This window comes from Providencia sp. Me31A, from assembly GCF_050487165.1.
Taxonomy (GTDB): domain Bacteria; phylum Pseudomonadota; class Gammaproteobacteria; order Enterobacterales; family Enterobacteriaceae; genus Providencia.
In genome coordinates, this window is record NZ_JBKQGZ010000003.1 from 1 (window position 1) to 57,671 (window position 57,671).

Annotated in this window: 49 protein-coding genes, 1 tRNA gene, 1 pseudogene and 1 other annotated feature (1 of these 52 running past the window's edge); of the genes and pseudogenes, 28 read left to right on the forward strand and 23 right to left on the reverse strand. The window is 39.2% G+C overall.

Annotation, left to right across the window (positions count from 1 at the left end; translation table 11 throughout):
• Positions 1 to 105 precede the first annotated feature (105 nt).
• The gene (locus ACLPIE_RS02755) at positions 106 to 291 is read left to right on the forward strand and encodes a hypothetical protein (protein ID WP_430259888.1); all 186 of its coding nucleotides are present in this window, start codon (positions 106 to 108) and stop codon (positions 289 to 291) included.
• 58 nt (positions 292 to 349) lie between these two features.
• Here ACLPIE_RS02755 and dsbB read toward each other — a convergent pair whose 3' ends face one another.
• Positions 350 to 865: a disulfide bond formation protein DsbB gene (gene dsbB / locus ACLPIE_RS02760; RefSeq protein WP_430259432.1), complete on the reverse strand. Its 516-nt coding sequence runs from the start codon at positions 863 to 865 to the stop codon at positions 350 to 352.
• A gap of 315 nt (positions 866 to 1,180) precedes the next feature.
• Positions 1,181 to 2,731: a sodium/proton antiporter NhaB gene (nhaB, locus tag ACLPIE_RS02765; protein ID WP_430259434.1), complete on the reverse strand. Its 1,551-nt coding sequence runs from the start codon at positions 2,729 to 2,731 to the stop codon at positions 1,181 to 1,183.
• 221 nt (positions 2,732 to 2,952) lie between these two features.
• Here nhaB and fadR point away from each other — a divergent pair, with 221 nt between their 5' ends.
• The 4 genes from fadR (at position 2,953) to ACLPIE_RS02785 (ending at position 7,478) form a co-directional block, all read left to right on the forward strand.
• Positions 2,953 to 3,669: a fatty acid metabolism transcriptional regulator FadR gene (fadR, locus tag ACLPIE_RS02770; protein WP_430259436.1), complete on the forward strand. Its 717-nt coding sequence runs from the start codon at positions 2,953 to 2,955 to the stop codon at positions 3,667 to 3,669.
• Positions 3,670 to 4,161: 492 nt separating this feature from the next.
• Positions 4,162 to 5,463 carry a D-amino acid dehydrogenase gene (locus ACLPIE_RS02775; RefSeq protein WP_430259438.1) on the forward strand — a complete coding sequence of 434 codons (1,302 nt, stop codon included), beginning with the start codon at positions 4,162 to 4,164 and terminating at the stop codon, positions 5,461 to 5,463.
• Between the two features lie 52 nt (positions 5,464 to 5,515).
• Positions 5,516 to 6,595, forward strand: coding sequence for an alanine racemase (gene alr, locus ACLPIE_RS02780; protein WP_430259440.1), 1,080 nt, complete (start codon positions 5,516 to 5,518; stop codon positions 6,593 to 6,595).
• 130 nt (positions 6,596 to 6,725) lie between these two features.
• Positions 6,726 to 7,478: a MipA/OmpV family protein gene (locus ACLPIE_RS02785; RefSeq protein ID WP_430259442.1), complete on the forward strand. Its 753-nt coding sequence runs from the start codon at positions 6,726 to 6,728 to the stop codon at positions 7,476 to 7,478.
• 67 nt (positions 7,479 to 7,545) lie between these two features.
• Here the strand turns inward: ACLPIE_RS02785 and ACLPIE_RS02790 are convergent, their stop codons facing one another.
• Together ACLPIE_RS02790 and gapA are read right to left on the reverse strand one after the other, a co-directional pair.
• Positions 7,546 to 8,427, reverse strand: coding sequence for a D-hexose-6-phosphate mutarotase (locus ACLPIE_RS02790; protein WP_430259444.1), 882 nt, complete (start codon positions 8,425 to 8,427; stop codon positions 7,546 to 7,548).
• Positions 8,428 to 8,684: 257 nt separating this feature from the next.
• Positions 8,685 to 9,680: a glyceraldehyde-3-phosphate dehydrogenase gene (gapA, locus tag ACLPIE_RS02795; RefSeq protein ID WP_225818710.1), complete on the reverse strand. Its 996-nt coding sequence runs from the start codon at positions 9,678 to 9,680 to the stop codon at positions 8,685 to 8,687.
• Between the two features lie 355 nt (positions 9,681 to 10,035).
• Between gapA and msrB the strand changes: the two genes are divergently transcribed.
• Both msrB and ACLPIE_RS02805 read left to right on the forward strand, forming a co-directional pair.
• On the forward strand, positions 10,036 to 10,449 hold the full coding sequence (msrB, locus tag ACLPIE_RS02800) for a peptide-methionine (R)-S-oxide reductase MsrB (protein ID WP_430259446.1): 414 nt from the start codon (positions 10,036 to 10,038) through the stop codon (positions 10,447 to 10,449).
• A 111-nt stretch (positions 10,450 to 10,560) separates the two neighbouring features.
• On the forward strand, positions 10,561 to 10,866 hold the full coding sequence (locus ACLPIE_RS02805) for a YeaC family protein (RefSeq protein ID WP_430259448.1): 306 nt from the start codon (positions 10,561 to 10,563) through the stop codon (positions 10,864 to 10,866).
• Between the two features lie 130 nt (positions 10,867 to 10,996).
• Here ACLPIE_RS02805 and pncA read toward each other — a convergent pair whose 3' ends face one another.
• The 3 genes from pncA to sppA all read right to left on the reverse strand — a co-directional run bounded on the left by pncA (position 10,997) and on the right by sppA (position 14,679).
• Positions 10,997 to 11,623 (reverse strand): bifunctional nicotinamidase/pyrazinamidase, encoded by a 627-nt coding sequence (gene pncA / locus ACLPIE_RS02810; protein ID WP_430259867.1) that lies wholly within the window; start codon positions 11,621 to 11,623, stop codon positions 10,997 to 10,999.
• Positions 11,624 to 11,636: 13 nt separating this feature from the next.
• Complete coding sequence (gene ansA, locus ACLPIE_RS02815) at positions 11,637 to 12,656, reverse strand: asparaginase (protein ID WP_430259450.1); 1,020 nt, start codon at positions 12,654 to 12,656, stop codon at positions 11,637 to 11,639.
• A 166-nt stretch (positions 12,657 to 12,822) separates the two neighbouring features.
• Positions 12,823 to 14,679: a signal peptide peptidase SppA gene (gene sppA / locus ACLPIE_RS02820; protein WP_430259452.1), complete on the reverse strand. Its 1,857-nt coding sequence runs from the start codon at positions 14,677 to 14,679 to the stop codon at positions 12,823 to 12,825.
• A 526-nt stretch (positions 14,680 to 15,205) separates the two neighbouring features.
• Between sppA and ACLPIE_RS02825 the strand changes: the two genes are divergently transcribed.
• The 3 genes from ACLPIE_RS02825 to ACLPIE_RS02835 are packed head-to-tail and all read left to right on the forward strand — an operon-like array spanning position 15,206 to position 18,762.
• A complete protein-coding gene (locus tag ACLPIE_RS02825) occupies positions 15,206 to 15,757 on the forward strand; it encodes an NAD(P)H nitroreductase (RefSeq protein WP_430259454.1) in 552 nt (183 codons plus the stop codon).
• Positions 15,758 to 15,768: 11 nt separating this feature from the next.
• On the forward strand, positions 15,769 to 16,812 hold the full coding sequence (selD, locus tag ACLPIE_RS02830; protein WP_430259456.1) for a selenide, water dikinase SelD: 1,044 nt from the start codon (positions 15,769 to 15,771) through the stop codon (positions 16,810 to 16,812).
• 3 nt (positions 16,813 to 16,815) lie between these two features.
• Positions 16,816 to 18,762: a DNA topoisomerase III gene (locus ACLPIE_RS02835; RefSeq protein WP_430259458.1), complete on the forward strand. Its 1,947-nt coding sequence runs from the start codon at positions 16,816 to 16,818 to the stop codon at positions 18,760 to 18,762.
• 134 nt (positions 18,763 to 18,896) lie between these two features.
• Here ACLPIE_RS02835 and xthA read toward each other — a convergent pair whose 3' ends face one another.
• Positions 18,897 to 19,709, reverse strand: coding sequence for an exodeoxyribonuclease III (gene xthA / locus ACLPIE_RS02840; RefSeq protein ID WP_430259460.1), 813 nt, complete (start codon positions 19,707 to 19,709; stop codon positions 18,897 to 18,899).
• 555 nt (positions 19,710 to 20,264) lie between these two features.
• On the opposite strand from xthA, the gene ACLPIE_RS02845 reads away from it, so the two are divergent.
• Positions 20,265 to 21,140, forward strand: a complete 876-nt coding sequence (locus ACLPIE_RS02845; RefSeq protein ID WP_430259462.1) for a LysR family transcriptional regulator — start codon at positions 20,265 to 20,267, stop codon at positions 21,138 to 21,140.
• Between the two features lies 1 nt (position 21,141).
• Here the strand turns inward: ACLPIE_RS02845 and ACLPIE_RS02850 are convergent.
• From ACLPIE_RS02850 to ACLPIE_RS02860, 3 genes are all read right to left on the reverse strand, one after another.
• A tRNA-Tyr gene (locus ACLPIE_RS02850) sits at positions 21,142 to 21,226 on the reverse strand.
• A 155-nt stretch (positions 21,227 to 21,381) separates the two neighbouring features.
• The gene (gene purU, locus ACLPIE_RS02855; protein WP_430259464.1) at positions 21,382 to 22,230 is read right to left on the reverse strand and encodes a formyltetrahydrofolate deformylase; all 849 of its coding nucleotides are present in this window, start codon (positions 22,228 to 22,230) and stop codon (positions 21,382 to 21,384) included.
• A gap of 100 nt (positions 22,231 to 22,330) precedes the next feature.
• Entirely contained in the window at positions 22,331 to 22,810 is a 480-nt protein-coding gene (locus ACLPIE_RS02860; RefSeq protein WP_430259466.1) for a YchJ family protein, read from the reverse strand.
• A gap of 125 nt (positions 22,811 to 22,935) precedes the next feature.
• Between ACLPIE_RS02860 and rssB the strand changes: the two genes are divergently transcribed.
• Positions 22,936 to 23,946 (forward strand): two-component system response regulator RssB, encoded by a 1,011-nt coding sequence (rssB, locus tag ACLPIE_RS02865; RefSeq protein ID WP_430259468.1) that lies wholly within the window; start codon positions 22,936 to 22,938, stop codon positions 23,944 to 23,946.
• 166 nt (positions 23,947 to 24,112) lie between these two features.
• A complete protein-coding gene (gene galU, locus ACLPIE_RS02870; RefSeq protein WP_430259470.1) occupies positions 24,113 to 25,033 on the forward strand; it encodes a UTP--glucose-1-phosphate uridylyltransferase GalU in 921 nt (306 codons plus the stop codon).
• Between the two features lie 443 nt (positions 25,034 to 25,476).
• On the opposite strand, the gene hns is transcribed toward galU, so the two are convergent.
• A complete protein-coding gene (hns, locus tag ACLPIE_RS02875) occupies positions 25,477 to 25,887 on the reverse strand; it encodes a histone-like nucleoid-structuring protein H-NS (RefSeq protein ID WP_430259472.1) in 411 nt (136 codons plus the stop codon).
• 532 nt (positions 25,888 to 26,419) lie between these two features.
• On the opposite strand from hns, the gene ACLPIE_RS02880 reads away from it, so the two are divergent.
• Complete coding sequence (locus tag ACLPIE_RS02880; protein ID WP_430259473.1) at positions 26,420 to 27,049, forward strand: thymidine kinase; 630 nt, start codon at positions 26,420 to 26,422, stop codon at positions 27,047 to 27,049.
• Between the two features lie 741 nt (positions 27,050 to 27,790).
• Here ACLPIE_RS02880 and adhE read toward each other — a convergent pair.
• A complete protein-coding gene (gene adhE / locus ACLPIE_RS02885; RefSeq protein ID WP_430259474.1) occupies positions 27,791 to 30,493 on the reverse strand; it encodes a bifunctional acetaldehyde-CoA/alcohol dehydrogenase in 2,703 nt (900 codons plus the stop codon).
• A 497-nt stretch (positions 30,494 to 30,990) separates the two neighbouring features.
• Here adhE and ACLPIE_RS02890 point away from each other — a divergent pair, with 497 nt between their 5' ends.
• From ACLPIE_RS02890 to ACLPIE_RS02925, 8 genes are all read left to right on the forward strand, one after another.
• On the forward strand, positions 30,991 to 31,635 hold the full coding sequence (locus ACLPIE_RS02890; protein WP_210848045.1) for a YchE family NAAT transporter: 645 nt from the start codon (positions 30,991 to 30,993) through the stop codon (positions 31,633 to 31,635).
• A 502-nt stretch (positions 31,636 to 32,137) separates the two neighbouring features.
• Positions 32,138 to 33,760 carry an ABC transporter substrate-binding protein gene (locus ACLPIE_RS02895; RefSeq protein ID WP_430259476.1) on the forward strand — a complete coding sequence of 541 codons (1,623 nt, stop codon included), beginning with the start codon at positions 32,138 to 32,140 and terminating at the stop codon, positions 33,758 to 33,760.
• Positions 33,761 to 33,852: 92 nt separating this feature from the next.
• A complete protein-coding gene (gene oppA / locus ACLPIE_RS02900) occupies positions 33,853 to 35,493 on the forward strand; it encodes an oligopeptide ABC transporter substrate-binding protein OppA (RefSeq protein WP_430259478.1) in 1,641 nt (546 codons plus the stop codon).
• Positions 35,494 to 35,559: 66 nt separating this feature from the next.
• Positions 35,560 to 36,480 (forward strand): oligopeptide ABC transporter permease OppB, encoded by a 921-nt coding sequence (gene oppB, locus ACLPIE_RS02905; protein ID WP_430259480.1) that lies wholly within the window; start codon positions 35,560 to 35,562, stop codon positions 36,478 to 36,480.
• Between the two features lie 14 nt (positions 36,481 to 36,494).
• Entirely contained in the window at positions 36,495 to 37,403 is a 909-nt protein-coding gene (gene oppC / locus ACLPIE_RS02910; RefSeq protein WP_430259482.1) for an oligopeptide ABC transporter permease OppC, read from the forward strand.
• A 10-nt stretch (positions 37,404 to 37,413) separates the two neighbouring features.
• A complete protein-coding gene (gene oppD, locus ACLPIE_RS02915; RefSeq protein ID WP_430259484.1) occupies positions 37,414 to 38,403 on the forward strand; it encodes an ABC transporter ATP-binding protein in 990 nt (329 codons plus the stop codon).
• Positions 38,400 to 39,401: a murein tripeptide/oligopeptide ABC transporter ATP binding protein OppF gene (oppF, locus tag ACLPIE_RS02920; RefSeq protein ID WP_430259486.1), complete on the forward strand. Its 1,002-nt coding sequence runs from the start codon at positions 38,400 to 38,402 to the stop codon at positions 39,399 to 39,401. The genes oppD and oppF overlap by 4 nt, the downstream gene beginning before the upstream one ends.
• Positions 39,402 to 39,608: 207 nt before the next feature.
• The gene (locus ACLPIE_RS02925) at positions 39,609 to 40,985 is read left to right on the forward strand and encodes an SMI1/KNR4 family protein (protein ID WP_430259488.1); all 1,377 of its coding nucleotides are present in this window, start codon (positions 39,609 to 39,611) and stop codon (positions 40,983 to 40,985) included.
• Between the two features lie 42 nt (positions 40,986 to 41,027).
• On the opposite strand, the gene ACLPIE_RS02930 is transcribed toward ACLPIE_RS02925, so the two are convergent.
• Together ACLPIE_RS02930 and cls are read right to left on the reverse strand one after the other, a co-directional pair.
• Positions 41,028 to 41,360, reverse strand: a complete 333-nt coding sequence (locus tag ACLPIE_RS02930) for an HI1450 family dsDNA-mimic protein (protein WP_430259490.1) — start codon at positions 41,358 to 41,360, stop codon at positions 41,028 to 41,030.
• A gap of 25 nt (positions 41,361 to 41,385) precedes the next feature.
• Positions 41,386 to 42,846: a cardiolipin synthase gene (gene cls / locus ACLPIE_RS02935; protein WP_430259492.1), complete on the reverse strand. Its 1,461-nt coding sequence runs from the start codon at positions 42,844 to 42,846 to the stop codon at positions 41,386 to 41,388.
• 287 nt (positions 42,847 to 43,133) lie between these two features.
• On the opposite strand from cls, the gene ACLPIE_RS02940 reads away from it, so the two are divergent.
• Entirely contained in the window at positions 43,134 to 43,307 is a 174-nt protein-coding gene (locus ACLPIE_RS02940; protein ID WP_430259494.1) for a YciY family protein, read from the forward strand.
• A gap of 126 nt (positions 43,308 to 43,433) precedes the next feature.
• A complete protein-coding gene (locus ACLPIE_RS02945; protein ID WP_430259496.1) occupies positions 43,434 to 44,165 on the forward strand; it encodes a TonB family protein in 732 nt (243 codons plus the stop codon).
• A 68-nt stretch (positions 44,166 to 44,233) separates the two neighbouring features.
• Here ACLPIE_RS02945 and yciA read toward each other — a convergent pair whose 3' ends face one another.
• Positions 44,234 to 44,662, reverse strand: coding sequence for an acyl-CoA thioester hydrolase YciA (yciA, locus tag ACLPIE_RS02950; RefSeq protein ID WP_430259498.1), 429 nt, complete (start codon positions 44,660 to 44,662; stop codon positions 44,234 to 44,236).
• Positions 44,663 to 44,961: 299 nt separating this feature from the next.
• On the opposite strand from yciA, the gene ACLPIE_RS02955 reads away from it, so the two are divergent.
• A complete protein-coding gene (locus ACLPIE_RS02955; RefSeq protein WP_430259500.1) occupies positions 44,962 to 45,159 on the forward strand; it encodes a YqaE/Pmp3 family membrane protein in 198 nt (65 codons plus the stop codon).
• Positions 45,160 to 45,219: 60 nt separating this feature from the next.
• On the opposite strand, the gene ACLPIE_RS02960 is transcribed toward ACLPIE_RS02955, so the two are convergent.
• Positions 45,220 to 45,777, reverse strand: coding sequence for a septation protein A (locus tag ACLPIE_RS02960; RefSeq protein ID WP_430259502.1), 558 nt, complete (start codon positions 45,775 to 45,777; stop codon positions 45,220 to 45,222).
• Between the two features lie 225 nt (positions 45,778 to 46,002).
• On the opposite strand from ACLPIE_RS02960, the gene ACLPIE_RS02965 reads away from it, so the two are divergent.
• Entirely contained in the window at positions 46,003 to 47,823 is a 1,821-nt protein-coding gene (locus ACLPIE_RS02965) for a SulP family inorganic anion transporter (protein WP_430259504.1), read from the forward strand.
• Between the two features lie 39 nt (positions 47,824 to 47,862).
• Here ACLPIE_RS02965 and ACLPIE_RS02970 read toward each other — a convergent pair whose 3' ends face one another.
• The gene (locus tag ACLPIE_RS02970) at positions 47,863 to 48,618 is read right to left on the reverse strand and encodes a YciC family protein (protein WP_430259506.1); all 756 of its coding nucleotides are present in this window, start codon (positions 48,616 to 48,618) and stop codon (positions 47,863 to 47,865) included.
• Positions 48,619 to 49,023: 405 nt separating this feature from the next.
• Between ACLPIE_RS02970 and ompW the strand changes: the two genes are divergently transcribed.
• A complete protein-coding gene (ompW, locus tag ACLPIE_RS02975; RefSeq protein ID WP_430259508.1) occupies positions 49,024 to 49,659 on the forward strand; it encodes an outer membrane protein OmpW in 636 nt (211 codons plus the stop codon).
• 405 nt (positions 49,660 to 50,064) lie between these two features.
• On the opposite strand, the gene trpA is transcribed toward ompW, so the two are convergent.
• The 5 genes and pseudogenes from trpA to ACLPIE_RS03000 form a co-directional block, all read right to left on the reverse strand.
• Positions 50,065 to 50,871, reverse strand: coding sequence for a tryptophan synthase subunit alpha (gene trpA / locus ACLPIE_RS02980; RefSeq protein WP_430259509.1), 807 nt, complete (start codon positions 50,869 to 50,871; stop codon positions 50,065 to 50,067).
• Positions 50,871 to 52,061: a tryptophan synthase subunit beta gene (gene trpB, locus ACLPIE_RS02985; protein WP_430259511.1), complete on the reverse strand. Its 1,191-nt coding sequence runs from the start codon at positions 52,059 to 52,061 to the stop codon at positions 50,871 to 50,873. Before trpB ends, trpA begins: the two co-directional genes overlap by 1 nt.
• Before the next feature lie 74 nt (positions 52,062 to 52,135).
• Entirely contained in the window at positions 52,136 to 53,512 is a 1,377-nt protein-coding gene (gene trpCF, locus ACLPIE_RS02990; protein WP_430259513.1) for a bifunctional indole-3-glycerol-phosphate synthase TrpC/phosphoribosylanthranilate isomerase TrpF, read from the reverse strand.
• 1 nt (position 53,513) lies between these two features.
• Positions 53,514 to 55,149 (reverse strand): annotated as a pseudogene (gene trpD, locus ACLPIE_RS02995) (bifunctional anthranilate synthase glutamate amidotransferase component TrpG/anthranilate phosphoribosyltransferase TrpD).
• The gene (locus ACLPIE_RS03000; RefSeq protein ID WP_430259515.1) at positions 55,149 to 56,723 is read right to left on the reverse strand and encodes an anthranilate synthase component 1; all 1,575 of its coding nucleotides are present in this window, start codon (positions 56,721 to 56,723) and stop codon (positions 55,149 to 55,151) included. The pseudogene trpD and the gene ACLPIE_RS03000 overlap by 1 nt, the downstream one beginning before the upstream one ends.
• A gap of 26 nt (positions 56,724 to 56,749) precedes the next feature.
• Positions 56,750 to 56,850: a sequence feature (Trp leader region), on the reverse strand.
• 161 nt (positions 56,851 to 57,011) lie between these two features.
• On the opposite strand from ACLPIE_RS03000, the gene rnm reads away from it, so the two are divergent.
• Positions 57,012 to 57,671: the 5' portion of an RNase RNM gene (rnm, locus tag ACLPIE_RS03005; protein ID WP_430259517.1), read on the forward strand. 213 nt of this gene lie beyond the right edge of the window; 660 of the gene's 873 nt are visible here — the first part of the coding sequence; its start codon is at positions 57,012 to 57,014; the stop codon falls past the right edge of the window.

Sequence of the window (57,671 nt, forward strand, 5' to 3'; positions counted from 1 at the left end):
TCGTTGCAGCTCTAGAATTGCAGTCCAGTATTCTCGTTTACTTTGTTGTTCCATAGTCCCTCCAATGAAAAAGCTACTATGGCAAATGACGAGTTTGTTTAGTATGTGTGGTTCATTAACCGCTTACGTTTAGATAACTTGACTGTGGTGATTTATGATATGGCAGACCGCAGTGTTGCTACTTATTTCCCTGAAGCTAATAATTTAATTTCATTGGATAATTTTGACCCGCAATGTGGAATTCCTGCGTACAAAAATATTCCTATAAAGCTAGAGAGAGTTATTCAATAGGTAGATTTTTATTGTTTAAAACCCCAAATGGTGAGTTTAACATTTGGGGTTTTAACAGTTATTGTTTCGCTGGAAAAAATTGGCTAATTAATACGATGGCAGCAACTAATAAATAAGCAATAAAGATACCAATCAACCACTGTGGCATATCAAGGCCTAAGAATACCCACTGTCTAACTGCACAGTCGCCTGTAGCTTCAAACATCGCAGGCACCCATTGTTGTAATGGCAGCCATTCAGGGAAATTAACAAAGAAGTCACAGGATGCGAATGGTGAAGGGTAAAGCTGTAACATGGTGTGTTCCCACGAAAGCTCTAAACCGCGCCATGCAGCATAAATCCAAACGACCATGGCAAGCCAACGTATAACAACATTACGTGGAGCAATTGCACCTATTAAACCCGCCGCTATAACACCCAGTAATGCAACACGCTCATAAATACACATCACACAAGGTTGCAGCTTCATCACATGTTGAAAATATAAGGCAGTACATTCAAGGAGAAAGGCCGTAAAGGCCATTAATAGCCAAGCGCTTCTTCCTTGTGAGCAGTAGTTAAAAAATCTGAACATACTTAATATCCTAATTGAGAGATGCGCACATTTTGCCCCTATCTGGCTGATAAAAAAAGCACTAAAAGTAAAAATAATCTAATTTTAAATAGGGTTTTACTCAACATTACAAAAAAAGCCGTATTTGAATACGGCTCAGACTGCTGACAAACATATTATGTTTGGCGGCAAGTCATATAGGTTTTGAAAATAAACTTGGAAAATCAATTCATTGATTTTCGGCTGATAACACAAAGCGGGAAAAACCATGCTTTTATCCCGCTTTGTCAACAATCTCAGCCGTATTTGAATACGGCTCGTGGTTTTACAGTATAGTTACTGCACAAAGCTAATCAAGCCGATACCTTCCATCCAATGTGTAATAGGGACTAGCCATAACTCGACACCTAATAAGCCGACTAGTGTCATTACAATAGTGTAAGGTAGAGCCATCCATACCATACGGCCATATGATAAACGGATAAGTGGTGACAGTGCTGAAGTCAGTAAAAACAAGAATGCCGCTTGGCCATTTGGTGTGGCAACTGAAGGTAAGTTAGTACCTGTATTAATGGCCACAGCTAAGAATTGATACTGTTCCATTGATACTAAGCTTTCATTGGCCGCCTTTAGAGCTTCAGTAATATATACTGTTCCGACGAATACGTTGTCAGAAACTGCAGATAATAACCCATTGAATAGGTAGAACAATGATAATTGAGATGATTCAGAGGACTGGAGGACATACTGAATAAATGGTGTGAATAGTTGTTGGTCAATTATTACCGCAACGATACTAAAAAACACGGTAAGTAGCGCAGTAAATGGCAGTGCTTCTTCAAAAGCTTTACCGAGTGCATGTTCTTCTGTGATCCCACAAAATGCGGTCGCTAGTACAATAACGGATAAACCAATTAAACCAACTTCAGCTAAATGGAATGCAAGAGCCACAATTAACCACACACCAATTAATCCTTGAACAATCAATTGTGCGAGTTCTTTTTTGGTACGTTTAGCCGTTAATTTTTTATCGTGATCAGTCAAAATTTGACGTACAGAGTCTGGAAGTTCTGCGCCATAACCAAATAGTTTAAATTTTTCAACAATAAAGCAGACCAGTAGACCGCAGATAAATACGGGAATGGTCACGGGAGCCATACGAATGAAAAATGTAATAAAGTCCCAGTTAACGTGTTTTGCAATGATCAAATTTTGAGGTTCACCCACCATCGTCATTACCCCACCTAACGCAGTACCAATACCCGCATGCATCATTAAGCTTCGCAAAAAGGCACGAAACTGTTCAAGGGTTTGCCTTTGCTCTGTGGTGGCGATAAAACCATCATTTTGTAAGTCGGTGTCACCATGTTGATTAGAGGCATATTGATGATAAATAGAGTAAAAGCCTATGGAAACGCTGATCACCACTGCTATAACGGTAAGAGCATCTAAAAATGCGGATAAAAATGCACTCGCTATGCAAAATGCAAGGGATAAAGTTCGTTTGGAACGCACGTTTATCAGCAGTTTGGTGAATACGAATAGCAACAACTGTTTCATAAAGTAGATACCTGCAACCATAAATATCAGAAGCAAGATGACTTCAAGGTTATTGCTGATTTCATGAGAAATTTGTGAAGGAGACGTCATGCCAATGATAACGGCCTCGATGGCGAGTAGTCCTCCTGGTTGTAGCGGATAACATTTTAGCGCCATCGCTAAGGTAAATATAAATTCAACAACTAATAACCAGCCTGCGACAAAAGGACTGATAAAATAGAAGATAATAGGGTTTATTATCAAAAAAATAATAATTGCTAATTTGTACCAATCTGGTGAATTGCCAAGAAAATTTTTCAATAAAGCATTTTTTAAACTAAAATCCATTATGGTTCGTTATCCTCTTTATACGGATGTCGTGTCATGTTCTTTTACATACTACTCTGATCTTTTATCGATTATAAGCCTAATTGCTAATTGATAATGTATGAATTATATGGGAAATCTATGATTAGCTTCACTCTTTATTTTGAGTCTAACTATATCAGGCGATGACAATCTGGTATGATTTCCTCAATATCCGTCTAAATGTTTGGAATAATAAAAATATGGTTATTAGAGCTCAAAGTCCGGCAGGTTTTGCGGAAGAGTACATTATTGAGAGCATATGGAACAATCGTTTTCCACCAGGTTCTATATTACCCGCAGAGCGTGAACTCTCGGAATTAATCGGTGTGACACGCACAACGTTACGTGAGGTGCTACAACGTTTAGCGCGTGACGGTTGGCTAACAATTCAACATGGTAAGCCAACCAAAGTGAATAATTATTGGGAAACATCGGGTCTGAATATTTTAGAAACGTTGGCTCGGTTAGATCACGATAGAGTTCCACAATTGATTGATAATCTATTGGCTGTGCGTACTAATATCGCTGCAATTTTTATTCGTACTGCGTTTCGTAACAACCCTGAACAATCATTAGAAGTCTTAGCGGGCAGGGAGAAAGTTGAAGATAATTCAGATGCCTTTAGTGATTTGGATTATAACGTGTTCCGAGGGCTGGCTTTTGCATCAGGTAACCCAATCTATGGTTTAATTATTAATGGATTGAAAGGGTTATATACTCGCGTAGGGCGCTATTATTTCTCTAATCCCGAAGCTAGGCGTCTTGCATTAAGCTTCTATCAGCAACTTAGCCACCTTTGCCGTGAGCAAGCATATGATCGTATTATGGATTGTGTGCGTAATTATGGAAAAGAAAGTGGGGTTATTTGGCATAGTATGCAAGGTAATATGCCCTCAGATTTGGCACAAGTCCGCTAAAAACTAAAAAGTTCTAAATTAGAAACCAGTGCGGGAGTTATATACCGGCACTGGTTTTTTATTATGATTTTGTGACGCTAATCACGTAAAGAGTTTCCTTCAATACTTATGAATAAATAGAACAAACATTGGATTTATATTTTTAAATTTAATGTTTTGTTGGTATTTAAAACTGTCAAAATAATCATTGTCACTATAAGTCGGGATAATCATAATCAAAATTAATGTTTGATTGTGTAGTATTAAATTCTATTTTATGCGAATAAAAATCATCATAATGTATGTGAGATATTCGTTATCTGTTTGTTTTTCAATGATAAAATATTTTTGGTTGATAATTGAACGCAGAATTTAAATCTATAATGTAAATTATCTGTGATGGAAATTAAATTATTTGACTGTATTGTTAAAAATGTTAATTCACCATATTGGCAAATGAATTCCAGAATATTATCCTAGCGAATGATTTCATACTTTACAGTTGGAGTATCTATGAAAGTTCTCGTGTTAGGTGCAGGTGTGATTGGAGTGACAACAGCATGGTATTTAGCTCAAGAAGGGCATGAAGTCGTTGTTGTTGACAGGCAACTGGATGTCGCTGAAGAAACCAGTGCCGCAAACGCAGGGCAGATATCTCCGGGGTATGCTACTCCTTGGGGGGCTCCTGGTATTCCATTAAAAGCGGTGAAATGGATGTTTGAAAAACATGCGCCATTAGCGATCCGACCTGATGGTTCTTTATTTCAACTTCGTTGGATGTGGCAAATGTTGAAAAACTGCGATATTCAGCATTATGCAATGAATAAAAGCCGCATGGTCCGTATTGCTGAATATAGCCGCGATTGTATTCGTCAACTCAGAGCAGATACTGGGATAGGCTATGAAGCTCGCCAAGGGGGAACGTTACAGCTTTTTCGTACCGCTAAACAATTTGACAATGCCGCTAATGATATTGCGGTATTGCAACAAGAAGGTGTTCCCTACGAATTATTAACCTCTGATGAATTAGCTAAAGTAGAGCCAGCTCTCGAGTTTGTGAAACACAAATTAACAGGTGGATTGCGATTGCCCAATGATGAAACGGGAGACTGTCAGCAATTTACGAAAAAATTAGCACAAATGGCGCAAAGTGCTGGAGTTAGGTTTCAATTTGGACAATGTGTAGAAAAAATATTAACAGATGGCAGTCGAGTTAGCGGCATCCGCATTGATGGACAAATTGTGCAAGCAGACCGTTATGTGGTAGCGATGGGCTCTTACTCAACCTCGATGTTAAAAGACCTTGTGCAGATCCCCGTTTATCCTTTAAAAGGCTACTCATTGACCATGCCGATTATTGATGCACAACGTTCACCGACATCGACAATACTTGATGAAACTTACAAGATAGCTGTCACACGTTTTGATGAGCGTATTCGAGTTGGTGGAATGGCGGAAGTCGTTGGTTTTAACCTCAATATACTGAAAAAGCGCTGTGAAACATTGAAAATGGTGGTACAAGATTTATACCAAGGTGGTGGTGATATTGAAAATGCACAGTTTTGGACTGGTCTTCGTCCCATGACTCCAGATGGTACACCGATTGTTGGACCTACAGCATATAGCAATCTCTATTTGAATACAGGTCACGGTACACTTGGTTGGACAATGGCTTGTGGCTCAGGAAAATTGTTGGCAGACTTAATTTCAGGGAATACACCGGAGATTGCCTCTGATGATTTATCTGTATTTAGATATCTTGATGGGTTTAATACCAAATTAGTTGCAAGTGGTCATTTAACGCCTGCTCAGTAGTATCAATGGTGCGGTTAACTGAGAATAAATAAAAGAGTATTAAGGAATTAAGATGCCACGTCCAATTAGTGCTGTTATTGATTTACAGAATTTACAGCATAACTTGTCTGTAGTACGGCAGCACACAGGAAACGCGAAAATTTGGTCAGTGATGAAAGCTGATGGCTATGGTCATGGTATAAAACATATCTGGCCTGCATTAAAAGAGACAGATGGTTTTGCTGTATTAGATTTTGATGAGGCCATTTTACTGCGTGATCAGGGGTGGAAAGGGCCGATATTATTGTTGGAGGGCTTTTTCCATCCTCAAGATTTGACGTTGATTGACCAATATAATCTTACCACTAGTATCCATAGTGAATGGCAATTAGACGCTATCAATAAAGCGTCGTTATTATCGCCGATTTCAGTTTATATTAAATTGAATAGTGGCATGAATCGCTTAGGTTTTTCACAACATGAGTATGCAAGTGTTGTGCAGCGGCTATCCGAGATGCCAAATGTGCGTCAATTAACGTTAATGAGCCATTTTGCGAACTCAGATACCAAAACAGGTGTTGCAGCGCCATTTCAGCTTATTACGCAGTTTCAACACTTGTCACTAGAAACTTGTATTGCAAATTCAGGGGCTACGTTGTGGCACCAACACACTCATTATGATTGGGTTCGCACCGGCATTTTGTTATATGGTGCATCACCAAGTGGCAAATCAACGGATATTGTTGATTTTAATTTAAAAGCTGCAATGACATTACAGTCTGAAGTCATCGCTATTCATGAAATTGATGCAGGACAATCAATTGGTTACGGTAGTCACTTTACATCAGATAAAGCTATGCGGATTGCGACAGTGGCTTGTGGTTATGCTGATGGCTATCCGCGGCATGCGCCGAATGGGACGCCTGTTTGGTGTAAAGGAGAGCGTTGTGCATTATTAGGTGCTGTTTCGATGGATATGCTGACTATTGATATTAGCCATTGCCACGATGTGCAACTCGGTGATCGAGTCGAGCTTTGGGGGCAAAATTTACCCATTGATGATGTTGCACAAGCGGCAGGGACTATTGGCTATGAGTTGATGTGCGCATTAGCGAAAAGAGTTCCTGTTTTTTATGAAAACAAAGTAGAATGATTATTAACCAATAGTACTAAAAGAATTCACAAATTTAGCTTTAAATGTGATCTAAGTAATGATTATTGGGAATAGTTTCATATTGAGATAATATATTAGAGATCAATTTCTCATCATTCTAGGTTTTTATATGTCTAAAACAATCAAATTAACCACGCTTGCTGTGGTATTAAGTGTGTTGTCAGGAGTGGCATCAGCAGGTACTTGGTCTGTTGGTGGTTCTGTTTTGGCGCAGTCTACGCCATATAAAGGCATCAAGTCTCGTGATTATTTAATGCCTGTGCCAATTGTCAATTATGACAGTGAAAACTTTTATTTTCATACGTTAGCGGCAGGGTATTATTTGTGGAATGATAAACAAGATCAATTATCCATTGATGCTTTTTATTATCCACAGTTTTTTAAACCTAAAGAAAATGATGATAAATCAATGCGTGAGTTAGACCGCCGTCGTGATACTGTCATGAGTGGTCTGACATATCGTCATAAAGCAGATTGGGGAACACTACGTACCAATCTTTCTGGTGATATCTTAGGCATTAGTAATGGTATCCGTGGTGATTTTGCCTACTTATACGGTTTCACAGGTGATAAATGGTCTCTAACGCCAGGCATTGGTATTAAGTGGGATAGTAAAAACCAAACCCGTTATGAATATGGCGTTTCATCAAAAGAAGCTCGTAATAGTGGCTTAGAACGTTATAAACCAGGTTCGAGCTGGACTCCATATTTTGAACTAACAGGTAATTACCGTTTCGACGAAAACTGGACCGTTTTCGCGATGACTCGTGTTGACCGTGTTTCTAATGAAGTGAAAGACAGCCCGATGGTGAATAAATCCGTAGCAGGTATTTTATGGACGGGTGTCACATACACGTTCTGATAAAATGATTTAAGTTATATAGCCCTTAAATGTGAACCATTTAAGGGCTGTATATTTTCCGTTTCAGTTAATCTTGTGACTTATTACCGCGACTAACCATAACCAATGAAAGGCGAGCAGGGTGCTGCGATTCACTTTTCATTGGGACATTGATACTTGCTGTTTCCACACAAACCATCTGCTTGTAGCCACTATTAGGCATATCTTGCATGCTACATGATAATTGAGCCCAAGGATTCCAACAAACGACATCACTGTTGTGGTAATGATGAATTTCTATGGTGCGAGCCCAACCGTCATCACGCAATAAACTGTATTCTTCAGGTTCTGAATAAATACGGTCAGTATGCTTGTTGAATTTAAGCGGTTCGTCTGCATACACTTCTTTGTCGGCAACTTTATCGAAGTAGTGCCCACCAAGCCCATACACGGTGACTTTTTGAATATCACTAATATTGAAGTAGCTATGCAATGCTGCGGTCGTTTCGAAATCACCGTAGCTTTCTAATTCAAGTTCACAAGTTTCACCCAACTTCATGCGGAGTATTAGAGTAAACTCATGGGGCCACAACTTACGTGTGTAATCGGTATCAGTTAAAGTGAACGTTAAAATAACACCGTCATCGTGTTCATTATGCGCTGTGAATTGCCAAGGCAGAATACGAGCAAATCCATGACTTGGGCTAGCAACAGGACCAAACCATGGCCAACAGATAGGAACACCACCACGAATTGCGATACCGTCTTTGAATTCGCTTTCAGAACTTAGCCAAAGGCAGGGTTTCTGCCCAGTAGGCTGCCAATCAATCAGTTGAGCACCTTGTAAACTAACAGCGCCACGAACTTTAGGATGTGAAACGACAATCAAGGGTAATTCACCGAGTTGGCGTTGGGTGATATAAGCTGAAAGTTGTTTAATGACAGGTAAAGCAAAAATTTTGTCGTGCATGGTGGATGTATGCTCCTATTGACTCATTCACTTGTTGCCTAGCTGTAACTTGGGTGATTCAGAGTATCTATTCGACATAGATGATGAAGGCTCAGTGAATAGCATTTACTCTAATGTAAGTGATACTTATAGCGTATCGAATAATAGTATTAACGATAAGCGAAGAAAGTAAAAATATGAAGTGTTAATTGTTTATTCGATACGATACAAAAGAGCCGCCAATTGGCGGCTCAGTCAGACTGAATACTTAACAGCTCTTATTTAGAGATGTGAGCAATCAAATCTAATACTTTGTTTGAGTAACCCGTTTCATTGTCATACCAAGAAACGAGTTTAACAAAGTTGTCATTCAGCGCGATACCTGCTTTAGCGTCGAATACTGAAGTCAGTTTTTCACCGTTGAAGTCTGTTGATACAACATCATCTTCAGTATAACCCAGAACGCCTTTCAGCTCGCCTGCTGCAGCTTCTTTGATAGCTTCACAGATTTGCGCGTAAGTTGCTGGTTTTTCTAAACGAGCAGTTAAGTCAACAACTGAAACGTTAGGAGTAGGTACACGGAAAGACATACCAGTCAGTTTGCCGTTCAGTTCAGGAATAACTTTACCTACTGCTTTAGCAGCACCAGTTGAAGATGGGATGATGTTTTGAGCAGCACCACGACCACCACGCCAGTCTTTGTGAGATGGACCATCAACTGTTTTTTGTGTTGCAGTGGTTGCGTGAACAGTCGTCATTAGACCTTCCACGATACCAAATTTGTCGTTGATAACTTTAGCCAGTGGAGCCAAGCAGTTAGTTGTACAAGATGCGTTAGAAACGATTTCTTGACCTGCATAAGCCTTGTGGTTAACGCCCATAACGAACATTGGGGTGTCATCTTTAGAAGGACCAGTCAGAACGACTTTTTTAGCGCCTGCTTGGATGTGTTTACGTGCAGTTTCATCAGTTAAGAAGATACCTGTCGCTTCAGCAACAACGTCAACACCGACTTCGTTCCATTTCAGGTTTGCCGGATCTTTCTCTGCAGTTACACGGATTTTTTTGCCGTTTACAACTAGGTGACCATCTTTAACTTCAACAGTACCGTTGAAACGACCGTGAGTTGAGTCGTATTTCAGCATGTAAGCCATGTATTCTGCATCGAGCAGGTCGTTGATAGCAACGATTTCGATGTCAGAACGCTCTTGTGCAGCACGGAAAACGATACGGCCAATACGACCAAAACCATTAATACCTACTTTGATAGTCATAGTATTTCCACCAGCTATTTATTCGTGAATTAAGTTATAGTTAAAGTTACCAAAACCTTGCCAGCCGTCAAGCGGAATCGTGTCAATTATTGAAAAAAATCAATTCTGAGACCACTAACTGCTTATTTGTCAGCCATTTCAGCGGCAAATACAGCCGCACGTATTATCGGGATTGTGCAGCATAATGAAACCATCTATCAGTGATATATGTGATAGGGTTCACAAATCAAAACGGAAAGTAAGATGCTTCTTAGTTTAGAATAGTTTCACAGAAAATGTTGTTAATTTTTTGTTGATTGAAATTAAGCTAAGATAGTAATCAGTTATTCAGTTTATTTAAATACATGGGTAAATTATGTCCAGTAAAAACGAGCAACATGTTGATATCTATCAATTAAATGAAATGCAACGTTATGTTACGCAGCAAGCAGGGACTGAGCCGCCATTTAGTGGTAAATTATTGCATAACCGTAAAGAAGGTGTGTACGAATGTCTGTGTTGTGGGGCACCTTTATTTAACTCAGAGACAAAATTTGATGCAGGTTGTGGGTGGCCGAGCTTCTACGAGCCCGCGAATGTTGGTGCCATCAAATATATTGAAGATTTCTCTCATGGAATGCATCGTATTGAAGTGCGTTGTCAAAATTGCAATGCGCATTTAGGACATGTATTTCCAGATGGCCCTCAGCCAACAGGCCAACGTTATTGTATTAATTCAGCTTCATTAAGCTTTTTAGATAATGATAGCGGCGAAAAGGTACGTGGATAGTGAGCTGAAGGGTGCTGAAGTATTTATATAAACTAAGCTATATCGATTCAGCTCAAGCCTAAAAAATATAATAATGAAATTTGGGTGTAAATACCTTAAAGGAGCGTTAGTGTGAGCGTTGAAGTTAACCCTGAGCAGCTGGAGCAGCTACTCGCTATCATGACACCAGAAATCTATGAACGTTTGGTGACGGCTGTTGAGCTAGGAAAATGGCCGGATGGTGTTGCATTAACCGATGAACAAAAAGAACATAGTTTGCAGATGGTCATGTTGTGGCAATCACGCCATAATCATGACCCGGAACACATGACCGTTGGCACTAGTGGTGAAATCATCATGAAAAGTAAACAAGAACTTAAAACACAGTTTCAAGGCGAAATGTTAGCGACATTAAAGCCACAGCGTAGTGATGATTAATGGCAGACAAAAGAAATTTTGATGAGTTGTCCGTGGTATCATTAGTGTGACAGCGTCACAAAGACAAGTTTTCTTTAATAGCGGTAATTGGAACTGTAATTGGAGAAAACTTGTCGATAAAAAATATATCTTAGTATAAATTCGTGATTGTAATTAATTTCGCACCGTGTTCTTCCATTTCCTGTAATGCTTTTTGGCTATCATCTGGCGCTAAATTGACACCTCTACATCCTTCGGTTAACACATCCACGTGATAGCCTAATTTTAATGCATCTAATACGGTAAACTTTACGCAATAATCCGTGGCAATGCCCATAATGATTAAATGAGAAATTTGTTGTGCTTGTAACCATGTATGAAGGCGAGTTTGGCTAACTCTATCATTATCAAAAAAAGCGCTATAACTGTCTACTTGTGGATTTTCGCCTTTCGTGAAAAACTCGCTAATCGCTTGTTGATTTAAGGCTGGGTGAAATTGTGCTCCGTATTCCCCTTGTACACAATGGGTAGGCCACCAGACTTGCGTTACTCCATTAAGCTCACCAATATCACCGATTTGAGTGCCTGAATTGATTGCAAAGCTCAGGTGGTTTGCAGGATGCCAATCTTGACTTGCAATGATATCTATCTGTTTTTGCTTACAGATTTCAATGGCTTTATTTGCAATATCAATGACTAGCTCGCTTTCATTCACTGCTAATGCCCCCCCTGTACAGAAATCATTTTGTAAGTCGACTAACAATAAAGCTGTTTTCATGATGCCCTTAGTATTATTCATCTGAGTAGCTCAATTCACCACGTAAGTTATTTTGCATTAATTCGCGTATCAATGCAGGGGTATAGTTTTGACTAAGTAAATAATGCAGTTTACTTAGTGCTGCTTCAAATGTCATGTCATAGCCGCTGATCACTCCCGCTTCAGCAAGAGCATGTCCTGTCGCATATCCCTCCATATTGACACGGCCTGAAATACACTGTGTTAGGTTGACGACAATAATGCCTCTATTCGCCGCTTCACGGAGTATACGTAACAGCTCAGGCTGTTGGGGGGCATTGCCGACCCCATAGGAACGTAAGATCAACGCTTTGACAGGTTGCTGAAGAATATTACGCACAATTTCAATGGAGAGCCCTGGATAAAGTGTGACAACACCAATAGGTTGTGGCGTGATTTGATGCGTTTTAAATTCACCAACACCAACGGGGGCAGGACAGGTGCTAAATGAGCGAATGTGAATACCGGCTTCCATTAAAGGGGAGCAGTTAGGGGAGCTAAATGCATCAAAACCATCAGCATGGGCTTTGACTGTACGATTTCCTCGGTACAATTTATTGTTAAAAAATAAACCTACTTCATTAATTGGGTAATTTGCAGCTAAATAGAGCGCATTCAGTAGGTTAGTTTGCCCATCAGAGCGCAGCGCTTCCAACGGGATTTGTGACCCTGTCACTATTACGGGTTTTTTCAAGTTTTCAAACATGAAAGACAGTGCAGAAGCAGTAAAAGCCATTGTATCCGTACCATGTAAGATCACAAAGCCATCATACAGTGGGTAGTTTTCACGAATATCATCTGCAATTAGCTGCCAGTCTTCAGGGGTGATATTAGACGAATCAATTAACGGTTGATGTTCACGAATAGTAAATTCAGGCATTTCAGGGCGATGAAACTCGGGCATTTGGGCTAACTGTGCTTGTAAGTGACCTGAAACCGGTACATAGCCCTGTGGTGAATGACGCATGCCAATCGTTCCACCGGTGTAAACAACATAAATTGATTTCTTCTGCATCTTATTACCTAATTTATCCAACTTATCGAAGGAGAGTGATTATCAGGATTTTGACGTATTTATTAGCGTATTACTATCGTTAAATTGCAAGTAAGTAGATTGATGTGAGGTTATTGAATATTTTGATAGATAAATCCCCTTCAAAATATTGAAGGGGATGGGGGGATCAATTAATTTCCGCGCAATTTAAGCAAAACGCATAGCGGTTTTGCGGATCGTTCATTTTTAAGAAAAACTGTGCTTGCTGGCGAATATCAGTTGCGACTGCGGGTGGTAAAAATACTTGTAGCACATCTGGCATCGCAGCTTGAACGTTAGTGGTTAATTCAAGTAGTAATTGATCCATAAAGGTGAGCTCAGGCTTCATCCAATCTAACTTAACATCACTGAGCTTAGCCAACTCTGCGGCTTTATCTACTGCATTGTCAAAATCACCCAATTGGTCAACAAGGCCATTTTTGAGTGCGTCTTGTCCAATCCATACCCGGCCTTGGGCAATTTTATCAATCTCAGCGGGGGTTTTATGACGTGACTTGGCAACCAATCCAATAAAGGTTTCATAACCATTTTCAATGGTGATTTGCATCATATCAGCAAATTGTGGGTTAATGCCTTTGGTGATTGAAATATCGGCTAGTGGTGAAGTTGATACGCCATCAGTATAAACACCGATAGAGTCTAAGGATTTTTCAAAGGTATTGATAACACCAAAAATACCGATAGAGCCGGTTAATGTACTCGGGCTCGCAATAATATAATCAGCAGGTGTCGATATCCAATAACCGCCAGATGCGGCCATGCCCCCCATTGAAACAACGATGGGTTTACCTGCCGCACGAGCGGAGGCAAGCTCGCTACGGATTAAGTCTGAGGCACTTACACTTCCTCCAGGGCTGTTGACGCGTAGTACTATTGCTTTGATGTTATCATCAAGACGTGCATCACGAATTTGTGCTGCAATAGTATCACCGCCTGCTATCCCTGGCGTTTGCGGTCCATCCATAATGGCGCCTTGTACTACAATAACAGCAATGTTCCCGTTTTGATTCGCACTGTTGTCTGTTATTTTAGCGGAATAATCATAGATACTAATGTGATTGAACACCTTATTGTCTTTATCCCAACCAAAATGCTTAGTGAGCAAATCTTCCATTTGTTCATTGGTATATAGTTTATCGACTAATTTTTGTTTTAATGCATATTGGGCGCTATCACCGTTTACTGCACGCAATTGAGCTAAAATATTATCTGCACCGGGAAATACTTGTGTACTCGTCATTTCACGGTTACTAGCCAGTACGGTTAAATAGTTATTCCATAAGGCATCTAACCATTGTTGGTTGGCTAAACGTGCCTCAGGGGACATATCATCACGCATCAGTGGCTCAACTGCTGATTTGTAAGTTCCCACACGAAAAATATGGCTACTAACTTTGAGTTTTTCTAATAACGATTTGTAGTAAATACTGTTGGTGGCAAATCCATAAATACCGACAGAGCCTTGAGGTGTTAGGTAAATATCATCAGCAAAGCTGGCAAGATAATATTGTGATTGGCTAAAGCTATTACCAATGGCATAGACTTGTTTACCAGAACGTTTGAATTCGTTAATGGCTTTACCAATATAGGACAAAGAAGGTTGGTCGGCACCGACGAGGTTATCTAAGCGCAGTACCATGCCAGTGATGCGATCATCGCTAGCTGCGGCGCGAATGGTGTCAACAATATCAAATAAGGCGTTTTCTTGCATACGGCTATTTGAGGTGCCTAAAAGCTCGCGGCTCATGCGGCCAAATGGATCTGGGGTAGAAACTTGGTCAACAATGACACCTTGTAAATCGACATATAATGCGCCGAAATAGTTTTTTTCAGGCTGAGAATCTGATTGATATAAGGCTATTGAGCCTATTACAACGAAAAACAACACAATAAAAATAGCGTTGAAAACCAATTCTCGAATAAAGTTTAGTGCTCGCCAGCTGAATTTAAAGATGGTAGCAATGATGTCCCATAGTTGACGCATTTTCTCTCCTATCCTGCATATTTTGTACTGTAAGAGGGGGTGTTTTCACCTTAGGCAGAGATAAAGCTTGTGTCTAAGGTGCTGTTTACTTTCCACCCGCTTTTAGTACATCCTATTTTGGATACTGTTAAATATCATATTTTGTATAGACCAATTTCTCTAGTGAATAGAGCTAACCTTTCGATGGCATTAAATTAATATGTGGCGCTCAACTTAATACAGATTCGCGCCCAATCATTACATTAACTCTGAATATATGAGTACTAATCAATACAATTGATTAGTATTGAACACTATTTTTATGCATAACAAAATCAATATGCACAAGCTACAATGTTCTGATTATATTTTTCACCTGCGACAAATGGTACAATTCAATGAATTTATAACGCAATTTGCCCAGTGGTTGATCATTGTAGTTATGTAGTGTAGGCGATTTTCCCTTAAGCTTAAACAATGAATAATGTGGGTATAATTATCTAATTGAATGATTATCATATCAGTTTACTCTTAATCGGAGACAAATATGGATGCTTTAACCCTTTTGTTGAACCGTCGTTCAGCTTCAAGACTTACAACACCTGCGCCACAAGGCGAAGCGCTAGATAATATATTGGCAGCAGGCATGAGAGCCCCTGATCACGGGGCATTGCGCCCATGGCACTTTGTCGTTATGAAAGATGATGGCATCAAGCGTTTTAGTCAGTTACTTGAAAAAGCAGCGATTGAAGGCAAGTTAGGTGCAGAAGTGGAAGAAAAAGCACGGAATGCGCCTTTTCGTGCACCTTTAATTATTACCGTGATTGCAAAACTAACAGAGCATCCGAAAGTCCCTCAATGGGAACAAGTTGTTGCCGCCAGTTGTACGGTTCAAGCAATGCAGATGGCAGCGGTAGCTCAAGGGTTTGGTGGCATATGGCGGACGGGAGCTTGGACAGAAGATGCTATCGTTCGTGAAGGGCTAGGTTGTGGTGAAAATGATCAAATTGTGGGCTTTCTATACTTAGGCACACCTGAGCTTAAAGCGCCAAGCAAAGTGGCTACACCAGATATGCAAGGTTTTGTGACGCATTTTTAAAGAGAAGAATAATGACTGAAAAAATTAGATTAACGCAATATAGCCACGGTGCAGGTTGTGGTTGCAAAATTGCCCCAAAGGTTTTAGAGCAAATTTTACACACTGAGCAAGCGAAATTCCATGATCCTCACTTGTTAGTTGGGAATGAAACGAAAGATGATGCGGCTGTTTATGATTTAGGCAATGGCATTGGTATTATTAGTACGACTGATTTTTTTATGCCAATTGTTGACTCTCCGTTTGAATTTGGCCGTATCGCAGCGACGAATGCCATCAGCGATATTTTTGCGATGGGCGGTAAACCGATTATGGCAATTGCTATTTTAGGTTGGCCCATTGCTAAGCTACCGCCAGAAGTCGCACGTGAAGTTATTGAAGGAGGGCGAGCTGCCTGTGCAGACGCTGGCATTTCACTAGCAGGGGGGCATTCGATTGATGCACCGGAACCTATCTTTGGTTTGGCCGTAACGGGGGTGGTAAACACGGAATATGTGAAGAAAAATAGTGCCGCAACAGCCGATTGTGAACTGTTTTTAACTAAACCTTTAGGCATAGGTGTGTTAACGACCGCTGAGAAGAAAGGCATGTTGGCGCCTGAACATCAGCATTTAGCCGCTGAAACCATGTGCCAAATGAATAAATTAGGCGCTGTCATTGCACCTCTAGAAGGGGTTACCGCGATGACAGATGTGACCGGTTTTGGGTTGTTGGGTCACTTAAGTGAGATCTGTGAAGGTTCAGGTGTACGCGCAGAAATCTCTTTTAGTAAAATTCCTAAGCTAGCCGATGTTGAAAAATACATTGAAGCAGGTTGTGTTCCTGGCGGAACCTCGCGTAACTTTGATAGTTATGGGCACTTAATTGGTCCAATGAGTGACATGCAACGTCAGTTACTCTGCGATCCTCAAACCTCGGGGGGGTTACTAATTGCTGTTAAATCTTCCGAAGTTGCTAAAATTAAAGAGATTGCACAGCAACAAGGTGTTTTGCTACAGTCTATCGGAAAATTATTCCCCCATCAGGACAATGTTCCTTTAGTTGAAGTGATAGATTAATACATGCGTTTGTTTATTGCGGAAAAACCGAGCCTTGCAAGGGCCATTGCAGATGTTCTACCAAAGCCACATAAACGTGGCGATGGTTTTATTCAATGTGGTGATGGTCAAACGGTAACGTGGTGCATAGGTCACCTTTTGGAACAGGCTGAGCCAGATGCCTATGAACCTAGGTATGCACGTTGGAATCTACAAGACTTGCCTATTATTCCTGACAAATGGCAATTAAAGCCACGTCCCGCAGTAACCAAACAATTGAAAACAATTGAAGTATTACTAAAGCAAGCCTCCGTTGTTGTTCATGCGGGAGACCCCGATAGAGAAGGACAGCTGCTTGTTGATGAAGTCCTTGATTTTTTAAAGCTTGCCCCAGAGAAACGCAAAGATGTAAAACGCTGTCTGATTAATGACCTAAACCCACAAGCTGTAGAACGAGCTATCGATAGGTTAAGGGAAAACCGAGAATTTATCCCATTATGCGTTTCAGCATTAGCAAGGGCTCGTGCTGATTGGCTGTATGGCATTAACATGACTCGGGCGTATACGTTATTAGGACAACGTGGTGGCTATCAAGGTGTGCTTTCAGTTGGCCGAGTACAAACGCCAGTATTAGGTTTAGTCGTCCGGCGTGACGAGGAAATCGAAAATTTTGTACCTAAAGACTATTTCGAGGTTAAAGCTCACATCGTTACACCAAAGGATGAACGTTTTGTGGCTATTTGGCAGCCAAGTGACTCCTGTATCGATTACCAAGACGAAGAGGGGCGTTTATTCCACCGGCCGTTGGCAGAACATGTAGTTTCGCGTATCGAAGGCAAACCGGCAATAGTGACACAATATCAGGACAAGCGAGAGTCTGAAATTGCCCCATTGCCTTTTTCTTTATCGTCCTTACAGATTGAAGCCGCAAAAAAATATGCATTAAGCGCCCAAGAAGTGTTGGATATTTGTCAACGCTTATATGAAACGCATAAGTTAATCACTTATCCCCGTTCAGATAGCCGTTATTTGCCGGATGAGCATTTTGCAGGTCGCCATAGTGTATTGAATGCTATCGCCGTACATCAGCCGGATCTCACTGAGTTTGAATTACCTGAACTGGATAAAAAAAATCGTTGTTGGGATGATAAAAAAGTGGATGCACACCATGCTATTATTCCAACCGCAAAAGCCACCGCAGTGCGGTTAACTGAAAATGAAGCGAACATTTATCAGTTAATTGCTCGCCAGTACATTATTCAATTTATGTCTGATGCTGTATATCGTAAGTGCACAATTGATTTAGATATTGAGAATGGTAAATTTATTGCAAAAGCGCGATTTTTAGCAGAAGCAGGTTGGCGAGTAGTTTTAGGCAATAAAGAACGCGATGCAGAAAATGATGGCATGCCATTACCGGTTGTGAGTAAAAATGATGCACTTTTGTGTGAAAAAGGCGAAGTGGTTGAGCGACAAACGCAACCGCCAAGGCCTTTTACGGATGCGACTTTATTATCCGCAATGACGGGTATTGCTCGTTTTGTGCAAGATAAAGCATTAAAAAAAGTATTGCGAGAAACCGATGGACTTGGTACTGAAGCTACACGGGCTGGGATCATCGATTTGCTTTTTAAACGTCAGTTTTTATATAAAAAGGGGCGCTATATCCATTCTTCGCCAGCAGGAAGAGCACTAATCCATGTACTACCTGATATGGCTACCTTGCCAGATATGACGGCACATTGGGAGTCAGTGTTAACTCAAATTAGTGAAAAACAATCCCGCTACGACGATTTTATGCAGCCACTTAGTCAAACGCTAATGAACTTAATTCAGCAAGCCCGCCAGTTCACTAATCTACGTGCATTTCGTGAATTGCCCCCAGTAACAGCAAATACGGTAACGAAAAAGGGAGGGAAGAGAAAAGCATCTGGTGGGACAAAAGCAAAGAAAAAAACGCAAACAGAATAAGGTATCCATACTTTAAAAACAGGAAGGGTCGTTTTTATATATTTGGGTATGTGGGTTAGAAATAAATAAGTTTTAGCAGATAGAAATATTAAGGGCACGAATGACATGCCCTTAATGATAAAGAGACTAGCGTGTTATTTGCTTAGGTCAAATTCAGACCATACTGGCGCGTGATCAGAGGGTTTTTCCATGCCTCGGATTTCGTAATCAATACCTGTTGCAATACAACGCTCCGCGAGTTTGTTGGAGGCTAGTAATAAATCGATGCGTAGTCCACGGTTATCATCAAAGCCTTTCGAACGGTAATCAAACCAAGAATAACAATCAGTTACATCAGGGTTCTTGGCGCGATAAGTATCAACAAGCCCCCAACCAAGAAGCTTATCAAGCCACTCACGTTCTTCAGGTAAAAAAGAACATTTACCAGTTTTTAGCCAACGTTTACGGTTGGCATCACCAATACCAATATCTAAGTCTGTAGGGCTAATGTTCATATCACCCATAATGAGTAATTGGGAGTCAGATGTCTGTGTTGATGTAATATAGTTTTGTAGGTCTTGGTAAAACTTTTCTTTTGCTGGAAATTTCGTTGGGTGATCGCGGCTTTCACCTTGTGGGAAGTAGCCATTAATAACGGTTAATGGGCCTCGTTCAGTATGTATATCTGCCATGATGATACGGCGTTGAGCGTCATCGTCGTCAGTCGGGAAACCTTTACGTACAGCGATAGGTTCATTTTTGGCCAGTAGCGCTACGCCATAATGCGCTTTTTGGCCGTGATAAAAAACATGGTAGCCTAACTGGCTAACTTCTTCATAAGGGAACATATCGTCGTGGACTTTTGTTTCTTGTAAGCCGATGACTTCTGGTTGATGTTTCTCGATGATAGCCGCTAGTTGGTGAGGACGTGCACGGAGGCCATTAATATTGAACGATATGAATTTCATGAATTTTTTATCACCTATTTTTAATTATCACGTATTTTGATTCTAACAGATGACAGCCCCCCTGTAACCCTGCACAAGGCACTTCCTGTGCTAAATAACTTAAAGATAGCTAGATTTAAAAATATAGAATATTAATATGATAGTGAATTATTCAAACGGGCTTATGCTTTTTTAATGTGAATGTTTATAGTTTAATTTTTCATAATCTATTAGAGGTAAGTTATCGTTAATATAATTCATTAATAAAAATCAAAAAAACATTTATTAATTATTGAATTAACTATTTTAAATCACATTTAAAGTGGATTGGTTATTTGTATTTTAATGTGATTTAATAGTGGTGGCATAAAAAATAATCAAACCAAACAGTATAATATATTGCTTTGCTATGTTGGAAATTATAAAAATACTTTTATGAAATATTGTTACTCATTCAACAAAAAATTAAATTTTATTTTTAATTTTATGGAGTGAGTTATGAACTAGTCAATATGTTATTAATGAAATAATAATTATGTTGGCTAACATTTTAATAAATAGAATGGGGTCATAGATATGTTCTTTTCAAGAAAATTAGAGGCGTTTATGGCGGTTGTTGAGAATGGCTCGTTAAGTAAAGCTGCTAGGGTGATGAACCGTACGACACCTCCCATTGCTAAGTCAATCAAGGACTTTGAAACAAGTCTAGGTAAACGGCTTTTTAAACGAGAAAAGTTTGGAATGACATTAACTAAGGATGGCCAAGAGCTTTATAATGATCTTAGAGATCTCTACCTTCAGGAGAAAGAAATAACCAAAAAACATTTTTCAGGTTACATTGTTAATGAGGCTAATATTTATTATGACTGGGGAAAGGAAAGTCATTTAATCAATTTATATCAAGCAGCCCATCAAAACAATGTACAAGTAAATATATTAAGGTTTAATTATGATGAGGTAGATGAGATCGTTGATTATGATGGAAATACATTAATTCTCAGTTCGGAGCAAGTCATCAGTGAACGCTTTTCATTACAAAAAAAAATAGAAAACTCGCCATTAGGTATATATTGTCGTAAAGAACTTTATGAAAAATTTAATCAAGATCTTGTAGCGTTGTTGCAAAAAAGTACGTGGCTATGTGACCCTGCATTTTATAAAAGTTCATTGATGAGTAAATTATTAGACAAAATTGAAACTATTGGTCATAAAGTAAGTATAAGGAAAATGGATAATATAGGCTGTTGCCAAAGTTTTATTCAAGAAGGTGATTTTATTGGCATTATTGACGATTATCCGGAAGAAGAACTGATTGATAAATCATTGGCATACATTTCATTGAATAAATTATTAGAACAAAGTGAGTGCTACATCTATAAATCAAAAGCACACTCTAGTGTGTTAAACAGATTTATGGGAGTCGTTGATAAACTTGGGGGGGAGCATATTTAAATGGTGGTGGGAGAAGGATTCGAACCTTCGAAGTCTGTGACGGCAGATTTACAGTCTGCTCCCTTTGGCCGCTTGGGTATCCCACCAGATTTTGATTGCTGTAACCGTTGACAGCGGGCGGCATAATATCAAATGACGCGCCGCTGTAAAGCATTAATTTTAAAAAAATATCCGTTTGCTGTTTTTTTGCTCTCAATGCTTATAATATCAACAGGTTATCTTATTATAAACAGTGTATGAATTATAAAATAATGGTCCGGTTGCCATAGACAAACACACGTTGAGCTAGAACCCAGAACAGTGCATGACTTAATACATTTTTCTCAACGTCACGACCAGCACGCATCATATCATCAGCTGTAAATGTATGATCCACATTGATTACGTTTTGAGTAATGATAGGGCCTTCATCAAGGTTATCATTCACAAAGTGAGCTGTTGCCCCAATGATTTTTACCCCGCGTTCATACGCTTGATGGTATGGTCGAGCACCAATGAATGCAGGTAAGAAAGAGTGGTGGATATTGATAATTTGATTTGGGTAATGTTGAACAAATGCCGGTGTTAATACACGCATATATTTGGCCAAAACCACATAATCAGGCTGATACTGATCAATTTGAGCTATCATTTTTTCATCATGCTGTTCGCGGGTTAAACCTTCATGGCTAATATGATGGAATGGGATAGCAAATTGTTCGACTAAGTTTTTTAACGTGTCATGGTTACCAATAACGGCTGCAATTTCAACATCAAGTCCATCATAGGCACTTTTCATAAGCAAATCACCTAGGCAATGCGCTTCTTTGGTTACCATAATGACTATTCGACGACGACCGGCAGTGTTTAGTTCACGCTTGGAGCCTACGGGCAAGGCATCGTCGAGATCTGCTAACAGCGTTTCATCATTAAAAATTCCCTCTAACTCGGTTCTCATAAAGAAACGGCCAGTGTGATGATCAACAAATTCATTATTTTGTACAATGTTGAGCTGATGTTTATAGCAAATGTTGGTAATTTTGGCGATCAATCCTTTCGCATCAGGACAAATGGTCCTGAGAATTTTCTTTTGTACAATTTTGTGTTGCATGAAACTGTCTAATCCTTAACTAGCAAAGCTTATGTCATTAAGCTAATGGCAAACTGATTATTAAATTGGCATCAATAAAAAGCAATTGAGGAAACGATAGCTAACTTAGGCTACAGCACTTTTTATATTTTTTGCTAGAACCACAAGGGCATAAATCGTTACGACCCACTTTAGGAGTGATACCGTCAATATAATACCAGCGCGAATTTACCCGAACAAAACGGGAACGTTCATGAATAAGCTGTTTATGATCGGCTTTTTCATCAATAAAGCAAGCCGAAAATTCAACATAGCCTTCATCTGGACTTTTAGCATAAGAAGAACTAATAATACAAAGCCCGAGCCACTGAGTTTGAACGAAACTATTTTCTATTTCTTCTCGCCACTCTTGTGCATGACAATCTGGATGCCATGTATCAATGAGATAATCTGCATTGCACTGGACATAAGCACTATAGCGGGAGCGCATTAGCTGTTCTGGTGACTCAGGAATAGATTTACCTTGCAAAAAAGGTGCGCAGCAATGTTCAAATTGTGCTTCATTGCCACAGTAACAGCTATCTTCTGGTTGTGATTTCATTATAGCCTCGATAAAAATAAGTATAAGATTGAAAAATTACTATACTTAATTGATGGGATAAAAATGATTTTACAGCATGAATAATAATATTGTTAATTAAACCAGGTCATTGCAGTAGGTATCATATGAAAAATAGAAAAATACTTATAATAGAAGATGAAGTCACCTTCTGTACCATTTTAAAAAATTACCTTGAAACCCTAGGGATAGAGATCTATACCGCACATAATGGTCAATTAGCAATAAATATGCTGATAAGTAGTCAGGTTAGACCCGATATCATTCTTTGCGATTTAAATATGCCAATAATGAATGGGGAAGATTTCATGAGAGAACTCGTTGCTCGCAATATTGATATTCCAGTCATAGTGATCACAGCGACAACAGACTTTACTCAGCTAGATAGAATGTTTCGTTTGGGGGCAAAAGATGCTTTGTTAAAACCGATAAAAAACTTAGATGAAGTTAAAATTACTATTCTTTCTGCATTATACCCTGAGAAAGCTAATCTTATTGAACAGATAGGGGATGAGTTCCAGCATATTTCTGCATTGATGAAAAATAATAGCCAAGATATGTTTACGGTCTTAAAGCAGTTACAACCTCCTGTGCATCAACTGATAAATGGTTACCGAATTAATTATCGTCAACTCAATGAAGCTAATCGGTTTGGGCTGCTGTTAGATCTAGCCGCTATTTCTGATAACCAAATTGGATTCTATTGTATTGATACTGAACGCTCGCCTCAGGAAGGTATTATGGCGACTTTTTTGATCCGAGTCGTGTTTAATGATTTGCTGAAGAGTACCGTAAGTTATCCAGAAAAAAAATTACCTAATATTGATAGAATCATCAGTCAGATAAATCATTTATTAGAAGACTCGGGTTTTAGTGGCCAGTTTCCTCTCTTACTGGGGTATTTTAATACGCAAAACAAAACTGTTATTATGGCCAGTGCGGGTTTAGAAGCCGAAATCACGACGGAAAAGTCTCATTTTAAATTAGCAAGAAGCTTACCGCTTGGGACATTAAAACTGTATCAGCCTAATAATTTGGAGATAAAAGGGACAGCTTGGCAGTGTTTAATTCGTAATAATAGCCAAAAAATAAAACTTATGTTTAATCCTGAGTACTAAGTAAATCTGAAAATACTTCGTTAGTGGGTATCAATTAATATCAATCGGACTCATCGCTATTTATTCAAGGAATTTTCCTGATATACTTCCGCGCACTTGAAATGCCCCACTAACATCTTTGAAATATGGGGTTAAGGTGCATAGATAATATCTGGAGTTATGACAAATGACACAACGCAAGGTGCGTAAAGCAGTAATCCCCGTTGCAGGTTTAGGGACGCGTATGCTGCCCGCAACAAAGGCTATTCCAAAAGAGATGTTGCCAATAGTTGATAAACCGCTTATTCAATATGTAGTTAATGAGTGTATTGCCGCAGGGATAAATGAGATTGTTTTGGTGACCCATTCATCAAAAAATTCAATTGAAAACCACTTTGATACAAGCTTTGAGTTAGAGGCTATATTAGAAGCGCGTGTGAAACGTCAGTTATTGGATGAAGTGCAGTCGATTTGTCCAAGCCATGTGACGATTATGCAGACTCGCCAAGGGATTGCCAAAGGGCTAGGGCATGCAATTTTATGTGCCAAACCATTAGTGGGTGAAGAGCCGTTTGCTGTTATTTTACCAGATGTCATTTTAGACCGTTATAGTACCGATTTAACTAAGTTTAACTTGCGTGAAATGTTAGAGCAATATGAGTCGACAGGCGCAAGTCAAATTTTAGTTGAACCAGTACCAGAAGAAGACGTTTCTAATTATGGTATTGTGGATTGTAATGGTGAAACATTGCAGCCTGGTGATAGTAAAAAAATCATGCGTATGGTTGAAAAACCAAGTCGTGATGAAGCACCTTCAAATTTATCTATTGTTGGTCGTTATGTTTTATCTGAAAAGATTTGGGATGCATTAGCGAAAACTGCCCCAGGTGCGGGAGATGAGATTCAATTAACTGATGCAATAGCATTAATGATGGAAAATAATGAGCCTGTAGAAGCATACCACTTATGTGGTAAAAGCCATGACTGTGGAAATAAATTAGGCTATATGAAAGCATTTGTTGAATATGGAATGCAACATGATGTGCTAGGAAGCGATTTTACTGAGTGGCTGAAAGAATTAGCAGTTTTATTAAATAAATCAAAATAAAGCAGCTTTTATTGATGGTTATTAAATGGCTAACTTAATTCGTTAGCCTTTTTTATACTTGAAAGATAGATGCGTGAGCAATAAAAAGCTAAGTATTAAGTAGTAGATCTGTTTATACATATTGTTTTAGCTCTTTTTACATTTTTCGTGAGAGAAAAAAGTAGTATTTATAACGTTAAAATAATAATCATGGCACTCTTGTATTTAAGCTTTATTAATTAATATTACAGATCTTTACTTGGACTGTTCATTATTTAATGGTAAAGGTTATACTGGATTGGAAGAGCCAATACCCATAATACGTTATAAGTGGAGACTATTTTCAAGAAAATGGTAGTTTAAAAGAAGGGCGGTTTTGCACAAAGGCTAATATAAAATATTATATAAAGGTATAAATAAAAACACCCTTCAGAAAAGGGTGTTTGGAATCCGTATTTATGTGATTAGATCAAGAAATCATCTAAGGATTTACCTTGTTCTTCAATGGCAACTTTGATTACAGCTGGAGTACGGCCTTGGCCTGTCCAAGTTTTAGTTTCGCCATTTTCATCAACATATTTATATTTAGCAGGACGAGCAGCACGTTTAGCACGTGTGCCTGTGCTTTTACCTGAGTCCATTGTTTGTAGAAGGTCATTTAAATCTACACCTTGCTCAAGGATCATTTCACGAACTTTTTCCAGTTTACGGTTACGTTCTTCTAATTCCGCGCGAGCTTGGTTTTCTTCATCACGACGTTCTTCAACAACGACGGTTAATTTTTCCAGCATTTCCTCTAAAGATTCTAAAGTAACTTCGCGAGCTTGAGCACGAAGAGTACGGATGTTATTTAACGCTTTTAATGATTCGCTCATTTTCCTGGTCTCAAATTATTTGTTGGCATGTGTACAGTAATAATAGAATGCTATTTTAAATTCTGCAATAGCTAAATTACTCCCATAGTTTAAAAGTAATCTTTAACGAATGCAATTTTTTTACAAAAGAAAAATAAATTTTTCGTAGATATATATACCACTATTATCAATAACTGAACTAATGAAAAAAATAGCAATATGCAAAAATCTTTGTGATTTAATAATTGGGGAAACTTGTCTAAAGACCCATTTTACTTTTACTTGGAATGAATAGAAAGGTGGGACTAACTTAAATTTTCTTTTTTGGACGATAAATTTTAGCGTTATGTGCTCCAGTTAAAACTGTTTATAGTTAATATCAAATTGGTTTTTATTGCATATAAGGCAAACATTATTTGTACTGAGGCAACTCAGTGTCGAAAAAAAGGGTTAATTTTTCAATAGATAAAGAGCGATTATGCCAATATTGCTAATCTAACGATGTTCTTTATGGTAAAATTGATCTGTATATTAATTTTGAGGAAACAGCCAAATGGCTCAGCTTTATTTTTATTATTCCGCAATGAATGCAGGCAAATCAACGTCATTGTTGCAGTCATCGTATAACTATAATGAAAGAGGGATGCGTACGGTTATTTTTACCGCAGAGATTGATAACCGCTTTGCTCAAGGAAAAGTAACTTCACGTATTGGTTTGTCAGCACAAGCGTTACTCTATTCAACAGAAACAAACATGGCGGAGGTTATTACTCAAGAAAATAGTTTACAGAAAATACATTGTGTTCTTATCGATGAATGCCAGTTTTTAACAAAAAAACAAGTAGAAGAACTTTGTGATATCGTCGATAACGAAGATATTCCTGTTTTATGTTATGGCTTACGGACCGATTTTGCAGGACAATTATTTGAAGGTAGCCAATATTTACTTGCTTGGGCTGATAAACTAGTTGAGCTGAAAACCGTTTGCTACTGCGGTCGTAAGGCAAATAAAGTATTACGTATAGGAAGTGATGGTATACCTGTATATGAAGGTGCTCAAGTCGATATAGGCGGTAATGAGAAGTATATCTCTGTGTGCCGTAAACATTACTCAGAAGCAATAAAGCAGGCGCAATTGATGCATGAAGGGATTATCCCTAAAAAAGCGGCACACTTTAGATAAAATTAATTAATAAGGTATAGAGAAATACACACAATTCTAGAGAATTACGTGATGCGTGTATTTGATGATATGACCTAAGCTATTTAAACCTGCTTATTATAATATTAATTAATCAAGCCGTATAAAATAATTTAATTTGATGTGGCTAAAAAAAAGGCATTGTATTATACAGTGCCCTTATTATTAATAATGTGGGCCATGCTAAATAAGGTTGACATTCTTTCAGTCTAAAATTGATTGGTTATTGTACGTAACCGATTATTATCTTTATTAAAAAACGGCGTTTATTAGTGCCAGCAAAACGCACTTACTCACAAAAAAATTGTAGACTATCATTTAGATGACACTATAAAAACGAAGACAGTGAATAAATCGTTACGCTATGCATTAAAAATACGATATTTAGAAATACCAGAGATCGACCACTTCGATCGCAGACTACAATATTATTCATTATTGTTCATTGAAAAATCAGGGCATCCATAAAAAGCATAATGTCCTATACCAGATGGTTATGCTTGCGATCAAAATGCGCGAGCAGAGCGAGTAAATGGAATGTTAAAACGTAGTCTCTGGGGTAACTTAGCAGAGGCAGGGTAGTTAGTTTAAGCATTAACCCTGCTTTATAATGAAAAGCGTCCATATTTATCGTTAAACGATAAAACGCGCAATGAGGTTCATTGCGCGTTTTATGCCTGAAAAATTGTTAGTTTATATCAGGGCTAGTTAATATTTTCTTAATTATTTATTTTTTGCTGTTTTTTTCTCAGCTACTTTTTTTGAAGACGTTTTCTTTTCTACTTTCTCCGCTTTCTCGGTAACAGGTACTGCGGAGTGTTCGACAAAATCACGACCGTAATAGGAATCCAGTAATAACTGTTTAATTTCAGAGATTAACGGATAACGTGGGTTAGCACCGGTACATTGGTCATCAAATGCATCTTCAGACAGTTTATCTACTCGTGCTAAGAAGTCAGCCTCAGAAACCCCGGTTTCGCGAATGGATTTAGGAATGCCTAAGTCAGCCTTCATTTCATCTAGCCATGCTAATAATTTCTCAATTTTAGTGCCAGTGCGATCTTCGGTATTTGTTAACCCAAGGTGATCCGCTATTTCAGCATACTGACGACGTGCATGAGGGCGATCATATTGGCTAAACGCGGTTTGTTTAGTTGGGTTATCATTCGCATTGAAACGGATCACGTTACAGATTAGCAGGGCGTTTGCTAAGCCGTGAGGAATATGGAACTCTGAACCAAGTTTATGGGCCATTGAGTGACATACACCTAAGAAGGCGTTAGCAAATGCAATACCTGCAAGGGTAGCGCCATTATGAACACGCTCTCTCGCGACTGGGTTTTTGGCTCCCTCATGGTAGCTAGCCGGTAGATAATCTTTTAATAAACTTAATGCTTTTAGTGCTTGGCCATCAGTAAACTCATTCGCTAATACAGATACGTATGCTTCCAAAGCGTGAGTTACTGCATCTAAACCACCAAATGCAGTTAGTGATTTAGGCATGTTCATTACCAAGTTTGCATCAACGATTGCCATGTTTGGTGTTAACGCATAGTCAGCTAATGGATATTTTTGGCCTGTTTTATCATCTGTTACCACTGCAAATGGTGTGACTTCTGAACCCGTACCTGAAGTGGTAGTGATCGCAACTAATTTAGCTTTAACGCCCATTTTCGGGAAACGGTGGATACGTTTACGAATATCCATAAAGCGTAGCGCCAGTTCTTCAAAATGTGTTTCAGGATGTTCGTACATTACCCACATGATTTTTGCAGCATCCATTGGTGAACCACCACCTAATGCAATAATTACATCGGGTTTGAAGGCTTGCATTTGTGCTGCACCTTTTCGAACCACGGTTAACGTTGGGTCAGCTTCAACTTCAAAGAAAACGTCAGTTTCAATATGATGTTTTTTTAGAACATTGACGACTTCGTCAACATAACCATTATTGAATAGATAGCCATCAGTAACGATAAAGGCACGTTTAGCACCATCAGTTGCAATCTCTTCAAGGGCAATAGGTAAGCAGCCACGGCGGAAGTAGATCGAGTTTGGAAGTTTATGCCATAACATATTTTCAGCTCTCTTCGCCACAGTTTTGGTATTGATCAAATGTTTTGGACCTACGTTTTCGGAGATAGAGTTACCTCCCCAAGAACCGCAACCTAGTGTAAGAGAAGGAGCTAATTTAAAGTTATATAGGTCACCGATACCACCTTGTGACGCAGGCGTATTAATAAGAATACGCGCCGTTTTCATTTTTTGGCCAAAATAGTTAACACGTTCGTGTTGGTTATCTTGGTCAGTGTATAAACAAGAGGTATGACCGATCCCGCCCATTTCGACGAGTTGTTCTGCTTTGTTAACGGCATCTTCAAAGTTTTTACCACGATACATTGCTAATAATGGAGATAGCTTTTCGTGAGCGAATGGCTCTGACTCATCAATAAGTTTTACTTCACCAATGAGAATTTTAGTGGTTGTAGGTACTGAGATACCCGCCATCTCAGCAATTTTATGTGCGGGCTGGCCAACAATTGCTGCATTCAAGTTACCATTTTTTAAGATGATATCTTGAACGGCTTTGAGTTCTTTACCTTGTAATAGGTAACCGCCATGATTCGAGAAACGCTCGCGTACTTGATTGTAAATTTCATCTACGACGACGACAGATTGTTCAGAAGCACAAATCACGCCATTATCGAAGGTTTTTGACATGAGTATGGATGCGACAGCGCGTTTAATATCCGCAGTTTCATCAATAACAACAGGGGTGTTACCTGCACCTACACCGATAGCGGGTTTACCTGAACTATAAGCAGCTTTAACCATACCAGGGCCACCGGTTGCTAGGATCAGGTTAATATCTGGGTGGTGCATCAGCGCATTTGATAATTCAACGGATGGGGAGTCAATCCAACCAATAATATCTTTCGGTGCTCCAGCGGCAATAGCGGCATTCAGTACGATTTCAGCGGCACGGTTAGTTGCGACTTTTGCTCGAGGATGTGGCGAGAAAATAATCGCATTACGTGTTTTTAAACTAATAAGTGATTTAAAAATTGCGGTTGAGGTTGGGTTAGTGGTTGGCACGATACCACAGATAATACCGATAGGCTCTGCGATTGTGATTGTGCCAAAAGTTGGGTCTTCAGATAACGTCCCACAGGTTTTTTCGTCTTTATAGGCGTTGTAGATATATTCTGAAGCAAAGTGGTTTTTGATTACTTTATCTTCAACAATCCCCATACCAGATTCTTCAACAGCGAGTTTTGCAAGAGGGATACGTGCATCAGCGGCAGCAAGGGCAGCAGCGCGGAAAATTGCATCAACTTTTTCTTGTGAAAAAGTCGCGAATTCACGTTGAGCTTTTTTGACACGAGCAACGAGTTCATTGAGTTCGGTAACGTTAGTTACGGACATATAGATTACTCCTGATAAATGTTAAACTTTTTAAGCCAATGAGCAATGTATTTATTATCAATAGGGCTGAAAAAGACCGCTTAAAAGTGAAAGTATAGATAATATTAATTATAACGTCGCTCATCATCGCCTATTGGCTTAAAAACCTTATTTAAAGCTTAAGTTAGTGACTGTTTTCCCATCAACTTTGCCTATCAGTTAAGAATAGATTAACAAAATAGTAATTAAATAAAGTGATCTAGGTCACGAAATCCTTAGGCTGACTCCTTTCAGCAAGGCGATTTGCGGTAAATAAACTAATTTTGTGGATTACGTCACTGAATTTAATTTAATTAAAATAATAGATGGTTGTAATTTAACCATAGCGATTAATTAAACAATAAATTGAGCAAGTTAAATAAAGTCGTGCTTTGTTCAAGAAAATTAACAACATCAGTGATAAAATTACAAAAGACATCAATGAATCTCGGTAGAGAACTTTTTAAGGAAATGTATGAGTGAGCAGCGCATTACTCGATTTATCAGGTTACATTAAGTTTTTTATTGGTCTTTTTGCGTTGGTAAACCCAGTTGGTATCCTACCTGTGTTTATTAGCATGACTAATTATCAAAGCAATGCAGGAAGAAACAAAACCAATACAATAGCGAATACATCGGTTGCTATAATTTTATGTACATCATTATTAATTGGTGACTCGATACTGCAATTATTTGGAATATCTATTGATTCATTTCGTATTGCCGGTGGGATACTGATCGTGACGATTGCGATGTCGATGATCAGCGGAAAAATAGGTGAAGACAAACAAAATAAGCAAGAGAAAACAGAAACCGCAGTTCGAGATAGTATCGGTGTTGTACCACTTGCATTGCCGCTAATGGCAGGACCGGGTGCGATCAGCTCATGTATTGTATGGTCATCCCGCTGGCATGGTTGGCAAAACTTTCTTGGTTTAGCGCTGACAAGTATCACTTTTGCTTTTTGTTGTTGGTTATTGTTTCGTTCAGCTTCTTTACTCGTGCGTTATTTAGGGCAAACAGGGATCAACGTTGTTACACGTATTATGGGACTGCTACTAATGTCATTGGGTATCGAATTTATTGTGACCGGTGTTAAGGCAATATTTCCAGGTTTATTATAATTTTTCTACATTTCATTGGCTGCAAGTATCTATTTGCAGCCATATTTTCTATTCATTCTCTCTTTTCTACGGTTTTTCACTCTTGCTCTGTCCTAGAAACTTGATCACCTTTGCAGATTCTTAATGCTTTAATTATTAATAGGCACATATAAAAATGTGATGATTATAATTATATATGGCATTTTTTGCTAAATCAGGCATAAAAAGTAAGGAATTGTGAGCTGTGTAAATTTATTCACTATTCTCATTACTGATTGTTAATGATATGTTTGGAATGTAAATTACAGAGCTGGACTAGTAAAGTTTAATGTTTTATGTAATTAATTGTAATTAAATGAATAAATTATTTTAGTGCATCACGATTTGATTTTTTAAATAAAATTTTTAGCTAAAGAATGTTAATTAATTGTATACGCGAACTGTTATTGACAATGACCAAGTGATAGAAAAATGAGTACCTAGAGAGGGAATAATTGAGTAGCTTTACTATTAGCGTAGATTCATGAGGGATATGATGATCAAATCAGTAATGAGGTTAAGTGTACTTTCTTTATTACTTATCACATTAGATGGTAATACTGCTGATATTACAGATAAATCAAAGCAAATTATTACAGTTAATAACGGTTCTGAAGTGACATCCCTTGATCCCCACAAAGTGGAGGGGGTGCCTGAAGGTAATATCATTTTGAATTTGCTTGAAGGACTCGTTTACACCGATGTTGATGGCAAAGCGGTTCCTGGTGTGGCTAAAAGCTGGACTCATGATAATTATACAACATGGGTTTTTACTCTACGGGAAGATGCAAAGTGGAGTGATGGCACTCCGGTAACCGCTGAAGACTTTGTGTATAGTTGGCGACGTTTATCAGACCCTTTGACGGCTTCCCCTTATTCTAGCTATTTGCAAAATGCCTATATTTTAAATGCCCAAGCAATTTTATCTGGCAAGATGCCTGTATCCACATTAGGGGTAAAGGCTATTGACCCTCAGCACTTACAAGTGACGCTAAGCCATCCTATTCCCTATTTCGTGGATATGCTTTCTCATACATCAATGAAGCCAGTTAATAGAAAAGCCATTGAAAAGTATGGTGATAAATGGACGCGGCCAGCAAACTTTATTGGTAATGGGGCATATATATTGGACAAGTGGGTAGTTAATGAACGTATCGTTGTTAAACGAAACCCGCTGTATTGGGATAATAAAAATAGTCGTATTGAGCAAGCGACCTTTTTAGCTATCACTTCGGAAGTTAGCGATATTAACCGGTATCGTAGTGGTGAAATTGATATCTCTAACTCAGCGATCCCCCCTGTACTGTATAAAAAAATGCAGCAGGAAAACCCCAATGAACTCTATGTTCGCCCTTATTTGTGTACATTTTACTATGAAATAAACAACCAGAAAGTCCCTTTTAATGATCCTCGCGTTCGTGAAGCACTAAAACTAGGGCTAGATAGAGAAACGATCACCCATAAAATTATGGGACAAGGACAAATTGCGGCGTATGGGTTTACACCTACATTTATAAATAATGGTGATTTTGCTATACCGGCGTGGGCGAGTTTATCCGCTGAACAACGCTATCAACGAGCAAGAGATTTACTTCTTGAAGCGGGATATAGCAAGCAAAATCCGTTAAAATTTTCATTGTTATATAATACTTCTGATCAAAATAAGCAGCAGGCCATTGCTGCCGCATCTATGTGGCAAAAGAATCTTGGAGTGCAAGTTATTTTGCAGAATCAAGAGTGGAAAACATCATTACAAAGTCGCCATGAAGGGCACTATGATATCGCCAGAGCAACTTGGTGTGCAGATTACAATGAACCCAGTGCTTTTCTGAATATGATGTTGTCGCAAAACAGTAACAACACTGCATTTTATAATAATCCAGCCTTTGATTCCTTACTTGAACAAGCTTTAACTGCGCCTGATGGCCCATCTCGTCATTTTATATACCAACAAGCGGAGGCCTTACTAGATAAGGATTCAGCTGTTATCCCCGTTTATTATCGTGTCAGTGCTCGCATGATAAAGCCCACAATTGGTGGATTTAAAGGTAATGACCCTCTTGATCATATGGATATTAAACGGTTATATATAATTGAATCTAATTAATAGTATTTAAATAATTATAAAAAGTGTTCATCAATTCTATGAATATAAATCAACACACAATCATAATTAATATGTAGGGAGTAATCGATAAGATGAGTAAATTAATCAATAAAACGTTTGTTGCTTTAAGCGTTACAGCTGGACTCGCGATGGGATCGATTGCAAGTAGCTTTGCTGCAACCATTCCCGCGGGTGTTGAACTTGCAGATAAGCAAATTCTCGTTCGTAATAACGGCTCCGAGCCACAATCGTTAGATCCCCATAAAATAGAAGGCGTTCCTGAGTCGGCTTTAGCTAGGGATCTTTTTGAAGGTATTACCATTGTTGGCCCTGATGGTGAGATTTTGCCAGGCTCTGCAACTAGCTGGGAAAATAAAGATTTTACTGAGTGGACATTTAAAATTCGGGATGGTGCTAAATGGTCAAATGGTGACCCTGTCACGGCAGAAGACTTTGTGTATAGCTGGCAACGTTTAGCCGACCCTGACACTGCATCTCCTTATGCAAGCTATTTACAATATGCTCATATTCAAAATATTGATGATGTGATCGCAGGTAAGAAAAAACCATCGGAGTTGGGTGTAAAAGCGTTAGATGATAAAACGTTAGCTATTTCTTTAAGTGAGGCAGTTCCCTATATTCCTAAATTGTTGGCTCACCCATCAATGTCGCCAGTCAATAAAAAAGTCATTGAAAAACATGGTGCTAAATGGACTCAACCACAAAACTTTGTTGGAAATGGAGCCTATAAATTAAAAGGCTGGACAGTCAATGAGCGCATTATTTTAGAGCGTAGCCCGACTTATTGGGATAATGCAAATACAGTGATTGACCAAGTGACATTCTTGCCAATTTCTTCAGAAGTTACTGACGTAAATCGCTACCGTAGTGGTGAAATAGATATGACATACAGTAACTTACCTATTGAGCAGTTCAAAAGTTTACAAAAGAATATGCCTGATGAATTACGTGTAAGTCCGTACTTGTGTACTTACTATTATGAAATTAATAATGAGAAACCACCATTTAATGACCCTCGTGTGAGAGAAGCATTAAAACTGTCAATGGACAGGGATACAATTACTTATAAAGTGAAGGCGCAGGGGGATATTCCTGCTTATGGGTTTACGCCACCATTTACCAGCGGTATGAAAGCCGAAAAGCCAGACTGGTACGCAAATATGACCCAAGAACAACGTAATGAAAAAGCCAAACAGTTATTAGAAGATGCGGGTTATAACAAATCTAATCCTTTAAAATTCAAATTATTATATAACACATCGGACTTGCATAAACGTATCGCTATTGCAGCGGCATCTATGTGGAAGAAAAACATTGGGGCAGAGGTTAAGTTAGAAAACCAAGAGTGGAAAACATTCTTAGACAGCCGTCACCAAGGTGCTTATGACGTTGCTCGTGCGGGTTGGTGTGCTGATTATAATGAGCCATCTTCATTCCTTAATATGTTACTTTCCTACAGCAGTAATAATACTGTTCACTATAAAAACACCGATTTTGACACTGTAATGAAGAAAACATTGCAAGTGAAAACAGATGAAGAGCGTGCAGCGCTTTATCAGCAAGCCGAACAATTACTCGATAAAGATTCTGGTGTTGTTCCACTTTACTACTACGTTAATACACGTTTGGTTAAACCTTATGTAGGTGGATATAGCGGCAAAGACCCGTTAGATAACTTACACACTAAAGATTTATATATCATCAAACACTAATAAATCAGTTCTGGCCTTATCGGGGCCAGATATTAGCCTAACAGGCAATAGAAGTAGGAAAGAGCGATGTTTAAATTCATTTTGCGTCGGGTGCTTGAGGCGATCCCGACTCTTTTGATTTTGATTACCATTTCATTTTTTATGATGCGATTAGCTCCAGGGAGCCCTTTTACTGGAGAACGTAAACTCTCCCCTGAGGTGATGGCAAACATTGAGGCTAAGTATCATTTAAATGACCCAATGTATAAACAATATTTCAACTATTTGATTCAGCTATCTAAAGGGGACTTTGGGCCCTCATTCAAATATAAAGACTACAGTGTTAATGATTTAGTCGCGAAAGCATTCCCTGTATCAGCCAAACTTGGGGCAACGGCCTTTATTGTTGCCGTATTGTTTGGGGTTTCTGCGGGGGTTATTGCTGCGCTAAACCAAAATACTAAATGGGATTTTACTGTCATGGGTTTTGCCATGACGGGGGTTGTTATCCCAAGCTTTGTTGTCGCACCCTTGTTGGTGCTGATTTTTGCCATTCATTTGAAATGGCTTCCCGGTGGTGGTTGGGATGGCGGTAACCTGAAACACATGATTTTACCTATGGTGGCATTGTCGTTGGCATATATTGCCAGTATCTCGCGTATTACACGCGGGTCGATGATCGAAATTATGCATTCAAACTTTATTCGCACTGCGCGTGCGAAAGGCTTGCCACTGAGAACAATTATTTTACGTCATGCTCTTAAACCTGCGTTGCTTCCCGTACTTTCCTATATGGGGCCAGCATTTGTTGGAATTATTACGGGTTCGATGGTGATTGAAACTATTTTTGGGTTACCCGGAATTGGCCAATTGTTTGTGAACGGTGCACTTAATCGTGATTATTCGTTGGTGCTAAGTTTAACAATTTTAGTTGGGGTGCTGACAATCGCATTTAATGCCATTGTCGATGTCCTATATGCCGTTATTGACCCTAAAATTCGTTACTAAGCCGGAGAGACACTATGTTATCAAATCAAAAAAATAGTGACGCTCTGGAACATTTTTCGGAGCAATTAGATATTGAAGGCCGCAGTCTGTGGCAGGATGCTAGACGCCGTTTTATGCATAACCGTGCCGCGATTGTGAGTTTATGTGTTTTATTTTTAATTACGCTGTTTGTTATTTTCGCACCAATGTTGTCGCCATTCCTTTATGACGATACGGATTGGGAAATGATGTCAATGCCACCGGATATGGCAACTGGGCACTATTTTGGAACGGATGCTTCGGGGCGGGATTTACTTGTCCGTGTTGCGATAGGCGGGCGGATCTCTTTGATGGTGGGTGTCGCTGCTGCGTTAGTGGCCGTGGTGGTTGGCACACTTTATGGTTCGCTAGCGGGTTATGTAGGGGGGAAGGTTGACTCGCTCATGATGCGCTTATTAGAAATCCTAAACTCATTTCCATTTATGTTCTTTGTTATTTTATTAGTCACCTTATTTGGTACGAATATTTTATTGATTTTTGTCGCGATTGGTATGGTGTCTTGGTTAGATATGGCTCGTATCGTACGTGGACAAACGTTAGGGCTAAAACGTAAAGAGTTTATTGAAGCCGCGTTAGTTTGTGGCGTGAGCACAAGGCAAATTATTTTACGTCATATTGTGCCAAACGTACTAGGTGTCGTTGTGGTGTACGCCTCATTATTAGTGCCAAGTATGATTTTGTTTGAATCATTCTTAAGCTTTTTAGGATTGGGGACGCAAGAGCCTCTGAGTAGTTGGGGGGCATTACTCAGTGACGGAGCAACTTCGATGGAAGTCACGCCTTGGTTGTTATTGATCCCCGCAAGTTTCTTAGTTATCACGCTATTTTGTTTTAACTTTATTGGTGATGGGTTACGTGATGCCCTTGATCCGAAAGACCGCTAGAGGGAAGAATATGTCAAATAATACAATGAGAAGCCCTCTGCTATCGGTAAACGATCTTAGTGTAACATTTGCCACCCAAGATGGTGATGTTACCGCAGTGAACAAACTGAACTTTGAATTAAGTGCAGGGGAAACTCTGGGGATTGTGGGAGAATCGGGCTCTGGTAAGTCACAAACTGCCTTTGCATTAATGGGCTTACTCGCTAAAAATGGTCGAATCAACGGTTCGGCGAGGTTCAATGGTCGTGAAATTCTGAATTTAAAAGAAAAAGAATTGAATCGTATGCGGGCGGAAGAGATTTCAATGATTTTCCAAGACCCAATGACATCCTTGAATCCTTACTTAAAAATAGGGACGCAATTATCAGAGGTGCTCACCTTGCATAAAGGCATGAGTAAGAGTGAGGCTTTTGAAGAGTCTATTCGCATGCTTGATGCAGTTAAAATGCCAGAAGCTCGTAAAAGAATGAATATGTATCCTCATGAGTTCTCAGGGGGAATGCGCCAACGTGTGATGATAGCGATGGCATTATTATGTCAACCTAAACTGTTAATTGCAGATGAGCCTACGACAGCGTTGGATGTGACCGTTCAAGCTCAAATCATGACTTTGCTGAATGAATTAAAGCAAGAGTTTGATACTGCAATTATATTGATTACTCATGACCTTGGTGTAGTCGCGGGTGTTTGTGACAAAGTTTTGGTGATGTACGCAGGGCGGACAATGGAATATGGTACTGCAAAAGATATTTTCTATCATCCATCTCACCCGTATTCCCTTGGACTATTGGCTGCGGTTCCTCGCCTTGATGGGGATGATGAAAGTTTAGCGACTATTCCAGGCAATCCACCTAATTTATTAAGACTTCCAAAAGGTTGCCCATTTTCGCCTCGTTGTCAGTATGCGACACAACAATGTGTTGATAGTGAGCCTGAGTTAACGACATTTAAGCAAACACGCTTGCGTGCCTGCTTTAAGCCTATGGAGGAATTGGTATGACCACTCATGAAAATAGGCCTGTCCTGTTAGAAGTTAACGATCTAAAAGTCCATTTTTCAATTAGGGATAAAAAACAGTGGTTTTGGCAACCTGATAAAAGTTTAAAAGCGGTTGATGGTGTGACTCTGCGCCTTCATGAAGGTGAAACTCTGGGAGTGGTTGGGGAGTCGGGTTGTGGTAAATCAACATTTGCTCGAGCGCTGATTGGGTTAGTAAAGGCGACTGACGGGACAGTGAGTTGGCTGGGACAAAACTTATTAGGGAAAAGCGATAAAGAATGGCGTCGTGTTCGTAGTGACATTCAAATGATTTTCCAAGACCCGTTGGCGTCGTTAAACCCACGCATGACCATTGGCGATATCATTGCTGAACCGCTAAAAACGTATCATCCCCAAATGACACAGGTACAAATTACTGAAAAAGTGAAAAAAATGATGATGCGAGTTGGGCTATTGCCTAATCTTATCAATCGTTATCCTCATGAATTTTCAGGGGGGCAATGCCAACGTATAGGTATCGCTAGAGCATTGATCTTAGAGCCTAAACTCGTTATTTGTGACGAGCCAGTTTCTGCTTTAGATGTTTCTATTCAAGCTCAAGTTGTTAACTTATTGCAAGAATTACAAAGAGAAATGAAACTATCGCTAATATTTATTGCCCATGACTTAGCGGTGGTTAAACATATTTCTGATAGGGTCTTAGTCATGTATTTGGGGCACGCAGTAGAGTTAGGTACCTATGACGAGGTCTATAACAACCCTCTGCATCCCTATACCAAGGCACTAATGTCTGCCGTCCCAATTCCTGACCCAGATAAAGAAAAAAATAAGGAAATTGAATTACTTGAAGGGGAACTACCTTCTCCAATAAATCCGCCATCAGGTTGCGTGTTTAGAACTCGTTGCCCATTGGCTGATGAAGAGTGCGCGAAAACGAGACCATTGTTAGAAGGTAGTTTTAAGCATGCGGTATCTTGTTTGAAAATAGACCCCCTATAAGTGCTTAATGCAAAGCGGGAAAAACACGCTTTATCCCGCTTTGTCAACATCCTCAAAACAGAGTAATTTGCTCTGTTTTTTTTAGCCAATATTTTTAATAGTGCTATTTCTTACTTCAATTTATTTATCACATCTGACGAAAAAGCATAAACTGTGCTAATAAATGGGCTAGAACAAGTCAATATAAAATATGGGAATACAAATATAATGGGTCATATTTATTCGCGAGAAGATGTGCAAATCTTACATCAATGGAAACAGATTAATCGCCAATATCCAAATGCACCGCTAGAGCGAATCCGCCATAAATTACCGTTGGTTCAACAAGTTGATGGCGATTTAGAGACTTTTGGCGCAAGTAGCCACAAGTATCAATTGAACCCGCCAATTGCGTTGTCTGAAATAGAAAAATGGCAAGCACGTACAGGGGCGAAATTGCCTTCTGATTTTGTTTCATTTTTGACAGAAATAGGTAATGGTGGCGCAGGGCCATACTATGGTATTGAACGGTTTGAAGACAGTGAAAGCCGCTTCGAGAAAACGGCGGCTCTACCATCTATTTTAAGCCCTAATATGAGCCAAGAGGAATGGCAGAAATTGACTTTCCTTGATGATGATTGCAGTGATGAAGAGTTTGATGAAAGAGAAAACTATATCCACCAAGGTATTTTTTACCTTGGAACTTGCGGATGTGAATATGACTTATTACTGGTGATTACGGGGGAGTATGTAGGGCGAATTATTTATACAAACCATTGGTGTAGCTCTGATCAGCCGTTCTTTTTCTCTTATGAATTGAGTTTCCTTGAATGGTATGAGCGCTGGTTAGATGAAATCATTCAAGGCTATGAAACCAGCTGGTTTGGTCATCGAATAGGCGGTGATGAACAAACGTTATTTAATTTATATATGCAAACGCATTGTGATGAGCAAAAAAGTCAGGCGCTAGCAGGGTTGAGTAAATTAAAACGTTTATCAAATAACGGCTTAGTGTTGTTAGCAAATATTATTCAGGAAGAACAAAGCACAAATGCACAGCTAGCATTAAAGATTTTAGCACAATACTCACCAAGTACGGCATCGACTTATCTTATGACGGCGTTAAATAGTAGAGATCTCTCGTGGCAAAATTTAGCGATAAGCACTATTTATTTTAATCAAAAAGGAAATTTAGCTGATTATAAAGATTGCGTTCTTGAGCTCATTAAAAGTGTGGAAGATGCCGAATTTATTTGCTTTGCGGGGTATATTCTTAAAGAATTAGGCGTCACGCAAGTTGAATATTTTGCTCATTTATTTGAACACGCTAATCTTAATCTTGCGAGAACAGCGCTTCACTCGGCGAGTTTTGATGATGAGATTGAAGCTAAAATTGCACTTTTCTACCCAAGTATCATATCAGATGACGGTGATATGGCGGTTTTAGCTATTCAAACACTTGTTAATCTTAATACCGTGTTACCGGATGCGATACCGCTATTAGAACGTGCATGGAAAAAATTCCCGAAAGAGAAAAATGAGTACGTTAGAATAAATATCCAAAACTATTTACGGAAATTCTCAGTGGTAGGCGATTTTTCTTAGGAAAATGAAGACGCGTAGAACGGGGCAAATGCCCCGCAATGTCTATTTCTTCCACAAAATATGATGGAAGGGCTTAGTGGGATGACGGCTAATTAATATGCGAGCAAAAATATCATCGAGTTCTGCATCAGGGCTTTGTGCTAATCCGATGATGACTTCACTGAATTGGTTTACATCAGTCTGTTCAGTGATAAAATCATCCCAATGATTGCTTAAGGGAATGATTTCAGCCGCGCCAGACTCTTCAAATTGTAAAGCAAAAATGAGTTGGTCAGCTGGCTCTAAATTATCCATTGCACCTTCAAGGAATAGGTCATAAGCAATTTCAATAATATCGTCTTCATCGATTAAGTTTGTATGTTGTGTTTCTGTCATGACCTTTCCTAATAAAAAATTTAACCTATAGCAATGGGCTAAAGAAGTAGCAAACACGTTCCACGACACGGTTCCAGAAAGGACGTTTTTCCCATTCTTCAATTTCTAAGCGTGTTGAGCGAGCGATATAATCATACTGAACTAATGTGAGATCACTACCAAAATTTTTGTCATCAATTGCCACGGTAATTTCGAAGTTTAACCATAAACTACGCATATCTAAGTTAACAGAGCCTACTAAGCTGAGCTCGCCATCCACCGATACGCTTTTGGTGTGTAGCAAACCGTCTTCAAATTGGTAAATTTTAACACCAGAAGCTAATAATTCACTATAAAATGAACGGCTTGCCCAACGAACAAGGAATGAATCATTTTGTCGAGGCATAATAATGCTTACATCAACACCACGCATTGCGGCAGTACAAATGGCATGTAGCAAGTCGTCACTAGGAACAAAATAAGGCGTGGTCATGATTAATTGTTTGCGAGCAGAAAACATGGCAGTCATTAACGACTGCTGGATCAGCTCATCAGGAAAACCAGGGCCAGAAGCGATAATTTGAGTTGTGTGCCCGTTATCTTGTTCAAAAGGCATAATATTGCTATCTGGTGGTGGTGGTAGAACTCGTTGACCTGTTTCCATTTCCCAGTCAAAGGCATAGACAATTCCCAGTGTCGTACTGACGGGGCCTTCCATACGCACTAAAATATCAACCCATTCGCCGACACCTGCATCTTGTTTAAAATAACGCGGGTCCACCATATTCATACTTCCTGTGTATGAAATATAGTTATCAATGACTATTATTTTGCGGTGCTGGCGTAAATCCATACGACGTAAAAAGAAACGCATTAAATTGACTTTAAGCGACTCAATGAACTCAATACCCGCAGCTCGCATTTTATTCGGGTAATCGCTACGGAAAAAATGCCAACTTCCTGCTGAGTCCACCATAATGCGACATTTAACCCCTCGTTTGGCTGCATTGATGAGTGCTTCTGTGACGCCGTCGACTAATCCACCAGGTTGCCAGATATAAAATACCATTTCGATAGAATGCTGAGCATTATTAATATCATTAACAATAGATTTCAATGAAGCTTCACATGTTGTTAATAACTGAATTCGATTCCCTTTAACGCCGGCAATTCCTTGGCGTTTTTCAACTAATTGAAAAAGAGGTTCAGCAACGGAGCTATTATCTGTGGCAAATATGTGTTTTGAACTACGTAAGTTTTCTAGCCAAGTCGCAACTGAAGGCCACATTTCATGGGCCTTATCAACTCGACGTTTACCCAAATGGAGCTCACCAAATGCGATATAGGCGATAATCCCCACTAAGGGAAGGATATAGATGATCAGAAGCCATGTCATGGCTGAGGTGACGGGTCTTCTCTTGACTAATATGCGAACTGTAATTGCAGCAATTAGCAACCAATAAAGGAAAAAGAACAGCCAACTCATAAGTGTATAGACGGTTGCCATGATGGATTATTGCCTCACTGATAAGAAAATAGTGTCGAAAAAAGATATTTAAGTTAATAAAAACTGTTAGTAAAATATCAACTTAATAGAATTTAGCAAAATTTTTTAATAAAAGCTTCGTGAAATAGAAAAACCATCACGAAATATCTGTTACATATATTTATAGTATCTAATTGAAATCAAATTATTTGTGTTTTTTGCAGAAAAACTTCCTCTTGGTTCTTTTTTACAAAGGAATATAATATTTTTTTTCAATTATTTTCTGATGATTAAAAGGACAAAGTTCGATGAAACGTAGTAGACATGAAGTGGGGCGTTGGCGGATGTTAAGACAATCCCTTCGTCGTCGTAGACGTTGGCTAGAAGGGCATTCCAGACGGAATATGCACATTTATTCAATGCGAAAAGTAGACGTTTATCGCCGTCGTCATTCATTACTTTTTACTCAGTGGATTGAGTAGGGGTATTCAGGCGCATATTCACATTTTTCACTTTGTATGACAAACCTTATTGAATATGATTGCTATTTGCATTTAAACTATCATCTATATTCTTTTTGGTAGACAGATGTAGGGTAGAAATTGCATATGCGTTGGATACGTTGGACTTTAATTATCGTCATTTCATTATCTATTCATGCAGGTCTTGCGATGGCATGGATTTTTAATCAACCTAATTTGGCCAGAGATCCCGAGCCGATGACGATAGCGATGGTTGCTTTTGCTGCCCCAGAGCCCGCTTCAGAACCTGTTGCACAAGTTGAAACACCTGTAGAGCCTGAGCCAGAACCCGAGCCTGAGCCTGTTGTTGAACCCGAACCCGAACCGGTTGTTGAGCCTGTGATTGCTCTACCTAAGAAAAAGCCGGAGGTGAAAAAGAAACCTAAACCAAAACAGGAACAAAAGAAAAAGATTAAAGAAGATGTGAAACCTGTTGAGAAACAACTCGCAATGAGTAATCTTAAATCGGACGTAAATGCACCTAAAGCCAATAATAACCCAGTAACGACAGCAAAGAATACAGGTTCGAGTAGCCATCAATCATCAAATAAAAGTGGTCCAAGAGCACTACACAAACAAGCTCCGGTGTATCCAGAGCGAGCCCGTCGGTTAGGTAAAGAAGGGTATGTTAAAGTTCGTTATGATATTGATGACAGTGGCCGAGTGACTAATATTGAATTTGTTGAAGTTTCACCTAAAGGGTTATTTGAGCGTGACGTAAAACGTGCAATGAACCGTTGGAAGTTTGAAAAACAACCAGCAAAAGGTTATGTGACAGAGATTTACTTCAAGTTAGATGGTACAGTCAGCCAAGTCTAAACATGAATATTTAACGAAATAAAAAGCACTTCATATGAAGTGCTTTTTATTTATCCGTTAGTAAAATTTTATTCAGGCGCTTGTTCTGAACTCGCTAACTGAAAATGTTGTTTTTCTTGAGGTAATGAACGAGGGCTATTATCGTCATTAACGGCAACATAGGTAAATACGGCGTCAGTTGCTCGATAACGTTGTCCAACGGGCTCAGTTGCCACTTTTTTCACCCAGACCTCGATATTTATGGTAATTGAGCTTTTGCCTGTTTTTAGGCAACGTGCATAACAACATACAACATCACCTACAGCAACGGGTTTTTGAAATTTTATACCATTAACTGCGACTGTAACGACACGGCCCAGCGCAATTTCCTTGGCTAAAATAGCACCACCAATATCCATTTGGGACATTAGCCAGCCACCAAAAATATCGCCATTTGCGTTGGTATCTGCTGGCATCGCTAAAGTTCGTAAAACCAACTCACCGTTTGGTAATTGCATATCTGACTCTTATTAATAAAGGATTAGTAACATATTGATTCGGCATTTATAGCAAATTATCTATACAGTAGTAAACCATTACTACATTGATAGTTATCGGTAATAAGCATTTAACTGAATTTGTATAAAAAGAAATGGACAAAAAAACATTATAGTTAGGTTATTGTGACTAAAGTCGCCCCAAAATATATTTATGCAAAGAAAAAACAAGAAGTGTTTTTTACATTTAGTCGATTGATTAGATTGTTTATACTATATGGTATAAATAGTTATTAATGAGATGAGTTTTGAGGTATGAAATGAGATTGTTATTGGCAATATTATTACCTTGGCTGCAATTTTTTACTATAGGGCGCCCCTTTGCTGGGGTAATTTGCCTGATTTTGCAAGTAACTCTTATAGGTTGGCTACCTGCGGCAATTTGGTCTGTTTATGCGTTATCTCAATATAATACAGACAAAAAAATTGAGAAGGCATTTTCTGAACGGCGATATTAATTTCCAACAAAAATGCCTGCTAATAAAGTTAACAGGCATTTCTGGTTCATGATGAAAAAATTATTCTTCGTGTTTTTCGACAGGTTTTTTGTCCATATTCTTGAAAATGTATACCACACTCAAAATGGTAAATATCAATGTTCCTGCGGTCAATCCAAACACTTTGAAGTTAACCCACATATCTTGCGCCATCCAAAATGCGACATAAATATTAAGCACAGCACAAAAAATAAAGAAAATAGCCCACGCACTGTTAAGTTTACTCCAATAACTATCTGCTAATTTTATTTCTTGATTACTGCCTAGCATCCGCTGGATTAATGGTTTTTCAGTAAACCATTGGCTAATCAATAATGCTAATGCAAAGACACTATAAATAATGGTCACTTTCCATTTAATAAATGCATCACTGTGGAATATCAGTGTTAAAGCAGCAAACCCCATGACAATGGCACAGGTGATTTTTGCAACTTTTTCAACTTTTTTATAAATCAGGTAAGTTGCTAGTAAGGCGAGTGGAGTCGTTACCATAAGCGCACCACTGGCATAGAAAATGTCATACCTTTTATAAACAATAAAAAAGATGATCAAAGGGATAAAATCGATAAGTTGTTTCATAACAGTAAATATAGCGCCTCAACGTAAAGATAATGGAGTAGTTTAACTGATTTTGGCTTTATTTGTTAAAAGTTTGCACCTTTTTACCAATAAATACGCTTTGTTACCAAACATATTTGCACTATTTTACCATTATTTGACTTACTTCTAGATAAACTTTATTAGTTCAGATATAAATAGTATTCAATATAATTTAACTTACTAATTTATAGGTATTTTTCACCCATGATAAAGGCAAGGCTATTCGCTTGGATGCCCGGTTTAGAAACACTGTTTAACTATCAACGTTCAGATCTTGGTCCTGATATTAAAGCAGGATTGTCTGTTGCAGCTGTTGCTTTGCCTGTTGCCATTGCCTATGCCGAGTTGATGGGGGTGAATGCGATTGTTGGTTTGTATTCTTGCATTTTGCCCATGTTTTTTTATGCGCTATTTGGCACATCAAAACAGTTGATTATTGGCCCTGATGCGGCTACTTGTGCTGTGATTGCCGCAGCAGTTGCTCCTCTTGCGATGGGAGATGAAACAATACGTTGGCAATTGGTCATTGTAATGAGCTTCATGACAGGGCTTTGGTGCTTGATAGCAGCAAGGTTTCGCTTAGGAACTTTTGCGGATTTTTTATCGCGTCCGATATTACAAGGCTTATTAAATGGGGTCGCACTAACGATCATTGTCAGTCAAATTAGCAAGGTTTTTGGTATTAGTACATTGCCCGCGGGGTTTATTGAGCGTCTGATAGCTTTGCCTTTGGCTTTAAAAGAGACTCATATTCCTTCGTTGTTAGTGGCTGCGGCAACCCTAGGCATTATTCTTGCTATTAAGCGTGTACGCAGTAAATGGCCGTCATTATTAATTGCAATGATTTTAGCGACGGCGGTGAGTATTGCATTTAATCTTGAACAATATGGTATTAGCACAGTGGGGGACTTAGGTGAAGGGCTCCCTTATATTCCTATGCCTGAATTCCCTCCTGGATTACTACGTGACCTTGTTATTCCTTCATTGAACTTAGCGGTGATTAGTTTCGTGAGTTTTATGATGACAGCGCGGAGTTTTGCCAGTAAAAATGGTTATACTGTAGATGCAGATCAAGAGCTTAGAGCATTAGGCGTGGCGAATATTGCGTCAGCATTTGCACAGGGCTTTGCGGTGAGTGCAGCGAGTAGCCGTACCGCAGTGAATGACATGATGAGGGGAAAAACACAATTAGTCTCTATTGTTGCTGCGCTTACCATCTTAGCCGTGTTACTTTTTTCAATGGATTTACTGGGATATATACCTATGCCCGCGTTAGGTATGGTTTTGATTATCTCAACATTTTCATTATTAAATTTTCGTAGTATTTTATCTATGCGTAAACGCAATCGTGAGGCATTTTTCTTATGTGTCTTTACGTTATTTGCAGTTTTAATTGTCGGTTTGATTAGTGGTGTGGGCTTAGCTGTTTTATTGGGTTTATTGCAGTTTATCCGAGTGATATTCAGACCAACAGACCAATTATTGGGGGTTGATGAGCAAGGAATGCTGCATTCAATGACCTCTGAGAATGATATCCAGCACATTGATGGTGTTCTGATTTATCGTTTTAACTCTCCGTTGACTTACTTTAATGTGAATTATTTCAAAGAGCGCTTAAATAAGCATCTTGATAGCCAGCTTAAAAGGCCTGCTTGGGTGATTGTTGATGCTACAGTAAGTTTTACACACAATGATGTTAGTGTATTTTCAACGCTGAATGACATAGTCACATCATTAAAAGCTAAAGGGGTTACATTGGTGTTGGCTGGGCGTAGAACATCAATAAAACGTTGGTTAGAGCAAAATAAAATGAATCGCTCTGATGATGATTTATTAGTCGTGCCAGATATCTACTTTGCGATTCGACTAATACAAAGTAAGCAGCAAATTCAAATGAAATGTGTTGAGGATAGAAAAGCTGAAGAACTTAGGAAATCAAAAGACGCACAAGGCCACAATAAGGAAAACGAGGCTGAATTATTGGATAATGAAATTAATTTTGTGTCAGACAATTCTCAAAAATAATCAAATTGAAGGGTGTCATTTGACACCCTCATATCAAAACTATTGATTCTTATTTATTAACATATATAAGCGATAAAAATAAATTAAAGCGAATGCAGCAACAAAATTATTAAGTAAGAACGAAATGCCATTGATAGCAATATGATTCATATTGAAGAGCTCTAATAAAATGCTAATGATCATTTGAGCTGCCATCCAAATTAAGATCATAGGTAATACAATTCGCCAATTTGCATAGGCCATCTTCCAGCTTTTACCCATAGCACTGAATGGGTTTGTGCGTTCACTGATCAATATTGCAGGGGCTAAAGAGAAGCCAATAGCTAACACAATACCAGGCAGGACCATTATTGTGATACCTAACTGGATGAGTAAAGAACAAACAACAAGTAGCAGAAACATGGATGGAGCTTTATTCAAAGATGCGATGGTTGCTTGAATGCCCGTCATGTGTTCACCACGAGACATCCCCGCAATATAGGACAGTGTCCCACAAATTAGCACTAAGCTACCGAGAGTGACAGAAAGGATTAATCCAAAGGAAACTCTGAGAATGCTGCTTTTATCTTCTTCCGACAGGTTTAGTATCCAGTCTTGTAGCCCTGAATTACCCGATTCAATCATTTTATTTCGTGCTTGTACAAGAACGCCTATCATTTGTTCGCTAGGGATCATCATTGCATAGATGGCAAGACCGACAACACTGGCTAACAGCACAATAGTGAAGAGGCCACTCAGTTGGTTTTTAAAAAAATTTACACTGTCACTGATGAGTGAGTTGGCCGAAATGGACATTTAACTGCTCCTATCTACAAACGAGTCAAGAATTTAGCTCAATTGTAACTGAGTATTTGGTCTAGAGGTAGAGAAAGATAAGAAATTTCGGGAAGTTAACCAAAATAACAATGTCTAAAATTCAGACAACAACATAAGAAAAATGGGTAATTATATTTAAATTGTATTTTAAATATATGTTTTAGGTGGCGTAAGTATATATATAAATGAGGATCAATTTTATATTTTATTAGTTATTTTTCAAAAATTGATTTAAATCAAAATTAAAAAAATAATAAATGGAATAATAAACTCATGTTTATTAGTTTATCTATAAATAAGCAAAAGATGTGATCTTGATTTGAACATCAATTTAAATAATACGGTATATTTTCCTAAAATAAAAACACAGGAATGGGATTAATAATGAAAAAACTTACTGCGCTTGTATTAGCTGCTGCAACTTTAGCTCCAGCAGTTTCTATAGCACATGAAGCTGGCGATTTTATTTTCCGCGCTGGGACAGCGACGGTACGCCCAAATGCGGGATCTGAAGATGTATTAGGCTTAGGTAAATTTAATGTCAATAATAATACTCAATTAGGTTTAACCTTTGGGTATATGATCACTGATAACATCGGTGTGGAATTATTAGCCGCAACACCGTTCGAACATAAAGTTAGCTTAGGTGATTATGGTAATATTGCATCAGTTAAACATTTACCACCAACCTTAATGGCGCAATATTATTTTGGTAGTAAAGAAGATAAATTACGTCCTTATTTAGGTGCGGGTGTTAACTATACCTTCTTCTTTGATGAAAAATTCAATTCTACAGGTAAGTCTATGCAGCTAACAGATCTTGACTTATCAAGTTCTTGGGGCTTTGCGGCTCAAGCAGGTATGGATTATATGCTAACAGATAATTGGATGTTGAACGCCTCACTTTGGTGGATGGACATTGATACTGAAGTTAAATTTAAAGCTGGAGGTCAACAGACGAAGATTGATACCCGCTTAGACCCATTTGTATTTATGTTTGGAGCAGGTTATCGCTTCTAATAAATTTGATAGGATGCAATACGGGTTAATACCTAAATTCTGATGGACTAGATTGTAGTAGGAAATCCGAGAGTATTTATATTCTCGGATTTTTTGTATAATTCGTTCGTTTAATAATAAAAAATCACCACATAATAATTTAGTCTTTTCAACGCTATTCCCAAGAGTTCATCACCTGTAGTAAGTGTAATGGAATTATCGGTATTTACTTCGCTTAAGGGAGTTATGTGTGGTATTGATGTTAATTGGGTAATTGCGCTGTGTCATTTATATTTTATGAAATATGAATCATTTTTTATATAATAAAAAACTTATGAAAATAAGCTTTATGCTTGAAAGTAACGTATTAAACACTAAAAAGAAAAAGCCATTACCTAAATAATGGCCTTTACGCTATGGATAATCTTATTTTTGTGTTGCCGCTTTCATATTCGACACGAAGGTCGTCAATGTCTTCAACATCACATCGGGGCGACTAAGGTTGTTTTCAATAATTTTTACGACAGCCGAACCTGAAATTGCCCCCGCAGCACCATTTTTAATAGCTTCTTTAACTTGTTCTGGTTCTGATATACCAAATCCCTGCAATGCAGGAGCCGCTTGATGCTGTTTTAATTTATCAATCAGGTGAGTCAGTGGCATTTCGGCCCGTTTTTCAGTACCTGTAACGCCTGCACGAGATAATAAATAAGTATAACCACGGCCATATTGACCAATTTGTTGCAGTAATGCGTCATCCCCATTGGGGGGACAAATAAAAATTGGCGCAATATTATGAGCAAGTGCAGCCTCGCGAAACGGTTTGGATTCACTCATCGGAACATCGGCAACTAATACAGAGTCTACGCCTGCTTGCGCACAACGAATATAAAAACTTTCGATACCATTGGTAAAAACTAAGTTAGCATAAACCAATAACCCAATTGGAATTGTAGGATGTTTTTCTCTAATACGGCGCAATAGCTCAAAACAGAGGGTAGGGGTAATTTCGCTTTTAAATGCACGTAGATTAGCATTTTGAATTGTAGGGCCATCCGCTAAAGGATCTGAAAAAGGAATACCGATTTCTAAAGCGTCTGCACCGCCTGCAATTAATGCATCAATAATTTTCAGTGATAGTTCAGCATCAGGATCACCAAGGGTAACAAATGGAACAAAAGCGCCTTGATTATGACTATCTAAACGTTCAAAAAGTTGGGTATAGCGCTCCATTAAAATTCTCCTTTACTGGCTAATATATCATGTACAGTAAAGATATCTTTATCTCCACGTCCTGATAAATTCACGATGAGTAACTGTTCTTTATTGGGTTGTTGTTCTGCCATTTTTAATGCATAAGCTAAAGCATGTGATGATTCTAGTGCAGGTATAATACCTTCTTTGCGAGATAATAGTTTGAACGCATTTAATGCTTCATCATCAGTTATTGACACATATTCGGCTCTGCCAATGCTATTTAAATGTGCATGTTGTGGCCCGACGGAAGGAAAATCTAAACCAGCGGAAATTGAATAAGATTCTTCAATTTGTCCTTCACTCGTTTGCATCATTGGCGATTTCATTCCAAAATAAATCCCCACACGACCATGTTTTAATGGTGCCCCATGTTGGCCTGATTCTATCCCGTGCCCTGCGGGTTCAACACCAATTAAGTTTACGTTTTCTTCGGGAATAAATGATGCAAATAGGCCAATGGCGTTAGAGCCACCACCGATACAAGCAATAACGGCATCGGGTAAGCGTCCTTCTTTTTCAAGGACTTGCTGCTTAGCTTCATCACCGATCATACGTTGGAATTCACGTACAATAGTGGGATAAGGGTGAGGACCTGCGGCGGTGCCTAATAAGTAGTGGGCGTTATCATAGCTACCTGACCAGTCCCTTAAGGCTTCATTACAAGCATCTTTGAGTGTTGCTGACCCACTGTGAACAGGGATAACTTCTGCACCCATTAACTTCATACGAAATACATTAGGTGATTGGCGTTCAACATCTTTAGCACCCATATAAATGCGGCATTTCATATTGAGTAAAGCACAGGCTAAAGCTGTGGCGACACCATGTTGCCCCGCACCCGTTTCAGCAATAATTTCGGTTTTACCCATCCGTTTTGCTAATAATGCTTGGCCTAACACTTGATTAGTTTTATGCGCTCCGCCATGTAATAAATCTTCACGTTTTAGATATAACTTTGTTTTTGTACCCGCAGTTAAATTCTGGCATAGTGTGAGTGCAGTAGGGCGGCCAGCATAGTTTTTTAATAAATCATGAAATTCGCGAATAAATTCGGCATCATTTTGCGCTGCGATAAATGCATCTTCTAATTGGTTTAAAGCGGGAATAAGAATTTCTGGCACATATTGTCCACCAAACTCACCGAAATACGGATCTAATTTGCTCATTGTTTGTTATCCATCTCGTCAGTTAAATTAAGTCAAAATCTGTTGTTCTATAAAGTGTTATTAGCATCGATAAATTAGTGACATGTCGAGGCTGCGAGTAGTGTTGATAGCACTAAATTTATTTGCTGTTCACTTTTAATACCCGGTTCAATTTCTACGCCTGAATTAAAATCCAGTCCATTACAGAGTAGTTTTGCAGCTTGCAGGCAATTTTGTGCATTTAAGCCACCCGCTATCATCACTCGTTGATTTGTTAACTCAGGAATTGTGGTCCAATCAAAGGTTTTTCCTGTGCCACCTTGTCCATTATCTAACAGTAAAACATCAATTCCTTGAGTGTTATATTGAGATAATTCAACCTGAGACATGTCGACGGCTTTCCAGATCTCGCAATTATTTGGTAATAAGGCTCGGAGTTCTTCAATATATTGCTGGTTTTCTTGCCCATGTAATTGAATTGCAGATAAGGCGAGTTGTTGTGCAATGTGTGCGACAAAATCGACAGATTGATTACGAAATACACCAACGTATTTTAATGGGGCGCTATGAATGAGCGTCTTTGCTTGTGACAGTGTCACTTTTCGAGGCGAGTTTTCAGCAAATATCAGTCCACCAAAAGAAGCCCCTGCATTTAAAGCCGCCTTTGCGTCTTGTTCCCTTGTCAGACCGCAAATTTTGTGTTCGCCGACTAATAAACGTTGCAAGGCTTTGTCAAGATCTGCTTGTTCCATTAAAGCACTACCAATGAGAAAACCATTAGCAAATTTGCTAAGTGATTGGATATGTTGATGTTGATGGATACCTGATTCGCTGATCACGATAGTTTCTTTGGCTAGCCGCGGTGCTAATTCACGGGTACGATTTAAATCAATCGATAAGTCCCGTAGATCTCGGTTGTTGATGCCAACCACTTTTGCTTCTAGTTTAATAGCTCGCTCTAGTTCATCTTCATTACTAACTTCAGTCAAAATGCCCATATTAAGTTGGTGAGCGACTTTGGAAAGTGCAATATATTCGTCATCATTGAGGACGGATAGCATTAATAAAATAGCATCGGCTTGGTAATAGCGCGCAAGGTATATTTGGTACGGGTCAATAATAAAATCTTTGCATAATACAGGCTGTTTTACGGTATTACTGACAATGGTTAAATACGCCATATTACCTTGAAAGTATTTTTCATCAGTAAGAACTGAAATTGCCGATGCATAAGGTGCATAGGTTTTAGCAATGATTTCAGGGTCAAAGTCCTCTCTGATTAAGCCCTTTGAAGGCGAGGCTTTTTTACACTCTAAAATAAACACTGGGCGTTTTGCACTGAGTGCTTGATAAAAGCTACGTTGGCTTGGCTTAACTTCAGCAATAAAGCTATCTAGTGGTTGTTCGGCTTTACGCTCAACTAAGAAACTCACTTTGTCATCAACAATGTTCTGTAATACGGTTGCTTTCATTTTATTGATTCCTTGCAGCTAGCTTCGTTACGCGGTCAAATGCTTTGCCGCTGCGAATAATAGCGAGTGCATGTTCGCTATTTTGTTTTAAATCTTCATGGCCATTTATGCGCATTAACATTGCGACGTTAGCAGTAACGGCGGCTTCATGGGCGGCTTTGCCGTGACCTTGTAGGAGGTTGCTAAGTAATAAACGGTTTTCATCAGGTGTACCACCCTCTAAATCACCTAATTGGTAAGGTGATAAGCCGAAATCATCAGCAGTTAATGAATAATAGTGTAAAGAGCTATCTTTTAATTCGGCAACTTGTGTTGTTGCATGGAGCGATACTTCATCCATCCCTCCACTGTGCACCACCGCTGCACGGGTAAAACCAAGCATCTGTAAGGTTTCTGCCACGGGTCTGACAAGTTCTTCTTGGTAAACACCGATTAAGGCAATCGGAGGGCGAGCAGGGTTAATTAGCGGGCCAAGCACATTAAATAAGGTGCGAGTTTTAAGTTGCGAACGTACGGGAGCCGCATGGCGAAAGCCGCTATGATATTGAGGCGCGAATAAGAAACAAACCCCCAATTCATCTAATGCATCCCGAGCACTTTGCGCACTTAAGTCCAAAGCAATACCAAAAGCAGCAAGTAAATCGGAAGAACCTGAGCGACTGGAGACACTACGGTTTCCGTGCTTTGCCACTTTGATACCACATTCTGCGGCAACGAATGCACTTGCTGTTGAAATATTAATACTGTTAGCACCGTCCCCCCCTGTGCCGACAATATCACTAAATGGGTAGTCTGGGCGAGGGAAAGGTTGGGCGTTTTCTAAGCAAGCGAGTGCCGCGCCAGCAATTTCTTGCGGTTGTTCACCTCGCATTTTCATGCTAATGAGTACGGCTGCTAATTGTGGCTCTGTCAATTCACCTTGAATGATGGCATTAAATAAATACTGGCTTTCTTGTTGAGTCAGTGGCTGTGCTTTGAATAATTTGTCATATATGTTTTGCATAATAGGCTCTTTTAGTATTCCGTTAGTGCGAATGAGTGGTGGTGTTTGCACTGGGTGCTAACAGAGCCCACGCCACAGTATTTTCTAACAACTGTTTTCCTTGAGTTGTTAAAATTGATTCAGGGTGGAACTGGAATCCACATACCCGATCGTTATCATTACGCACAGCCATGACCATGCCATTTGAATGGGCACAAATTGTAAGATTCTCAGGAATTTGGCTGCCAACTAAAGAATGATATCGGGCAACCGAAATTGGGTTTTCAAGCGCATTAAACATGGCCAAACCATCGTGAGTTGCGAGAGAGGATTTACCATGTAAAATCTCGCCAGCAGCCGAAACAGTACCCCCATAAGCTTCAATAATCGCTTGGTGACCAAGGCAAATACCAATCACTGGAATTTTGCCCCTGACGCTAGCTAATATTTCAGGCATTGACCCTGCATCACTTGGTTTACCTGGGCCGGGAGACAAAACCAGAATTGGTGAATCCATGTTATCTAAAACGGATAAAATGTGTTGTGCACTGACTGTATTACGATAAATCACAACGTGGTGACCACCAGCACGTAGCTGATCGACCAAGTTATAAGTAAAGGAATCGACATTATCGAGTAATAAAATATTCGCCATTAGAATAACTCCTTTACTTGGTGTGCTTGCGCAATTGCGCGGATCACAGCTCTGGCTTTGTTACGAGTCTCATCGGCTTCGGCTTGTGGATGTGAGTCCAATACAACGCCTCCACCTGCTTGTACGGTTGCTATGCCATTTTCAACATACGCAGAACGGATCACGATACAGGTATCAAAATCACCATTTCCTAGAAAATAACCAACCGCACCACCGTAGGAGCCGCGACGCTCTTTTTCATACTGTGCTATTAATTGCATGGCCTTTACTTTCGGCGCTCCCGTTAAGGTGCCCATGTTCATACAAGCTTGGTAAGCATGAAAAATATCTAAATCATGACGTAATGTCCCTATAACGTGAGAAACTAAGTGCATGACGAAAGAGTAACGGTCAACCTTGGTTAAATTAGCCACATAGCGGCTACCCGCTTCACAGATACGGGCTAAGTCATTACGGGCTAGATCAACTAACATAATGTGTTCTGCTAATTCTTTTTCATCTGAACGCATTGAAAGTTCGATGCGACTATCTAAGTCGAGGTCTAATTCACCTTGAGCATTACGCCCACGAGGGCGTGTTCCTGCAATTGGATAAATTTCTACTTTGCGACTTGCCGTTGCATATTTCAGCGCACTTTCTGGCGATGCACCAAAGAGTGTGAAATCCTGATCTTGCATGTAGAACATGTAAGGACTAGGGTTTTGAGCTTTCAACTTTTGATATGCAATTAATGGGTGAGCACATGGCATGGTAAATTTACGTGAAGGAACCACTTGGAAAATATCCCCACGATAAATAGCCTCTTTTAAAGACGTGACGATCGCGCCATATTCGTGGTCATCTTTATTGACACTAACAGTAAAATTAGGGGCTGTTTCAAGCGGTAGTGCTGGTAAATATGGGCGGCAGGATGCAATGATTTGCCCGTGGCGCTGTTTTATCTTCTCAATATCAGATGTATTATCAGTGAAAATACAACTTTTTATTCGAGCAGCTCTATTTTGATGGTCGATCACCAGATAATGTTCTGCCACGAAAAAACAGTAATCAGGGCATTGATTGACTGAATCTACCTCAGGTAAGTCTTCAAAGCTTGCGACTAAATCGTAAGCAAATAGCCCGCCAATAAATAGCGTTTCTGGTTTGCTTGAATAAGCTTGTGCTAATGCTGGTAATGCACGTAACACATCTAAGCTAGAAGGGGCTTTTAGGCGGCTGTCTTCATCTAATTCTGCTGCTGGCAGGCCAAAAGTCACGGTTAAACTATTTTTGCTCATGGAGTGATGTTCAATCAATCCATCAAGTTGAATTAGCAATTTAGGTAATAGTGCATGACCATTAGCGGTGAGCGCTTCGATTTCAACACGCTGTCCAAAAGCGCGAATACGTAGGGCGCTGTTGACTATTAACAAACTTTGCAGGTTGGCCTTATTGTTGACTTCCGCTGATTCTAACAACATTGTCGATGGCTCATTTTGGCAAAGGTGGTTAAACAGCAATGTGGGATCTGGCTGATAGTTAATTGGGCTATCCAGATAGTTAAAATGTGCTAATGTGGTATTTTGTTCGTTCATTATGTTGCCTTACGCTGATTTTAGACATTAAAAAACCCGCCTTAGTGGGCGGGTTCGGCACTGAGACATACAATAACTATGCGTGTGCGGCTTCCGCCCAATATGGGAAGTCACGCCACCAACGATTTGATAAGTTAAATAAAGTCATCGTATGCCTCACTGGATAAACCGATAATTTGGCCTTAAGCCGTCTTGCGTACTAGTTAACTGGATCGCACTGCTTGTGTCAAGCACTTTGTTAATTTATTAGGAAAGTTTGTTATTAACGGAAATTGGAGAAGATACACAATGTCGCAAGTGTCGACGTCATTATTGACTCGCTATGATTTACATAGCCATACGAAAGCCTCTGATGGAGAGCTTTCTCCCGAGGCTCTGATTGAACGGGCGATAGAAATGGGCGTCAATATTTTAGCGATAACAGATCACGATACTTGTGACGGCTTAATTCAGGCTAGACGTTATCTCATTGACAATGAAAGACCGCTTGAACTAATCAACGGCGTCGAAATTTCAACGTTGTGGGAAAACATTGAAATTCATATTGTTGGGCTAAATTTTTCAACTGCGCACCCTGCAATGGTTCAATTGTTGCAAGAACAATCAGAACGACGTTTAGCACGCGGTATCGAAATAGGGCATCGTTTACAAAAAGCGGGAATTGATAACGCTTGGGAAAATGCACAACAAATTTCTGGGGGCGGACAAGTGACTCGGGCGCATTTCGCTCAATATATTGTGAAGATAGGGAAAGAAAAAACGATAAATAATGTATTTAAACGTTATTTATCTAAAGGTAAAACAGGGTATGTACCCGCTAAATGGTGTACTATTCAAGAGTCTATTGACGCTATTCACGCCGCTGGTGGTATTGCCGTTTTGGCTCACCCTTCAAAATATCAGTTATCTAACAAGTGGTTAAAACGACTAATTGCATATTTTAAGCAA

Coding starts and splice junctions, on each gene's coding strand:
- dsbB (WP_430259432.1), bottom strand. CDS start 865: ATGTTCAGATTTTTTAACTACTGCTCACAAGGAAGAAGCGCTTGGCTA.
- nhaB (WP_430259434.1), bottom strand. CDS start 2,731: ATGGATTTTAGTTTAAAAAATGCTTTATTGAAAAATTTTCTTGGCAAT.
- fadR (WP_430259436.1), top strand. CDS start 2,953: ATGGTTATTAGAGCTCAAAGTCCGGCAGGTTTTGCGGAAGAGTACATT.
- ACLPIE_RS02775 (WP_430259438.1), top strand. CDS start 4,162: ATGAAAGTTCTCGTGTTAGGTGCAGGTGTGATTGGAGTGACAACAGCA.
- alr (WP_430259440.1), top strand. CDS start 5,516: ATGCCACGTCCAATTAGTGCTGTTATTGATTTACAGAATTTACAGCAT.
- ACLPIE_RS02785 (WP_430259442.1), top strand. CDS start 6,726: ATGTCTAAAACAATCAAATTAACCACGCTTGCTGTGGTATTAAGTGTG.
- ACLPIE_RS02790 (WP_430259444.1), bottom strand. CDS start 8,427: ATGCACGACAAAATTTTTGCTTTACCTGTCATTAAACAACTTTCAGCT.
- gapA (WP_225818710.1), bottom strand. CDS start 9,680: ATGACTATCAAAGTAGGTATTAATGGTTTTGGTCGTATTGGCCGTATC.
- msrB (WP_430259446.1), top strand. CDS start 10,036: ATGTCCAGTAAAAACGAGCAACATGTTGATATCTATCAATTAAATGAA.
- pncA (WP_430259867.1), bottom strand. CDS start 11,623: ATGAAAACAGCTTTATTGTTAGTCGACTTACAAAATGATTTCTGTACA.
- ansA (WP_430259450.1), bottom strand. CDS start 12,656: ATGCAGAAGAAATCAATTTATGTTGTTTACACCGGTGGAACGATTGGC.
- sppA (WP_430259452.1), bottom strand. CDS start 14,679: ATGCGTCAACTATGGGACATCATTGCTACCATCTTTAAATTCAGCTGG.
- ACLPIE_RS02825 (WP_430259454.1), top strand. CDS start 15,206: ATGGATGCTTTAACCCTTTTGTTGAACCGTCGTTCAGCTTCAAGACTT.
- selD (WP_430259456.1), top strand. CDS start 15,769: ATGACTGAAAAAATTAGATTAACGCAATATAGCCACGGTGCAGGTTGT.
- ACLPIE_RS02835 (WP_430259458.1), top strand. CDS start 16,816: ATGCGTTTGTTTATTGCGGAAAAACCGAGCCTTGCAAGGGCCATTGCA.
- xthA (WP_430259460.1), bottom strand. CDS start 19,709: ATGAAATTCATATCGTTCAATATTAATGGCCTCCGTGCACGTCCTCAC.
- ACLPIE_RS02845 (WP_430259462.1), top strand. CDS start 20,265: ATGTTCTTTTCAAGAAAATTAGAGGCGTTTATGGCGGTTGTTGAGAAT.
- purU (WP_430259464.1), bottom strand. CDS start 22,230: ATGCAACACAAAATTGTACAAAAGAAAATTCTCAGGACCATTTGTCCT.
- ACLPIE_RS02860 (WP_430259466.1), bottom strand. CDS start 22,810: ATGAAATCACAACCAGAAGATAGCTGTTACTGTGGCAATGAAGCACAA.
- rssB (WP_430259468.1), top strand. CDS start 22,936: ATGAAAAATAGAAAAATACTTATAATAGAAGATGAAGTCACCTTCTGT.
- galU (WP_430259470.1), top strand. CDS start 24,113: ATGACACAACGCAAGGTGCGTAAAGCAGTAATCCCCGTTGCAGGTTTA.
- hns (WP_430259472.1), bottom strand. CDS start 25,887: ATGAGCGAATCATTAAAAGCGTTAAATAACATCCGTACTCTTCGTGCT.
- ACLPIE_RS02880 (WP_430259473.1), top strand. CDS start 26,420: ATGGCTCAGCTTTATTTTTATTATTCCGCAATGAATGCAGGCAAATCA.
- adhE (WP_430259474.1), bottom strand. CDS start 30,493: ATGTCCGTAACTAACGTTACCGAACTCAATGAACTCGTTGCTCGTGTC.
- ACLPIE_RS02895 (WP_430259476.1), top strand. CDS start 32,138: ATGAGGGATATGATGATCAAATCAGTAATGAGGTTAAGTGTACTTTCT.
- oppA (WP_430259478.1), top strand. CDS start 33,853: ATGAGTAAATTAATCAATAAAACGTTTGTTGCTTTAAGCGTTACAGCT.
- oppB (WP_430259480.1), top strand. CDS start 35,560: ATGTTTAAATTCATTTTGCGTCGGGTGCTTGAGGCGATCCCGACTCTT.
- oppC (WP_430259482.1), top strand. CDS start 36,495: ATGTTATCAAATCAAAAAAATAGTGACGCTCTGGAACATTTTTCGGAG.
- oppD (WP_430259484.1), top strand. CDS start 37,414: ATGTCAAATAATACAATGAGAAGCCCTCTGCTATCGGTAAACGATCTT.
- oppF (WP_430259486.1), top strand. CDS start 38,400: ATGACCACTCATGAAAATAGGCCTGTCCTGTTAGAAGTTAACGATCTA.
- ACLPIE_RS02925 (WP_430259488.1), top strand. CDS start 39,609: ATGGGTCATATTTATTCGCGAGAAGATGTGCAAATCTTACATCAATGG.
- ACLPIE_RS02930 (WP_430259490.1), bottom strand. CDS start 41,360: ATGACAGAAACACAACATACAAACTTAATCGATGAAGACGATATTATT.
- cls (WP_430259492.1), bottom strand. CDS start 42,846: ATGGCAACCGTCTATACACTTATGAGTTGGCTGTTCTTTTTCCTTTAT.
- ACLPIE_RS02940 (WP_430259494.1), top strand. CDS start 43,134: ATGAAACGTAGTAGACATGAAGTGGGGCGTTGGCGGATGTTAAGACAA.
- ACLPIE_RS02945 (WP_430259496.1), top strand. CDS start 43,434: ATGCGTTGGATACGTTGGACTTTAATTATCGTCATTTCATTATCTATT.
- yciA (WP_430259498.1), bottom strand. CDS start 44,662: ATGCAATTACCAAACGGTGAGTTGGTTTTACGAACTTTAGCGATGCCA.
- ACLPIE_RS02955 (WP_430259500.1), top strand. CDS start 44,962: ATGAGATTGTTATTGGCAATATTATTACCTTGGCTGCAATTTTTTACT.
- ACLPIE_RS02960 (WP_430259502.1), bottom strand. CDS start 45,777: ATGAAACAACTTATCGATTTTATCCCTTTGATCATCTTTTTTATTGTT.
- ACLPIE_RS02965 (WP_430259504.1), top strand. CDS start 46,003: ATGATAAAGGCAAGGCTATTCGCTTGGATGCCCGGTTTAGAAACACTG.
- ACLPIE_RS02970 (WP_430259506.1), bottom strand. CDS start 48,618: ATGTCCATTTCGGCCAACTCACTCATCAGTGACAGTGTAAATTTTTTT.
- ompW (WP_430259508.1), top strand. CDS start 49,024: ATGAAAAAACTTACTGCGCTTGTATTAGCTGCTGCAACTTTAGCTCCA.
- trpA (WP_430259509.1), bottom strand. CDS start 50,871: ATGGAGCGCTATACCCAACTTTTTGAACGTTTAGATAGTCATAATCAA.
- trpB (WP_430259511.1), bottom strand. CDS start 52,061: ATGAGCAAATTAGATCCGTATTTCGGTGAGTTTGGTGGACAATATGTG.
- trpCF (WP_430259513.1), bottom strand. CDS start 53,512: ATGAAAGCAACCGTATTACAGAACATTGTTGATGACAAAGTGAGTTTC.
- ACLPIE_RS03000 (WP_430259515.1), bottom strand. CDS start 56,723: ATGAACGAACAAAATACCACATTAGCACATTTTAACTATCTGGATAGC.